The following is a 56,442-nucleotide window of genomic DNA, read 5'->3' as shown; positions in this document are numbered from 1 at the left end:
AGTCGGTGCGGCTCGGGGTCAAGTCGCGACAAGAGGCACCGGGCGCTCCGGGGCCGAGTTGTGCACAGGCCCTGCTTCGAAGCGGATTCACCGGTAACTCTGAGTGGGAGTAGTAGTAGGGCCTGTGGAAACCGTGGATAACGTCATCCACCCAGGTCACACCCGGTTTTTTGTCCACCGCGCCTGTGGGTGGGACCGGTGGACAACCACCCCTGTCTGTGGACGCGGGAAAGTTCTGCACACCCGATGCACAGCACAGGCCGACTTCTCCCCAGCGCCGTCCCCAGTTTTACCCAGCTTCCCCACAGGCCAACCGACCTCCTTGGTGTGACGGCTTTCACTCGGCGCGGTGAGGCCGGGTGTTTCGTTGCCGAACAGTGGACAGCGGTGTGGAGAAGCTGTGGACCATGGACCGGTCCCTGTGGGCCGCCGGTGGACAACCGCGAAAGCGGCCTGTGGACGAGTCACGCGTCCACAGCCTGTGGAGCACGCTCGGCCACAAATCCACAAGCGGGTGACCTGCGAGGATGTGATCCCCACAGCTCACCCTGTGGATGCGATCTGGACAACTCGGCAGTCCCCACCCTGTGGATTGAAGATCGCCCCCAGAGCTGTGGAGAACCCGGTGACCCACCGAACTATTCGAACATCGCCCGCTCGCCACAGGGTGTGGACACCAGCAAATCCCGCCCGCGCCCGCCTCTGAAACCCCTCCAAGGGCAGCCGTCCACCCCCCGTCCGCCCTCGCTCGAGTGCCCGCGGTCCGCCCGCCGCTCCGTGCCGCGCCACCGGCCCCCGCGCGTCGCCTCCCGCCCGCTCCCCTGGCCCCCAGCACCGTCATCGGTCCCGAGCCGCGCTCGGGACGCACAGCCACGCACCAGCCCACGCCCCGCCGCCTCCCCCGGCCCGCGCCGGTCGCCGGCCGTACCGCCGCTCCCCGCCCCTCCCGTGGGCTCCGCCCGGCCCGCCCCGACCACGTCCCGACGCCACCAGCCCGGCGCCCCGCCCCGGCTCCCGGCGCCCCCCCGTCCCCGGCGCCCGGTGCACGAAGCACCCGCTCCCCACCCCCGGCGCCCGGGACGCGGCGAGCCCGCCCGTGCCATGGCGGGGACGGGCCCCGGACTGTGCCGATCGCGTCCGGGATGCACCGAGCCCCCGGCCCCGGCGGCGTGGTGGCCGTCCCGGGGGCGGGGGCTCGAGTGGTGGACGGCTGTCCTCAGCCGTTCTTGATGCGGTTCGTGAGCTCCGTGACCTGGTTGTAGATCGAGCGTCGCTCCGCCATCAGCGCCCGGATCTTCCGGTCGGCGTGCATCACCGTCGTGTGGTCGCGACCGCCGAACTGGGCGCCGATCTTCGGCAGTGACAGGTCGGTGAGCTCCCGGCACAGGTACATCGCGATCTGGCGGGCCGTCACCAGCACGCGGCTTCGCGACGATCCGCACAGGTCCTCGACCGTGAGCCCGAAGTAGTCGGCGGTCGCCGCCATGATGGCGGGGGCCGTGATCTCCGGGGCGGCGTCCTCGCCGCCCGGGATCAGGTCCTTCAGCACACCCTCGGTCAGCACCAGGTCGACCGGCTGCCGGTTGAGGCTCGCGAACGCCGTCACCCGGATGAGCGCACCCTCCAGCTCGCGGATGTTGCGCGAGATGCGGGAGGCGATGAACTCCAGGACCTCCGGCGGGGCGTTGAGCTGCTCCTGCACCGCCTTCTTGCGGAGGATCGCGATCCGCGTCTCCAGCTCCGGCGGCTGCACGTCGGTGGTCAGGCCCCACTCGAAGCGGTTGCGCAGCCGGTCCTCCAGGGTCATCAGCTGCTTGGGCGGCCGGTCCGAGGACAGCACGATCTGCTTGTTTGCGTTGTGGAGCGTGTTGAAGGTGTGGAAGAACTCCTCCTGCGTCGACTCCTTGCTCGCCAGGAACTGGATGTCGTCGACGAGCAGGATGTCCACGTCGCGGTACCGCTTGCGGAAGGTGTCGCCCTTGCCGTCACGGATGGAGTTGATGAACTCGTTGGTGAACTCCTCCGAGCTCACGTACCGCACCCGCGTACCGGGGTAGAGGCTGCGCGCGTAGTGCCCGATCGCGTGCAGCAGGTGCGTCTTGCCGAGCCCGGACTCCCCGTAGATGAACAGGGGGTTGTACGCCTTCGCCGGCGCCTCCGCGACCGCCACGGCCGCCGCGTGCGCGAACCGGTTGGACGACCCGATGACGAAGGTGTCGAACAGGTACTTGGGGTTCAGCCGTGCGTGCGGCTCGCCGGGGCGGCCGCCGGCGGCACCGGATCCGGGGCCCGCTCCGGTGCCGCTCGCCGGGCCCCCCACGCCGCCGGGGCGCTGGCCGGGAGGCTCGGGGAGCTCGCGCCGGTCGCCGCGCGGCTGGTCGTACGGAGACGGGTCGGACGCCTGCGGGCCGGGGCCGCGGTAGTCGTGGTGCGGCTGCTGCGGGCGGGGCGTCGCGTAGGGATCGCGGTCCTGGAAGCCGCCGAGGCGCGGCTGCTGCCAGGACAGGTCCTCCTGGGTGCGCGGCCAGGAGCCCGGCTCGGGGCGCTGCTGCTGGTAATCGGGATAGGCGGGGCGCACGGCCGGCAGCCCGTCGTCGGGCATGGGGCGGTGCCCGTAGCCGTCGTACTTCTCGTACGGCTTGTCGTACGCCTCGTTCTGCTGCCGCTCGTCGTACTGGTGCTGCGGCTGCTGCCTGCCGGGTGGCGACGGGGCGGGCGGCGGGTCGCCGGCGGAGTCGTCGACCGTGATCGCGATCCGGATCGGGCGGCCGCACTCACGGCTGAGCGTGTCGCTGATCAGCGGGGCGAGACGGCCCTCCAGGACGCGCTTGCCCCATTCGTTGGGGACGGCGAGCAGAGCGGTGTCCGCCACCAGGGCCAGCGGCTGACAGCGCTCGACCCATTGCTTGTCCTTCGGCTCGATGCCCTGCTGGCCCTCGCCGAGGAGCTGCTCGAGCACTCGTGGCCACACTGCGGCAAGATCAGCAGGTACGTCAGCCACAAGGCACGCTCTCTCACAGGTCCCACGAATGTGTGGTTCTCGGGACGGGATGGAAGGACAGGCAGGAAAGGAATCCGAGTTCAGTCACGGTAGTCGCGGCGGCTCGCGTGGTTCAAGTTGTTGTCCACAGCCTGTGCATAGTGGACCACGGCTCGGCGCCGGTTTGACCGGATGGCGTAGCCGCGCGTACCGTAACCAGGTCGAGTTGTCGATGGCTGCTGCCGCCTGCCTCCGATGGGCAAAGATCACGGTCAGTGATCGTGAAAGCGGTGCACTCGGGCGTATTGCGAGCTACTCGTGGGCGCACGGTGACAGCCAGGCGATGTCCCGCCACCACCCGAATCATTTCTGGAGCCCCCGAGTGAGCAAGCGCACCTTCCAGCCGAACAACCGTCGTCGTGCGAAGACCCACGGTTTCCGTCTGCGCATGCGTACCCGCGCCGGCCGCGCCATCCTGGCGAACCGCCGCAGCAAGGGTCGCGCCAACCTGTCCGCCTGATCGCTTTAACAGGTCATGACGTGCTGCCTACCGAGAATCGGCTGAGGCGGCGCGAGGACTTCGCGACCGCGGTACGCCGAGGACGCCGGGCCGGCCGCCCGCTCCTCGTCGTCCACCTAAGAAGCGGTGCAACGGACCCGCACGCGTCAGGGGAGAGCGCTCCCCCGACACGTGCGGGTTTCGTCGTCAGCAAGGCAGTGGGCGGCGCGGTCGTGCGTAACCAGGTGAAGCGCAGGCTTCGCCACCTCATGCGCGACCGGCTGCCTTCACTGCCCCCCGGTAGCCTGGTTGTAGTACGGGCGCTGCCCGGAGCGGGCGACGCCCACCATGCACAGCTGGCCCGAGACCTGGATGCCGCCCTTCAGCGGTTGCTGGGAGGGGGCGCGCGATGAAGTACCCGCTGCTGGCTCTGATCAAGCTGTACCAGTGGACGATCAGCCCGCTGCTCGGCCCCGTCTGCCGGTACTACCCGTCGTGTTCCCACTATGGATTCACGGCCATCGACCGGCACGGCGCGGTCAAGGGCACAGCCCTGACCGCCTGGCGCATTCTGCGGTGCAACCCGTGGTCGCCCGGCGGTGTGGACCATGTTCCCCCTCGTAAGCGCCCGCGCTGGCACGAAATGCTGCGCGACGCGCTGCGCGGCGGCAAGGGCGGGAACTCCGCCGAGACGAGCCCGGCCGCAGAGACCTCGCCCAATGCTCAAGGAGCCTGATTAGTGGACACGATTGCCAGTCTGTTCAGCTTCATCACCACACCTGTCTCGTGGATCATCGTCCAGTTCCACAGTCTTTACGGGGCGGTTTTCGGACCGGACACGGGCTGGGCCTGGGGTCTGTCGATCGTGTCCCTCGTGGTGCTCATCCGGATCTGCCTGATCCCGCTCTTCGTGAAGCAGATCAAGTCGACCCGGAACATGCAGGCGCTCCAGCCGAAGATGAAGGCGATCCAGGAGCGCTACAAGAACGACAAGCAGCGTCAGTCCGAAGAGATGATGAAGCTGTACAAGGAGACGGGCACCAACCCGCTCTCCTCGTGCCTTCCCATCCTGGCGCAGTCGCCGTTCTTCTTCGCTCTGTACCACGTGCTGAGCAAGATCGCCTCGGGTGACACCATCGGTGTCCTCAACCAGGACCTGGTGAACAGCGCCCGTGAGGCCCACATCTTCGGGGCTCCGATCGCCGCGAAGTTCATGGACGACCCGGCCAAGGTCGAGGCGCTCAACGCTTCGCTGACGGATGTCCGCATCGTCACCGCGGTGATGATCGTCCTGATGTCGCTGTCGCAGTTCTTCACCCAGCGCCAGCTGATGCAGAAGAACGTCGACCTGACGGTGAAGACCCCGTACATGCAGCAGCAGAAGATGCTGATGTACATCTTCCCGGTCATCTTCGCCGTGATGGGCATCAACTTCCCGGTCGGTGTCCTCGTCTACTGGCTGACCACCAACGTGTGGACCATGGGCCAGCAGATGTACGTGATCAACCAGAACCCGACCCCGGGCAGCAAGGCGCAGGATCACTACCTGCAGCGACTGGTGAAGAGCGTCACCTCCCACGGTGAGGTCCGCGGCCGCCGTCGGCGTGCCGTCGTCCAGGCCATCGTGGCCAAGGGCCCGGACCGCAACGACAACGAGCGCAAGTTCGTCACGGCCCTCGCCAAGGCCGGCTTCACCGCCCAGGCCGACGGCTCCGTGAAGAAGGTCGACCCGGCCACCGCCGAGGCGGAGAACGCGGCCGCGACCCGGCGCCAGCAGCCCAAGCGTCAGCCCAAGGCGAAGCGCCAGGCCGGCGGCGCTCAGCAGTCCACGGCGAAGACGTCCCTGGAGAAGACGTCCCTGGAGAAGGCCGACGAGCCCCAGGACGCCAAGCCGAAGCAGGCGGCCAAGCCCGCCGGCGGTTCCGCACGCCAAGCCAAGTCCGGACAGCGCAAGGGCCAGCAGCGGCCCAAGCACCCGTCGTCCAAGAAGTAAGAAGGAGTCCATCCGTGACGGAAGGCACCACCTCCGCCGCCCAGGGTGGCGACACCCTGACCCGCCTGGAGCAGGAGGGTGAGATCGCGGCCGACTACCTCGAGGGTCTCCTCGACATCGCCGATCTCGACGGCGACATCGACATGGACGTCGAGGCGGACCGCGCCGCGGTCTCGATCATCAGCGACTCGGGCAGCCGGGACCTCCAGAAGCTGGTCGGCCGCGATGGCGAGGTGCTGGAGGCGCTTCAGGAGCTGACGCGTCTCGCTGTGCACCGGGAGACCGGTGACCGCAGTCGGTTGATGCTGGACATCGCCGGGTTCCGGGCCAAGAAGCGCACCGAGCTCGCCGAGCTGGGTGCCAAGGCAGCCGACGAGGTGAAGAGCACCGGTGAGCCGGTGAAGCTGGACCCGATGACCCCGTTCGAGCGCAAGGTCGTGCACGACGCGGTGGCCGCCGCCGGTCTGCGCAGTGAGTCCGAGGGCGAGGAGCCGCAGCGCTTCGTCGTCGTACTCCCTGCCTGACCACACCCACGTAGTGTCGGCCCCGTCTGTTCGCAGGCGGGGCCGATCTTTGTCAGCCTAATAGTCACTGATCACTGGGAGCAGCGCCCAGTGCGGTCATGCGGTACGGAAGGACGGTTCCCGTGACGGAGGCAGAAGAGCTTCCCCATGCGCCTCAAGAAGCGCGGACGGTTTTCGGTGAGTTCTTCCCCGAGGCTGTCCGGTACGCGGAGCTCCTCGCGGACGCGGGCGTCAAGCGTGGCCTCATCGGCCCCCGTGAGGTCCCGCGGCTGTGGGAGCGGCACCTGCTGAACTGCGCGGTGCTCTCCGAGGTCGTGCCCGAGGGGGTCACGGTCTGCGATGTCGGCTCCGGAGCCGGTCTGCCCGGCATCCCACTGGCCCTGGTCCGGCCGGACCTCAAGATCACCCTGCTTGAGCCGCTGCTGCGCCGTACGAACTTCCTCCAGGAGGTCGTGGAGCTGCTCGGCCTGGACCATGTGACGGTGGTGCGCGGACGCGCCGAGGAGGTCCTCGGCAAGCTGCCGCCCGTCCATGTCGTCACGGCGCGTGCCGTTGCCCCGCTGGACCGGCTGGCCGGCTGGGGAGTCCCCCTGCTGCGTCCCTATGGAGAGATGCTGGCGCTCAAGGGCGACACGGCCGAGGAGGAGCTGCAGGGTGCCCGGGCGGCACTGAGCAAGCTGGGCGTAGTGGGGACCTCTGTTCTCCATGTCGGTGAAGGCGTCGTCGATCCCCTGTCGACCGTGGTGCGCGTCGAGGTCGGGGAGAGCCCCGGCGGGGTTCGGTTCGCTGCCAAGCGAGCCAAGGCTGCCCGGACGTCCCGCCGTCGCCGTTGACGCCTGGTTGATCCTCATACGTACGCATTTCGGAGTGTCGTGACTCCCTGACCCTGCGGCGAGTGCATCAATGTTTCACGTGAAACGTCGCTCACTGCTGCAGGGAATCATCAGCCGCGGTCGCGCGGCTGCCGCGCCGCGCGACCGTAAGCCACTCATGAGGGCTACGGAGTTGTCCACAGAGGTGGAGTTCTCCACAGAACCACGGGCCTCGCTGGTTCACGACCCCGAAAGCATGGCAGGCTCTGTTCATCGCGAGCCTGAAGCCGAGGAGAGTGAATCCTTGCGGTCCGACGCCAACATCGCGGGACCGATGACCGATCCGGTCCCCGGTCCCCGTACCGAATCGGCGGGGGAGGATGTTTCACGTGAAACACCGCCCCCGATGGACGACACCCCCATTGGACGAGCTGCCCAACTGGCGGTAGAGGCTCTGGGCCGTGCAGGCGAGGGGCTTCCCCGGCCTGAGCAGACCCGCATCATGGTCGTCGCCAACCAGAAGGGCGGGGTGGGCAAGACCACCACGACGGTCAACCTCGCCGCTTCCCTGGCACTGCATGGTGCCCGCGTTCTGGTCATCGACCTCGACCCGCAGGGGAACGCCTCCACGGCGCTCGGTATTGATCACCACGCCGAGGTCCCGTCGATCTATGACGTCCTGGTGGAGAGTAAGCCGCTCTCCGACGTGGTCCAGCCCGTCCCGGACGTCGAGGGTCTTTTCTGTGCCCCGGCCACCATCGATCTCGCCGGTGCGGAGATCGAGCTGGTGTCCCTGGTGGCGCGGGAAAGCCGCCTGCAGCGGGCGATCCAGGCGTATGAGCAGCCGCTGGACTACATCCTCATCGACTGCCCGCCCTCGCTCGGACTGCTCACGGTCAACGCCCTGGTGGCCGGCGCCGAGGTGCTCATTCCCATTCAGTGCGAGTACTACGCGCTGGAGGGCCTCGGTCAGCTACTGAAGAACGTGGACCTTGTACGCGGCCATCTGAACCCGGCGCTGCATGTCTCGACCATTCTGCTCACCATGTACGACGGCCGGACCAGGCTCGCGTCGCAGGTGGCCGAGGAGGTGCGCAGCCACTTCGGCGACGAGGTACTGCGGACCAGCATTCCGCGGTCCGTCCGCATCTCGGAGGCACCGAGCTACGGACAGACCGTCCTGACGTACGACCCCGGTTCCAGCGGCTCGCTGTCGTACCTCGAAGCGGCCCGTGAGATCGCCCTGCGGGGAGTCGGTATCCACTACGACGCCCAGCACACCCATATGGGTAACCAGAACAACCAGCACAGCATGTCGGAGGGGATCCAGTGAGCGAGCGACGTAGGGGGCTGGGACGGGGGCTCAGTGCGCTGATCCCCGCCGCACCCCAGGAGCGGCCGGTACCGTCGGTCGGTGCGGGGTCCACCTCTCCGGGGTCGATTCCGTCACTGACGGCGGAGCGGGGGGTGGCCGCGGGGAAGCTGGCCACGCTGCCGCAGAGCCAGGCGCCCGTCGACAGTGAGCTGTCGGCGCCGGAGCCCGAAGTGGTCGCCGAACCGGAGGCGTCGGCCGTCGCCTACTTCGCCGAGCTTCCGCTGGATGCCATCACGCCGAATCCGCGCCAGCCGCGAGAGGTGTTCGACGAGGACGCCCTGGCCGAGCTGGTGACCTCCATCAAGGAAGTCGGACTGCTCCAGCCCGTTGTCGTGCGCCAGCTGAGCCCCGACCGCTATGAGCTCATCATGGGCGAGCGTCGCTGGCGCGCCTGCCGTGAAGCGGGCCTGGACAGCATTCCGGCCATCGTCCGTGCCACCGAGGACGAGCAGCTCCTGCTGGACGCTTTGCTGGAGAACCTCCACCGGGCTCAGTTGAACCCGGTGGAAGAGGCCATGGCCTACGACCAGCTGCTGAAGGACTTCAACTGCACCCACGAGCAACTGGCCGATCGCATCGGTCGCTCGCGTCCACAGGTCTCCAACACCCTGCGGCTGCTGCGCTTGTCGCCGACCGTCCAGCGCCGGGTCGCCGCCGGTGTGCTGTCGGCGGGCCACGCCAGAGCCCTGCTCTCGGTCGAGGACCCCGAGGCGCAGGAGAAGCTGGCGTACCGGATCGTTGCCGAGGGGCTCTCGGTCCGGGCCGTGGAGGAGATCGTGACGCTGATGGGCTCCGAGCCCAACAGCACACCGAAGGCGAAGCGACCGCGGGCCGGGGCCCGGGTCTCACCGGCCCTCTCCGAGCTGGCCTCCCGGCTCTCCGACCGTTTTGAGACACGGGTGAAGGTGGACCTGGGTCAGAAGAAGGGCAAGATCGTCGTCGAGTTCGCCTCGATGGTGGACCTGGAGCGCATCCTGGGCACCCTGGCTCCTGGCGAGGGACGAGTCCTTGAGAAGGGACTGGCCGAGGAGCAGGACCAGGCCGACGACGAAGGCTGAGGTGGAAGCGCGCCCAGGCGCTGGCTGCCACGGATTCAGGGCGGACCGTGTCCCGGTGTTCACCGGAACACGGTCCGCCCTTTGGCCTCTTCCCGTATGCGTGTCATCACCCGATCGATACGATGCGTTCTGGTATGCGCATCCGCCTGATCCACCTCGGAGGGAGAGCCAGGCATGCGAGAGGTGAGCCGCAGCCAACTGCTGACAGCAGGACTCGGACTCGGTGCGGTCGGCGGGTTCATCGGCAGCCTGCTCCGGGAACGGAGCGCGCTGACCGCCGCTCTTGGAGCGGCAGGCGAAGGAAGTGAGGAACAGCCTTCATGGGGCGTCGGCTCGTACCGCTCACGTTGGACAACCTTCCGGATCTCCCCAAACGGTGCCGCACGTGTGTCTTCTGGGAGCTTGATCCAGTCAGTGGAGAAGCCGCGGTAAAGGCGGGCACTCCGGAGCTGGAGAAGGAAGCCTGGATCTCCGCCGTGCTGCTGGACTGGGGCTCCTGTGGCCGGGTGGTCTATGTGGACGAGGTACCGGTGGGGTTCGTTCTCTATGCCCCGCCTGCCTATGTGCCGCGCTCCACGGCCTTCCCGACGAGCCCGGTGTCCCCCGACGCGGTCCAGCTCATGACCGCCTGGATCACGCCCGGCTATCAGGGGCAGGGACTGGGGCGCGTGATGGTGCAGACCGTGGCGAAGGACTTGCTTCGCCGTGGGTTCAAGGCCATCGAGGCGTTCGGAGACGCCCGCTGGAAGGAACCGGCGTGCGTGCTCCCGGCCGACCACCTGTTGGCCGTGGGCTTCAAAACGGTACGCCCGCATCCGACGTATCCGAGGCTTCGGCTGGAGCTGCGGACGACGCTGTCCTGGAAGGAAGACGTGGAGCTGGCGCTCGACCGCCTGCTGGGAGCCGTCCAGAAGGAACCGGCGCTGAGGCCGCTGTGAGTTTGAGGGTCAGGTAGGAGAGCAGGTTCGGGAAAACACGAGTGGCCCACCCCGATGGGGTGGGCCACTCGTGTTTCACGTGAAACAGCGGCGTCAGGCCTTCGTGGCCTCACCGAGGAACGGCTCCAGGTCGCGGACGATCGCGGCCTTCGGCTTGGCGCCGACGATGGTCTTGGCGACCTCGCCGTCCTTGTACACGTTCAGCGTCGGGATCGACATGACACCGTACTTGGCGGCCGTGGCGGGGTTCTCGTCGATGTTGAGCTTGACGACCGTGATCTGGTCACCGTGCTCGGCGGCGATGGCCTCCAGCGACGGGGCGATCTGGCGGCACGGGCCGCACCAGGCGGCCCAGAAGTCCACCAGTACGGGCTTGTCGCTCTTGAGGACATCCTCTTCGAAGGAGTCGTCGGTCACGTTCTTCAGGTCGCCGGCCACGGCGGCCTCCTTCATTTCGCGGGGTGTGGGTGGGGAATGGTCGTCAGACCGTGGCGGTCTTCTCCGGCTCGGCAGCCTTCTCGCCATCGGCGAGAGCCGCCAGGAAGCGCTCCGCGTCGAGTGCGGCGGAGCAGCCCGTGCCGGCGGCCGTGATCGCCTGGCGGTAGGTGTGGTCCACGACGTCACCGGCGCCGAAGACACCGGTCAGGTTGGTGCGGGTCGACGGCGCGTCCACCTTGAGGTAGCCCTCGTCGTCGAGCTCCAGCTGACCCTTGAACAGCTCCGTGCGCGGGTCGTGGCCCACGGCGATGAACAGGCCGGTCACCGGCAGCTCGGACGTCTCGCCGGTCTTGGTGTTGCGCAGCGTCAGACCGGTGAGCTTCTGCTCGCCGTGGATCACCGCCACCTCGCTGTCCCACGCGAACTTGATCTTCGGGTCGGCGAAGGCACGCTCCTGCATGGCCTTGGAGGCCCGCAGGGTGTCACGGCGGTGGATGATGGTGACCGACTTGGCGAACCGGGAGAGGAAGGTCGCCTCCTCCATGGCGGTGTCGCCGCCACCCACCACGGCGATGTCCTGGTCCTTGAAGAAGAACCCGTCGCAGGTGGCGCACCAGGAGACGCCGCGGCCCGACAGCGCGTCCTCGTTCGGCAGGCCCAGCTTGCGGTGCTGCGAGCCGGTCGTCACGATCACGGCCTTGGCGCGGTGCACCGTGCCGGCCGTGTCGGTCACGGTCTTGATGTCGCCGGTCAGGTCGACCGAGACGACATCGTCCGGGACGAGCTCGGCGCCGAAGCGCTCGGCCTGGGCCCGCATGTTGTCCATGAGGTCCGGGCCCATGATCCCGTCCCGGAAGCCGGGGAAGTTCTCCACGTCGGTCGTGTTCATGAGCGCACCACCGGCGGTGACGGCACCTTCGAAGACCAGCGGCTTCAGCGAAGCTCGCGCCGTATACAGCGCGGCCGTGTAGCCGGCGGGCCCGGAGCCGATGATGATCACGTTACGGACGTCGCTCACGGGTTTCTTCCTCGTCTCTGCAGACTGCCTACTGCCTAGGGGGGCCGGGTCTAGGACTCTCACCCCACCCAACGGATCCTACGGGGCGTGCATTCCCGAGGTGTCCGAGCGGCACGGAGCGTGAGTCAGGGACGAGGGTAGGCCTGTGTCAGCAGAACATCCGCCTTGGTGCTCTTCTGCGTGGCGATGCAGGAAGCGTCGAGGACGTACGCCTGGACCCGTGACGGATCGGTGGCGTGCGGCAGGACCACCAGATAGGCGGGCTTGCCGTCGAACGTTCCCGGCTGCGCGGCGAGAGCCTGATCGCTGCGGGCGGTGCCCGCCTGGATGCAAGCCGGTACCGTCACGGCCTCTTCCGTGAACATCGTCGACGGGTTGTCGACCGAGGGGGGCTGCTTCTCGGTTCGGGGGGAGTTGGAGGTCTTCTCGGCCTTGAGCAGCGCCTCGACCCGGTCCTCCACGGCCGCACCGGAGAACGTCCTGTCGTCGGGTGCGCTGATGGCGGTGTCGGCCGTCTTCGACGCACGGGGGTCGTCCCCGGTCTGGATGGCCTGGAAGAGAAGGACGCTCACTCCCAAGGCGGCCGCCCCGAAGACCGCGCCGAGGACGGCCGTACGACGCCGACGCCGGGCGGGACGCCCACGGCCGGGGCCCGTGGCGGCACGTGGACGGCCGGCGGGACGGTCGGCAGGGACTGGCTCGGGGGTGACGGGGGAGGGCGCTGTTTCACGTGAAACATGCCCCGCCGCCTCTGCGGGGGCCGTGGCATCCAGCAGCGCTTCGGCTGCCAGGGCGGCGTCGATGCGCTCGGCGATGTCAGCCGGCATCCGGGCCGGGCCCGGGAGAGTGCCCAGCAGCCCGCGGATCTCCTCCAGGGAGGACCGGACATCGGCGCACAGGGCGCAGCCATCCAGATGCGCGCGCACATCGGCCGTCCGGGACGGAGGCAGAAGCCCTTCGGTGAGGTCGGAGATCTCCGAGACGTCCGGGTGCTGAGTCGTGTCGGTCGTGGATGTCACGCGCGCCCACCTCCGCCCTTCACAGCAGCAGGATCACTTGGTCCTGCATCCCTTGGTCCCGACGCCGGTGGGACGGATGTCCCTGGCGTCCGGTTCCTTCCCCGGTCCACACCATCGTTATCCACGGTGTCACCGCGCAGATGAGTGAGCAGTGGGAGAAGCCGGGCCCTGCCTCGCGCACAGCGGCTCTTGACCGTCCCGGTCGGTACGTCGAGGACCCGTGCCGCCTCGGCGACCGGATAACCCTGCATGTCCACCAGCACGAGAGCGGCGCGCTGGTCCTCGGGGAGCTTCCCGAGCGCGGCGAGCAGCTCGCGGTGGAGGTCCTGCCGCTCGGCCGGGGCCTCGGCCGACTCGTGGGGCTCCAGGAGCTGTTCCAGCCGCTCGGTGTCGTCGACCGGTGATGTCCTGCGGGAGGCGGCCTTGCGTGCCCGGTCGAGGCAGGCGTTCACGGTGATGCGGTGCAGCCAGGTCGTGACAGCGGAATGGCCCCGGAAGGTATGGGCGGCCCGGAAGGCGGACACCAGGGCGTCCTGGACCGCGTCGGCGGCCTCCTCGCGGTCCCCCAGGGTGCGCAGGGCGACGGCCCAGAGCCGGTCGCGGTGGCGGCGTACGAGCTCACCGAAGGCGTCCGGATCGCCGGCGACATGGCGTGCCAGGAGATCCTGGTCGCTGATTTCCTCGGACGCCCCGCTCGTCATGCCGCCACCTCCCCCCTCTCCCTACCGCCCTGGGCAACCACCTCTGTCGGGCGGCACCCGTCAGCCGAGCACCTGGATCTCGGAAATGCCGCCACGGTATCCGTCTCCCGTCCCGTCGGACGGCAGCTCGGTGATGTGGATGAGCACATAGCGCGTGCGCACGGGCTTCTCCACGGTCGCCTTGAGCCGGTCCCCCACCACGTCGAGCTTCGTCAAGACGTGCGGGAAGTCGTCCTGCCTGCTGGGATCGTTCGCTCCCTCGTCGGCCGCCAGCACCTGTACCTTCTGGCCCGCGCGGTACATGGTCACGTCGATGCCGCGGACATTCTGCACGCTGCCGAGGTCGACGATGATGCCGCTGCCCTGCTTGCGGTTGGTGTAATTGCCGAAGTTGGCGTAACCGAAATACTGCGGGGTGATCCACGCGGTATCGGTCTTGTCGTCCACCGCGTTCGGTACCTCGTCGACCTGTATCCCGGATCCGCCGGGCATGAACTCACCGGCGTCGGCGATCCGCAGCGGCTGCGGGGGCTTCTGCGGCTTCTTCTGGTTCTGGCCGCCCGGAGACGTCTGGGTACCGGTTTCGCCGGTCTTCTCGTTGGTCTGCCGGTCGAGCAGCTTGTCGGCGACCTGCCAGCTGCCCAGGCCGAGGGCCGCGATGAGGAGCGCCGACACGGCCCACTTGAGGGCCTTGCCCGTACGGCTCTGCAGCGGGGGCGGCGGGACCACCGCGGCGGCGACGGTGGCCGCCGTACCGGGGCGCGGGGAACGGCCGTAGTTGCCCTGCTGGTAGGTCGTGCGCTGGTACTCGAGGGGCGTCGGGAAGTCGGGCTCCGGCGGGCGGATCCGGGGCATGGCCGCGACGGCCTTGGCCAGCTCGTCGGGCGTGGTGCAGGGAGGCTCCTGGCGGGACGCGGTCGCACCGTCGTTGACCAGGGCGCGCATGGCGATCTCGGACAGGCCGCGGTGCACGTTGGCCCGTACCTGGTCCGGCGGGATCAGCCCGACACCCTTGGGCAGCCCCGACAGACCGTAGGCGTCGTTCTCGTACGGCCAGCGCTTGGTCAGCGCCGCGTACAGCAGAGCGCCGATCGCCTCGGTGTCGGTGCGCTGGGGACGGTCGGCACTGATGCCGCGCAGGGCGGCGTTCACGGCGAGTCCGCGGATCCGGTACTGACCGGTGGAGCTGCGCAGGACGGCGCTCGGGGTGAGCCGCAGGTGGGCGAGGCCTTCACGGTGGGCGGCGGCCATGGCCTGGGAGACCTGGCTGACGAGCTGGTAGGCATCGTGCGGCTCGAGCGGACCGGCCGCGAGCAGCGCGGTGAGTTCGGTGGCGTCGGGGAGCCACTCGTGGACGACATAGACGAGGTCGTTCTCCTCGACCGCGTCCAGGACCTGGACGAACCGGGGGTCGCCGAGGAGCGCCGAGGAGCGCGCCGCGGCCAGCACCGAACGGGCCCGCGGGTGATCGGCGGGGAGGATATGGACGCCGACGGCACGGCGCAGTTTCTCGTCGACGGCCCGCCAACTGCTGAACCCGTCCAAACGGGTGACGCACTCCTCGAGCCGGTACCGTCTGGCGAGTTTGTGGCCACTGTGGAGCTCTGGCGCCGTGATGACGGACTGCTCGCTGTCCCGCCGTTCGCCGTCGCTGTCCTTGGCGGACTGCTCCGCCGCGTCCTGCGCTTCCGCCACCCCGTCGCTCGCGGCCTTGTCCGCCTTGGCGGTCAGCGGGTCGTCTCCGCTGTTGTCGGCCACGTCGACGGCAGCCGTGCTACGTTCCGCCACCGTCGTTCCTGCCTCCCCATCCGTTGCGCCACATCCAACAGCCATGCCAATTGTGCCCACAGTCCGGCGCTATGCACGACACGCGGCCGCCGACGATGGTTGTGCGAGCCCTCGTTCTCAGCGTCCGAGACGGCCGCGGACCATGCCGACCATGGCGTTGAGCTCCGCGATCCGCATCTTCCGTGCCCCGATGTAGAACACGCCCATCAGTACGATCCCACCGCCCACAAGTGCCGCGAGTGACCCCAGGGCGTCGTCGCCCAGGGTTTTGAGGATGCCGAAGCCCGCGGCGCCGCCGAGGACCGCCGCGGGGACGGACGCCATGCAGAGCCGGGCGTAGGTGCGGACGACGTGTGCGCCGTCCAGGTCGCCGCCCAGCCGGTTGCGCAGCCGCCGCCAGGCGACACCGACGCCGACGGCATAGGCGAGGCCGTAGGAGGCCGCCATGCCGACGACGGCCCAGCGGGGCTGGAGAAGGACGTAGCAGGCCGCCGAGGCCGCCGCGTTGACGCCGGCCACGATCACGGTGTTGTAGAAGGGCGTTCGGGTGTCCTCGTAGGCGTAGAAGCCACGGAGGACGACGTACTGCACCGAGTACGGGATGAGTCCGAGGCCGAAGGCCATCAGGATGAAGCCCATGCTGCGGGCGGCCTCGGTACCGCTGGACGCGTACAGCAGGGTGCACATCGGGACGCCGAGGGCGAGGAACATGAACGCGACCGGCACGATCGCGACGGCGGAGTTCCGCAGTCCCTGCGAGATGTCGTCGCGGACGGCGCCCGGGTCGTTGTCGTGGGCGGCTCGGGAGATGCGCGGAAGCAGCGCCGCCATGACCGAGACGGTGATGATGGCCTGCGGCATGCCCCAGATGAGCTGGGCGTTGGAGTAGGCGAGGAAGCCCGCGCCGTCCGTGCCGGAGGCCTTGCCCGCGGCCGTGGCGAGCTGGGTGACGACGACGACGCCGGCCTGGTTGGCGAGGACGAACAGGACCGTCCACTTGGCCAACTTGACCGTCTTGCCGAGGCCGTGGCCCTTCCAGTCGAAGCGGGGGCGGAAGCGGAACCCGGCCTCACGCAGGTACGGAACCATCGCCAGGGCCTGGACGACCAGACCCAGCAGGGTGCCGATGCCGAGCAGGCGGATGCCTTCGTCCGGAATGGTCGTGACGCCCATCTCGGACTCGGCGGAGGATCCGTAGACCCAGATGAACATGGAGAAGGTGAAGATGACGACGATGTTGTTGAGGACTGGAGTCCACATCATCGCGCCGAACTTGCCCCGGGCGTTGAGGATCTGACCCATCACCACGTGGACGCCCATGAAGAAGATCGTGGGCAGGCAGAAACGCGCGAAGGTGACGGCCACGCTGTTCGCCGCGGCGTCGCTCGCGATGGTGTCCGACATGGCGCGGATCAGCAGGGGCGCGCCGAACACGGCGAGGGTGACGATCAGGCCGAGCGCGACCATGACGAGCGTCAGCAGCCGGTTGGCGTACGCCTCGCCGCCGTCCTCGTCGTCCTTCATCGAGCGAACGAGCTGAGGAACGAAGACGGAGTTGAGGCCACCGCCGACGGTCAGGATGTAGATCATCGTCGGCAGGGTGGCCGCGACGGTGTAGGTGTCACCGAGCAGGGCGGCGCCCAGGGCACCCGTGATCACCAGGCTGCGTACGAAACCGGTGAGGCGGGAGACCAGCGTGCCGGCCGCCATCACGGCGCTCGACTTCAGCAGGCTCGACGCACGACCGCCACCGGACTTCTTCGGGACGGGCGCGGGGGCGGGCGCCGGTTCGGGCTCCTGCGGGGCGGGCGGCTGCCCGTGCCCCTGCTGGTCCCGGTAGAGGTGCGCGAACGCGTCCGGCTCGGGCTGCTCCTCGGCGGCGTGCGTGACGAGGTCGTCGACCCCGGTGAACTGAACGGTCCTGGCGTCGTCACCGTAAGGGAGATGACGGGACGGTCCGTCGGGCTCGGGTGGCGGGGTCTGCGCCCAGACCCTCGGGTCCGGGGCGTACTGCGGCGCGGCGGGCTGCTGGTAGAGCGGCGGGGGCTCTTCGTAGGTGCCGGGCGGGGGCGGCGGGTGTGCCGCTCTGTCGTAGAGCGCCTCGCCGACCGGGTCCTGGGCGGCGAGGTCCTGGCTGCCGTACGGATCCTGCTCGTAGGCGTGCTGGACGTACGGATCAGGGGCGGGCGGCGGGACCGGGGGCGGCACATGGCCCGCCGCGGGGGGCATCCCGCCGGAAGGCGCGCTGCCGCCGCCCGCGCTTTGACCGCGGTCACCGTCGTACGGCGCGTTCATGGTTTACCCCACCTCATCGTCCCCGGCCGACCGGCCACGACATCGCTCAACGGTCCACTTTCTCACCCTGGCCCGACGGGCCGGTGCTTTGCGCTCCGGTGTCCGGCGCAGGGTCACTCGGCTGCTCGGGATCGTCGCTCTGCGCAGTCGTACCGTCGGCCTCCGGGACCGCTTCCGCGTCGGTCCCGGGGTCCGCGGCCGCCTCCTGCTCATCCGGCGTACCGGCGGCGTCCGCCGCTTCCGCCTCGCGTGCCGCGGCGCGCTTGCGGTGGGTGTACATCCGGATACCCGCGAGAGCGAGCAGCAGGAAGCCGCCGGCGATCACCAGCATCACGGTCGGCGTGATCTCCGAGACCTTCACGGTGAAGGTCATCGGCTTGCCGTACGGCTTTCCGTCCTCGGTGTACAGCTGCGCCGTCATCGGAACCGGACCGTTGGCGTTGGCGGACGCCGTGAACTTCACCGACTGGCTGTGACCGCCGGCGATCTTCACCGGCAGTTCGGCCACGGCGCTGTCGCCGTTCAGCTTCAGACGGGTCGGCTTGGTCGACGTCAGGCGCAGCACCAGGTGCTCGACGTCCTGCAGAAGCTGGTTCTGCACGGTGACGGGGATGGTGGCGCTGCGCCCGGAGAGGGTCAGATCGGACTTCTCGATCAGCTGGACCTCGGTGGTGAGGTCCTGCAGGTGGACCTGCACGCTCTGCCGGTACGCCGTGGCGGGCTCGGAGCGGCCGCGCCAGGAGGTCGACATCTCCCGGTTGATCGCGTTGCCGAAGGGCGTCACGACCCGGGACGCCATGGTCAGAATGACCTTGAAGTTGTCCAGGGTGTCCTGGGTGGTCTTCATGTCCTGGAAGGCCTGTACGGGCAGCTCCTGCTTGCGGAGCTTGGCGGGGTACTTCCGGGCGCCCGGGATCTTCGTCGTGGCCCGGTCGTCGGGCTTGGCCGCTGCCGCCGTGAGCAGGTCGCTGGGCTGGCTCCAGCGCTGGGCCGACAGGGCGCGCACGGCGGTCGCCATCGACTGGGCCTGCGCGGCGGTGGGCATCCGCTGCGGGGCGACCACGATGCTGCGCAGCTTGCCCGGCTGCTGCTGGGTCACGGCCAGGGTGTGGGCGAGGAACTGCTGGACGGCCAGGGTCGAGTCGCCCGCCCGTGTCATGTCGCCCTGGAAGGCCGTGGACAGTGACGCGTCGGCCACCACGGCGGTGGTACCGCCGCCGATGGGCCGGGCGGCATTGGGCGTGTAGGGCAGCTCGTCGCGGATGCTGTCGTTGCGGGCGATCACCTTGTCGGCGCCGGCCGAGGTGGCGACGTCGATGATCGACGGGTCGACCGCACCGTCGACCGGCCAGGCGAAGTCGACCGACGGCTTCACATGGAGGATGGTCTCGACCGTGCTCTCGGCCACCTCCGTGGCCGGCTGGAGGTGGCTGAGTGAGCCGGAGACGTCCTTGCCCCGGTGGGCGAGGGACGCCAGGTCCGGGTCGGCGTAGGGCAGCGCCACCACCTTGTCGCCCTGCACCGCCTTGTCCAGGCTGTTCAGCCACTGCTTGGCGATCGCCTGGTTCTTGCCGGCGACTCGTTCGTTCCCGTCCTTGACCTGGTAGTTCCGGGTCATGGCGTCCACGGTGGCGAGCAGGTCCGGGTCGACGACCCAGGTGACGGGGAGCTCGGCGCCGAGCGCGACGAGCCGCTCCAGCCGTCCGCCCGGGGCGAGCTCCGTGGCCAGCTCGTCGTCCTCGAATACCGGCGTCTGCTGGTCGTCCGAGCCGGTCTCCGCCGACAGGTGCGTCGAGGAGATCAGCGGCCAGAGATAGGTGACCTGCGTCTTCTTCTCCGTGGCCTCGGGCTGCCAGGGCAGGAAGGTGCGCTCGATGCCCAGCACCTGGTCGTAGGAGGTGCCCGCGGTCCGTCCCGAAAGGGAAACCCCGAGCTGGTAGACCCCGTCGTCGTCGAGACCCAGCTTCTCGACCGGAACCGAAAGGCTGAAGTCCTTGCTGATGCCGGCCGCGAGCTTCGGGATCTTGATGCTGTACGGGCCGCCGAGGGCCGCGCCGTCATTGCCCGGTGCGAAGCCGGTGCGCTTGGCCACCGCGTCGATCTCGCCGCGGCTGGTCATCCGCGATCCGACGCGCAGGTCGACCTGCGCCCCGTTCACCGTCTCCTTGCCCTCATTGGTCACCGTGCCGCTGATCGTGAGGGTGTCCCCCTCCACCGGCGTGGTCGGCGTGAATGTGTCCAGGGACACGTCGACGGTCCGGGACGGGGACGCCTTCTCGGCGGCGGACGCGGGGGGCGCGGAGGGGACGTACAGCAGGCCTGCCAGGAGCGGCGCGCTCACGATGGCGGAGGCCGCACGCCGTAGCCACCGCCGGGCAGGAGAGCGACTCGTGCTCTGGAAGTCTGCCGCCTCGGCCACGCGCTCGCCCGTCCTCGTCGTCTGTTGCCGTTGGTGGTTCGTCGGTTCCTGCGTCCACGCATGGTAACGAGGAGCGCCGGGGCTAAGTGCCGCGGACTGCTCCACATGATCGGAGCAGTATGGGGCCCTGGACCAGGTGAGCGGGGCCCGGGGTGGGCGAAAACCGGGACGCCGCCCAGGGCCGGGGCACGTACCCTTTTCTGTTGTGCCGAACGCCAACGAAGACAACCCGACTGCACTGAGCCAGGTGCAACGCCGCGCGGTCAGCGAACTACTGCGCGTGTCCCCCGTCGCCGACGATCTCGCCCGTCGCTTCCACGAGGCCGGGTTCAGCCTCGCTCTGGTCGGCGGCTCGGTTCGGGACGCACTGCTCGGCCGGCTCGGCAACGACCTCGATTTCACCACCGACGCACGCCCCGAGGACGTTCTGAAGATCGTCCGCCCCTGGGCCGACGCGGTCTGGGAGGTCGGGATCGCCTTCGGCACGGTGGGGGTGCAGAAGGCCGCCCACGTCGAGGGCGCTGAACAGATCTTCCAGATCGAGGTCACGACGTACCGCTCGGAGGCGTACGACAGGACCTCGCGCAAGCCGGAGGTGTCCTACGGCGACTCCATCGAGGAGGACCTGGTACGCCGCGACTTCACCGTCAACGCGATGGCCGTCGCGCTGCCGGAGAAGGAGTTCATCGATCCGCACGGTGGTCTGGAGGACCTCTCCCAGCGCGTCCTGCGGACGCCGGGAACGCCCGAGGAGTCCTTCTCCGACGACCCGCTGCGCATGATGCGCGCCGCGCGGTTCGCCGCGCAGCTCGACTTCGAGGTCGCGCCCGAGGTCGTGGACGCGATGAGGCGGATGTCGGAGCGGATCGAGATCGTCTCCGCCGAGCGCGTACGGGATGAGTTCAACAAGCTGATCCTCTCCGCGCATCCCCGCAAGGGGCTGGGCCTGCTGGTCGACACCGGTCTCGCTCAGCGCGTGCTGCCCGAGCTGCCCGCGCTCCGGCTCGAGAGCGATGAGCACCACCGGCACAAGGACGTCTACGAGCACTCGCTGATCGTGCTGGAGCAGGCCATCGACCTCGAAGAGGACGGTCCCGACCTGGTCCTGCGGCTGGCGGCGCTGTTGCATGACATCGGCAAGCCGCGCACGCGTCGCTTCGAGGTGGACGGCCGGGTCTCCTTCCACCACCACGAGGTGGTGGGCGCGAAGATGACCAAGAAGCGTATGACCGCGCTCAAGTACTCCAACGAGATGATCAAGGACGTCTCGCGCCTGGTGGAGCTGCATCTGCGCTTCCACGGCTACGGCACGGGTGAGTGGACCGATTCCGCCGTACGCCGCTACGTGCGCGACGCAGGCCCGCTGCTGAGCCGCCTGCACAAGCTGACCCGCTCGGACTGCACCACCCGCAACAAGCGCAAGGCGGCCGCTCTCTCCCGGGCCTATGACGGGCTGGAGGAGCGCATCGCGAAGCTCCAGGAGCAGGAGGAGCTGGACTCGATTCGGCCCGACCTGGACGGCAACCAGATCCAGGAGATCCTCGGCATCCGCCCTGGGCCTGCCGTCGGTCAGGCGTACAAGTTCCTGTTGGAGCTGCGCCTGGAGAACGGGCCGATGGAGCACGACGACGCCGTCGCGGCGCTCAAGGAGTGGTGGGCCGCTCAGGACTGAGTTGGGCGCCGCCGTCATGTTTCACGTGAAACATGACGGCCGGAGAGAGGCAACACGGAGGGCGATGTTTCACGTGAAACATCGCCCTCCGTCGCGCTACAGCAAGGCATCGGCGCGCCTCCAGCGCAGCAGCGCGGCGGCGACGCCCCCGTACAAGCAGGCGACCATGACGACCAGCGGGACCGATCGGCCGTCGGCCGGAAGCATCAGGGCGGCAATGCCGGCCGCGCCGACGAAGGCCGCGTTGTAGAGCACGTCGTAAAGGGAGAAGACCCGCCCCCGGTACGCGTCGTCCACCGCCAGCTGCACCACCGTGTCCGTGGAAATCTTGGACCCCTGGGTCACGAGGCCCAGGACGAAGGCGGCGACCAGTATGGGCGCAGGCGCGAAGGGGAGTCCCAGTGCCGGTGCCAGCACGGCGGCCGACCTGGCGCACACCACCATCCAGCCGCCCTGCCCCAGCCGCCCGACCGCCCACGGTGAGAGCACCGCGGCGGCGAAGAACCCCGCCCCCGAGATACCGACGGCCAGGCCCAGCAAGGCGAGCCCCTCCGACTCGGTCGACGTCCAGGCGTACCGGCAGAGCATCAGCACCATCACGGTCAGCGCGCCGTAGCAGAAGCGCATCACCGTCATCGCGGCGAGCACCCGGGCCGCCGCCCGCCGCCGGGCGAGGTGGCGCACCCCGCTGATCAGCCCCTGGGCCGTCGAGGCCAGCGCCGCCCCCAGCCGGGGCTGCACCACTCCCGGGTCGGGGCCCAGCAGCTCGCGGCCCATGCGCAGCGAGGCCAGGGCCGAGCACAGGTAGAGGCCGGCGCCCAGCAGCACCACCGTCGCGTCGGAGTCGGCGCCCAGCAGCCGTACGACGAAGGCGAGCCCGCCGCCCGCCGTGGCCGCCAGCGTGCCGGCGGTGGGCGAGACCGAGTTGGCCATCACGAGCCGGTCGGCGTCCACGACACGGGGCAGCGCGGCCGAAAGCCCGGCGAGGACGAATCGGTTGACGGCCGTGACGGAGAGCGCCGACGCGTAGAAGAGCCAGTCCGGTACGGAGGTGAGGATCAGGAACGCCGTGCCGGTGGCGAGCAGGGCGCGCAGCAGGTTGCCGTAGAGGAAGACCTGGCGTCGCTGCCAGCGGTCCAGCAGGACACCCGCGAACGGGCCGACGAACGAGTACGGCAGCAGCAGAACCGCCATGGCGGAGGCGATCGCGGTGGGCGAGGTCTGCTTCTCGGGGGAGAAGACGACGTACGTGGCGAGTGCGACCTGGTAGACCCCGTCGGCGCACTGCGAGAGCAGTCGTACGGCCAGCAGGCGGCGGAAGTTCGTCAGGCGCACGAGTACGCGCAGATCACGTACGACAGGCATGGCAGCAAGGGTCACATACGGCGAAGGTCCCCGGGCAGATGCCACGGGGACCTTCGGCGAGTGGGGCGGAGGCTTAGCGCTCGACCTCGCCCTTGATGAACTTCTCGACGTTCTCGTAGGCCTCGTCGTCGAAGTACTGGACCGGCGGGGACTTCATGAAGTACGAGGACGCGGAGAGGATCGGGCCGCCGATGCCGCGGTCCTTGGCGATCTTCGCGGCGCGCAGGGCGTCGATGATGACACCCGCCGAGTTGGGGGAGTCCCACACCTCGAGCTTGTACTCCAGGTTCAGCGGAACGTCACCGAAGGCACGGCCCTCGAGGCGGACGTACGCCCACTTGCGGTCGTCCAGCCAGGCGACGTAGTCCGACGGACCGATGTGGACGTTCTTGTCACCGAGGTCACGGTCGGGGATCTGCGAGGTGACGGCCTGCGTCTTGGAGATCTTCTTGGACTCCAGGCGGTCGCGCTCGAGCATGTTCTTGAAGTCCATGTTGCCGCCGACGTTCAGCTGCATGGTGCGCTCGAGACGGACGCCGCGGTCCTCGAACAGCTTCGCCATGACGCGGTGCGTGATGGTGGCGCCGACCTGCGACTTGATGTCGTCACCGACGATCGGGACACCGGCCTCGGTGAACTTGTCCGCCCACTCCTTGGTGCCGGCGATGAAGACCGGGAGGGCGTTGACGAAGGCGACCTTGGCGTCGATGGCGCACTGGGCGTAGAACTTCGCCGCGTCCTCGGAGCCGACCGGGAGGTAGCAGACGAGGACGTCGACCTGCTTGTCCTTGAGGACCTGCACGACGTCGACCGGGGCCTCGTCGGACTCCTCGATGGTCTGGCGGTAGTACTTGCCCAGGCCGTCCAGGGTGTGGCCGCGCTGGACGGTCACGCCCGTCGACGGCACGTCGCAGATCTTGATCGTGTTGTTCTCGCTGGCACCGATCGCGTCCGCGAGGTCCAGCCCGACCTTCTTCGCGTCGACGTCGAAGGCCGCCACGAACTCCACGTCTCCGACGTGGTAGTCGCCGAACTGGACGTGCATCAGACCCGGCACCTTGGCGGCCGGGTCGGCGTCCTTGTAGTACTCGACGCCCTGCACCAGCGAGGCGGCGCAGTTGCCCACGCCGACGATGGCTACGCGAACCGAACCCATTCCGGTTGCTCCCTGTGTTGATCTTCGAAGCCCTGCAGGTCGCAGGGCCTCACTTGGCGGTGTCGTCGGACGGATCCGGCCGGGTACTGCCCCCGTGCCGGGGCAGGCCGCCCGTCTCTCCAGATGTGTCGTCCTGCTGAGCGCCGGCGGGGCCCTCGGTGGCCTGGTCGGCCTCCGGGGTCCCGGAGCCGGACCGTCGCTGGTCCCGCCCCGCCCGCTCGCTCTCGATGAGCTCGTTCAGCCAGCGCACTTCGCGCTCCACGGACTCCATGCCGTGTCGCTGCAGCTCAAGCGTGTAGTCGTCCAGGCGCTCGCGCGAGCGGGCCAGGGAGGCGCGCATCTTCTCCAGACGCTCCTCCAGGCGGCTGCGCCGGCCTTCCAGCACCCGCATCCGCACCTCGCGCTCCGTCTGCCCGAAGAAGGCGAAGCGGGCCGCGAAGTGCTCGTCCTCCCAGGAATCCGGTCCGGTGTGGGACAGGAGCTCCTCGAAGTGCTCCTTACCTTCGGCCGTCAGCCGGTAGACGATCTTGGCGCGGCGCCCGGCGAGCGAGGCGGCGAGGGCGTCCTCGGGGGCGCTGCCCGGTTCCTCGATCAACCAGCCGTTTGCGACCAGCGTCTTGAGGCAGGGGTAGAGGGTCCCGTAACTGAAGGCCCGGAAGATCCCCAGCGACGTGTTGAGCCGCTTACGCAGCTCGTATCCGTGCATCGGAGCTTCGCGGAGCAGGCCGAGGACGGCGAACTCGAGGATGCCGGAGCGCCTGCTCATCCATCGCCCTCCTCCGCCTTCGCCGGCTCTGGCGCCGTGACTCTTATGCCGTGCTGATGTATCGACTCGATACATCCCGACGATAGAACGGCCCGGCACCCTCGACAAGGGCGGCTAGGGTGAGCGGCGTCACATAGTCAATTCGGAGTAAACGACTTGCCTGATTTGGGATGAACTTCAGTCCTCAGAGGTTTTTGACCGTGCGTAGTCTGTGCGGCATGCACACCCGTGGGAACCATGCGACGCCGTTCGGCGTCCTCGTTCTGAGTGCATGGCGGATGAGCCCCACCCAGGGCTGGTCCGTATCCATTTCGGGGGGACCGGAACTCAGCTGCCGCTTCCAGGCGTACTCGCCTGCCCGAGGAGTAGTCGTTCGATGAGCGAGCACCGTCGCAAACCGCCACAGCCGCAGGGTGGCGGACGTGCCGCGGCCAGGCGAGCCGCCCAGCAGCCCACGGGCCGCAGGGCGGCTCAGGCGCGAGGAACCAGTGCAGGATCTCCTGCCGACCCGTACGGCGGCGGCGAGGAGCGGGTGTACGGCAGCCGTGCCGAGGCCCGCCGGGCCGCCCAGCGCGGCGGACGCCGCCGTGGTGCCGAGGGTGCAGGCGGCGGAGCCGGTGGAGCTGGCGGACACGGTGGCGGCCGACGGGGCGGCGGCGGCCACAACGGCGGCCGTGGCGGGCAGCCGGGCAAGAAGCGGCTGATCGACTACCCCCGGCACAACAAGTACGGATGGCGCCGCTGGGTGCCCTCCTGGAAGCTCGTCACCGGGATGTTCCTCGGGTTCGCAGCCTCGGTCATGGGTGCCTCGGCGGTCGTGTACGCCATGGTGGAGGTGCCGCAGGCGGTCAAGATCGCCACGGCCCAGAACAACGTCTACTACTACTCCGACGGCACGCAGATGGCCGCCACCGGTGGTGAGATCAACCGGCAGATCCTGGACTACGACCAGATCCCCAAGGACATGCAGAACGCGGTGATCTCGGCCGAGAACAAGACGTTCTGGGACGACAAGGGCGTCGACCCGAAGGGCATCAGCCGCGCCCTGGTCAACATGGCCATGGGTGAGCAGACCCAGGGTGGCTCCACCATCACCCAGCAGTACGTGAAGAACGCGATGCTGGACGACCAGAGCCAGACCATCAGCCGCAAGGCCAAGGAACTGTTCATCTCCCTCAAGGCCGGCATGGAGGAGCCCAAGAAGGAAGTGATGGCCGGCTACCTGAACACCTCGTACTACGGACGAGGTGCGTACGGTATCCAGGCCGCGGCGCGCACGTACTACGAGAAGGACGCGAAGAAGCTCACCGCCAGTGAGTGCGCGTTCCTCGCCGCGCTGCTGAAGGGCGCCACCTACTACGACCCGGCCGGTTCGGTGGACATCGACCCCAGAGCCACGCCCGCGGCCAACACGGAGGCCGCCACCAAGCGGTGGAAGTGGATCCTCGACGAGATGGTCAAGGACGGCCACCTCGACCCCGTGGAGCGGGCCAAGTTCACGGACTTCCCGATGCCCAAGCCGCCGAAGAAGGAGGCGCGGCTCGGTGGCCAGGTCGGGTACATGGTGGACCTGGCCAAGGCGTTCGTCATCAACAACAACGACGTGGGCATCACGGCGAAGAAGCTCTCGCAAGGCGGCTACGAGATCTACACGACGTTCGACAGTAAGAAGGTCGAAGCGTTGAAGAAGGCCGTGCAGAGCGTCGAGAAGGCCAACATCGACCCCAAGGCGCGCCCGAAGACGGACACGCACGTCCAGTTCGGTGGTGCCTCCGTCGATCCGAAGACGGGTGCGATCGTCGCCATCTACGGCGGCTCCGACGCGACCAAGCACTTCACCAACAACGCCGACCAGACCGGTGCTCAGGTCGGCTCGACGTTCAAGCCGTTCGTGCTGGCCGCGGCGATGGAGTACGGGGTACGTGACCCGCAGGGCGAGGCCGTTCAGGGCCCCGACCAGCGCCGCACCGTCGACCCGGACAAGACGTACTACAACGGTGCGAACAAGCTCAAGATCAAGAAGTACGACGGCAGCGTCTGGCACAACGAGGACGGTGAGGAGTGGCTCCAGGTCAACGACGGTGACAAGAGCTACGGGGACATCAACCTCCGCGAGGCGATGATCCACTCGGCCAACTCGCCCTTCGTGCAGCTGGGCATGGACGTCGGCATCGAAGAGGTCCGGCAGACGGCCGTCGCGGCCGGTCTGCGCAAGGAGAGCCTGGTCGCGGCGAACGTTCCGTCGTTCTCGATCGGTATCTCCGACCCCAGCGCCATCCGTATGGCGGGCGCCTACGCCACCTTCGCGGCCAACGGCAAGCAGCGTGACCCGTTCTCCGTGAAGGAAGTGAAGAAGCGCGGCGAGACGATCTTCAAGCACGAGGCCACGACGAAGCAGGCCTTCTCGAGCGCCATCGCCAGCAACGTCACCGACGTGCTGAGGGACGTCGTCGAGGACCCCGAGGGCACCGGTAACAACGCGGCCATCCCGGGCCGCCAGGTCGCCGGCAAGACCGGTACCACCGACGGCAACAAGTCCGCCTGGTTCGTCGGCTACACGCCGCAACTGGCCACCGCGATCGACATGTACCGGATGGACGACAACGCGGCGAACAAGAACCGCAAGTTCCTCGAGATGTTCGGCACCGGTGATCAGAAGAAGATCCACGGTTCGTCGTTCCCGTCCGAGATCTGGCAGAAGTACATGTCGACGGCGCTCAAGGGCCAGAAGGTGATCCCCTTCCCCGAGCCGGAGCAGTTGGAGGCCGACACCGTGTACGGCGGCGGCGCCAAGAGCCCGGAGCCCACGCCGTCCGACACGCCTTCGCAGACGCCGTCCCAGACGCCGTCGCAGAGCCCGTCGCCGACCCCGTCGCAGTCGGAGAGCTCCAAGCCCGCGGAGCCCTCGTGCGGCCCGTTCGACTGGGACTGCGAGAACGAGAACGGTGGTCAGGACGGCGGTCAGGACGGTGGCCAGGACGGTGGTCAGGACGGTGGTGGCGGGACCGACACGGGTGGTACCGATGACGGCGGCACCACCACCGGCGGCACCAGTCCCAGTCCCTCGTTGACCACCGGCGGCACCACCAACGGCAACGGAAACGGTGGCGCCAACGGAGGCTGGTTCGGCGGGACGGAGGGCTAGCGCCCGGCGTCCCCACCGCCGCCCAGGGCCGCGAGGCCAAGCCTTGGTATGAGGGCCGCCGCATCCTGTACGCACATCGTGCGCGTACGCCGGATGCGGCGGCCCTCGACGTTGTCCACAGGCCGTTGTCCACAGGCCGCGCCGGTCCGCAGCCCCGTACGGCAGGATGTCCCCATGCCGAGCCCACACAAGACGACGAGCGCCCACCAGGACGGGCCCGTCGTGCCCCCGACCCGGCGGGACGAGGTCGCAGCCGCCGGCAGCGAGCTGATCGGGGGCCCCGTCGGCCGCCGCGCACGGCTCGGTGGCAGCGCGCTCACACCCGTGCGGGTGATCGCCCTCGTCGCGATCGGCATGTTCGCCCTCGGCATGGTGCAGAAGCTGCCCTGCTACAACTGGGCGTGGTTCCGCGGAACCAGTTCGCAGTACACCCACGCCTGCTACTCCGACATCCCCCACCTGTTCATCGGGCGGGGCTTCGCCGACGGGCTGATCCCGTACTTCGACCGCCTCGGCGGCGACATGGAATACCTCGAATACCCGGTGCTCACCGGACTGTTCATGCAGGTCGCGTCCTGGCTGACGCTCCCCTTCGACGGTGACCTGCAGTACCGCGAGCAGATGTACTGGATGGTCAACGCGGGCATGCTGATGGTCTGCACGGCCGTCCTCGTGGTCTGCGTCGCCCGCACCCACCGCAACCGGCCCTGGGACGCCCTGCTGGTCGCCCTGGCGCCCGCCTTCGCGCTCACGGCCACCATCAACTGGGACCTGCTCGCGCTGGCTCTCACCGCCGCCGCCATGCTGATGTGGTCCCGGGAGCGGGTGCTCGCCTTCGGCATCCTCCTGGGCCTGGCCACCGCCGCCAAGTTCTACCCGTTCCTCCTGCTCGGGCCGTTGCTGCTGCTGTGCTGGCGGGCATGGAAATGGCGGGAGTTCGGGATCGCCGTGCTGGGCACGGCGGCCTCATGGCTCGCGGTCAACGTGCCGGTGATGCTGCTGGCCCCCGAGGGCTGGAAGAAGTTCTACTCCTTCAGCGAGGAACGGGGCATCGACTTCGGCTCCTTCTGGCTGATCATCACCCAGCGCACCGGCGCCAACATCACACCGGACGCCGTCAACACGTACGCGAGCGTGCTGATGGGGCTGGCCTGCCTCGGGATCGCCGCCCTGACGCTGACGGCGCCCCGCCGGCCGCGTTTCGCGCAACTGGCCTTCCTGGTGATCGCGGCGTTCATCCTCACCAACAAGGTCTATTCGCCGCAGTACGTGCTCTGGCTGATCCCGCTCGCCGCCCTGGCGCGCCCGCGCTGGCGGGACTTCCTGATCTGGCAGGCCTGCGAGGTCATGTACTTCGTCGGGATCTGGATGTACCTGGCGTACACCACGAGCGGCAACAAGCAGGGCCTGCCGACGGAGGGCTACCAGTTCGCCATCGTCCTGCACCTGGCCGGCACGCTGTTCCTGTGCGCCATGGTGGTACGGGACGTCCTGATGCCCGAGCGCGACGGGGTACGGCGCGACGGGTCCGACGATCCGGCCGGGGGCGTGCTGGACCGCGCGGAGGACGTCTTCGTGCTCGGCAGGGCGGCGCACCCGCCCCAGCACGCCGCACACGCGGTCCAGGCACCGCGTGTGGAGTGGGGCGTGGTACGGGAGTGACGAGCGTCGTACGGGACGGTGACGGCCCCCCAGGCGGCCCTGGGGCGGGCTGACCGTCGGTGGGTCCCTAGCGCTCGACCAGGCGGTCGAACTGGGTGGTGGTGTGCCGGAGGTGGGCGACCAGTTCGTCGCCGACCTTCGGTTCCTGCGCGTCCGACGGGACGAAGAGGATCGACACCTGCATGTGCGGCGGCTCGGCGAACCAGCGCTGCTTGCCCGCCCAGACGAACGGCGACAGATTGCGGTTGACCGTCGCCAGGCCGGCCCGGGCCACGCCCTTGGCGCGCGGCATCACGCCGTGCATGGCCTTCGGGGCCTCCAGGCCCACCCCGTGGGACGTGCCGCCCGCGACGACGACCAGCCAGCCGTCGGACGCCGCCTTCTGCTGGCGGTAGCCGAAACGGTCCCCCTTGGCGACGCGGGTGACGTCCAGGACCGCACCCCGGTACTGCGTCGCCTCGTGGTCGCCCAGCCACAGCCGCGTACCGATCCGGGCCCGGAACCGGGTCTGGGGGAACTGCTGCTGGAGCCGTGCCTGCTCCTCCGCCTTGAGGTGGCTGACGAACATGGTGTGCAGCGGCAGGCGCGCCGCGCGCAGCCGGTCCATCCAGCCGATGACCTCCTCGACGGCGTCGGTGCCGTCCGTGCGGTCCAGCGGCAGGTGCAGCGCGAAGCCCTCCAGGCGTACGTCCTCGATGGCCGCGTGCAGCTGGCCCAGCTCGTGCTCGGCGATGCCGTGCCGCTTCATCGAGCTCATGCACTCGATGACGACCCGGGCGCCGACCAGCGCGTGCACCCCGTCCACGGACGACACCGAGCGGATCACCCGGTCCGGCAGCGGAACCGGTTCCTCGCCCCGCCGGAACGGGGTGAGGACCAGCAGGTCACCGCCGAACCAGTCCTTGATGCGGGCCGCCTCGTACGTCGTGCCCACCGCCAGCATGTCGGCCCCGAAGCGGGCCGCCTCCTCCGAGAGCCGCTCGTGGCCGAAGCCGTAACCGTTGCCCTTGCACACCGGGACGAGGCCCGGGAACTGGTCGATCACGGTCTTCTGGTGCGCCCGCCAGCGAGCGGTGTCGACGTAGAGGGAGAGCGCCATGGCCGGCCCGGAACCTTTCTGTGGCTGCGGTGTATCAGGGGTGAGTACGAGACTACGGAAGCGTCAGCGGCGTGACATGTAAATGTCGAGGGCCTTGTGCAGCAGCTTGTTCAGCGGGAAGTCCCACTCGCCGATGTACTCGACGGCCTCGCCGCCCGTGCCCACCTTGAACTGGATCAGGCCGAAGAGGTGGTCCGTCTCGTCCAGGGAGTCGGAGATGCCCCGGAGGTCATAGACGGTGGCGCCCATCGCGTAGGCGTCGCGCAGCATTCGCCACTGCATAGCGTTCGACGGCCGGACCTCGCGGCCGATGTTGTCCGAGGCTCCGTAGGAGTACCAGACGTGCCCGCCGACCACGAGCATGGTCGCCGCCGACAGGTTCACGCCGTTGTGGCGGGCGAAGTACAGCCGCATGCGGTTGGGGTCCTCGTTGTTGAGGACGGTCCACATGCGCTGGAAGTACGACAGCGGGCGGGGGCGGAAGCGGTCGCGGACGGCCGTGATCTCGTACAGCCGCTGCCACTCGGCGAGGTCCTCGTAACCGCCCTGGACGACCTCGACGCCGGCCTTCTCGGCCTTCTTGATGTTGCGCCGCCACAACTGGTTGAAGCCCTTGAGGACGTCGTCGAGCGAACGGTTCGCCAGCGGCACCTGGAAGACGTAGCGGGGCTGTACGTCACCGAAGCCGGCGCCGCCGTCCTCACCCTGCTGCCAGCCCATCTTGCGCAGCCGGTCCGACACCTCGAAGGCCCGCGGCTCGATGTGCGTCGCCTCGACGTCACGCAGGCGCTTGACGTCCGGGTCCTGGATGCCGGACTTGATCGCGCCCGCGTCCCAGCGGCGGATGACGACCGGCGGGCCCATCTTCACGGAGAAGGCACCCTGGTGCTTCAGGTGCGCCAGCATCGGCTGGAGCCAGTCGTCCAGGTTGGGCGCGTACCAGTTGATCACCGGGCCCTCGGGGAGGTACGCGAGGTAGCGCTTGATCTTCGGAAGCTGCCGGTAGAGCACTAGGCCGGCGCCGACCAGCTGGCCGTCCTTGTCGAACCAGCCCAGGTTCTCCGAGCGCCACTCGGTCTTCACATCAGCCCATGCGGGGACCTGGCAGTGACTAGCCGCGGGCAGGCTCTGGATGTACGCCAGATGCTGCTCTCGGCTGATGGTCCTCAGGGTCAGGCTCATGCGGGGCGCTCCTCGGCAGGTGTGTCCCCATGGGTACAGGGGCTCCGGCTCTCGCGCCGAAGCCTACTGGCACCGGGGAGCGCCCCGACTGGCTGTACGCCAGGAGGGCCTAACCGAGGACACCGCCGAAGAGGCCGCCGTGTGCCATCCCGAGGCCGAAACCGATCGCCGAGGCGCCCAGACCGATGATCAGCAGGGTGCGCTCGCGTGTCGTCTCGGAGATGTACTGGCCGTAGGCGCCGGTGACGAGGCCCAGCAGGCCCGTCCACGAGCTGATCAGATGGAGGCTGTGGAACTGGGCCGTGATGAAGGCGACGGCACCCAGTACCAGGGTCACCGCCATCAGCGTGTCCTGGAGCGGATGGGGCTTGCCGTCCGTGGCGAAGAGCGACGAGGTGGGGTGACGGTGGAATGCCTGGGCCATGAGGTACCTCCTGGCTGTGCCGGAAGGCGGCGCATCGTAGCGCCGCACGCACCCGATGTGTACAGATTGCGTCCCCTGGCCACAGGATTTCAACCGGAAGCCGGTGTGCGGGTACTCTGTACGGTCTGCACCGGTGTCTGCCCATGCCCTGATCAGGGTCCCCCACTCGCTGGGGGTGATTGTCAGTGGCGGCCGATACCGTTGCTCACGCATCACGACCCTCCTGCCACGGAACGACCGTGGCCGCTGAGTCCAAAGGAGGTGGGTTCCACATGCGTCACTACGAGGTGATGGTCATCCTCGACCCCGATCTCGAGGAGCGCGCTGTCTCCCCGCTGATCGAGAACTTCCTCTCCGTCGTCCGTGAGGGCAACGGAAAGGTGGAGAAGGTCGACACCTGGGGCCGTCGTCGTCTCGCTTACGAGATCAAGAAGAAGCCCGAGGGCATCTACTCGGTCATCGACCTGCAGGCCGAGCCTGCGGTCGTCAAGGAGCTCGACCGCCAGATGAACCTGAACGAGTCGGTCCTCCGGACCAAGGTCCTCCGTCCCGAGACCCACTGAGCACCTAGCTCAGAGGTCATCGGGTTTCGAGTAGCAGCAGCAAGCAGCCAGAAGCAATCCCGCCGAGAGGTTCCCCATGGCAGGCGAGACCGTCATCACGGTCGTCGGCAATCTTGTCGACGACCCCGAGCTGCGCTTCACCCCGTCCGGTGCGGCGGTCGCGAAGTTCCGCGTCGCGTCCACTCCCCGCACCTTCGACCGTCAGACCAATGAGTGGAAGGACGGCGAGAGCCTGTTCCTGACCTGCTCGGTCTGGCGCCAGGCGGCGGAGAACGTCGCCGAGTCGCTTCAGCGAGGCATGCGCGTCGTCGTGCAGGGCCGGCTGAAGCAGCGGTCCTACGAGGACCGCGAGGGCGTCAAGCGCACGGTCTTCGAGCTGGACGTCGAGGAAGTCGGCCCCAGCCTCAAGAACGCCACGGCCAAGGTCACCAAGACCACCGGCCGCGGTGGCCAGGGCGGCTACGGCGGTGGCCAGCAGGGCGGCGGCAACTGGGGCGGTGCCCCGGGTGGTGGCCAGCAGGGTGGCGGCGCTCCCGCCGACGACCCCTGGGCGACCAGCGCGCCGGCCGGCGGCGGCCAGCAGCAGGGCGGTGGGGGCGGCTGGGGCGGAAGCTCCGGCGGTTCCGGCGGCGGCTACTCGGACGAGCCCCCCTTCTAAGCCTCCGGGCTTACAGGGATCAGGCTCGTACCCCACTTCTTGATCACACAGGAGATACACCATGGCGAAGCCGCCTGTGCGCAAGCCGAAGAAGAAGGTCTGCGCATTCTGCAAGGACAAGACCGCGTACGTGGACTACAAGGACACGAACATGCTGCGGAAGTTCATTTCCGACCGCGGCAAGATCCGTGCCCGCCGCGTCACCGGCAACTGCACGCAGCACCAGCGTGACGTCGCCACGGCCGTCAAGAACAGCCGTGAGATGGCGCTGCTGCCCTACACGTCCACCGCGCGATAAGGGAGGGTGACCGAAACATGAAGATCATCCTCAAGCACGAGGTCTCCGGCCTCGGCACCGCTGGTGACGTCGTTGACGTCAAGGACGGTTACGCTCGCAACTACCTGGTCCCGCGCGGTTTCGCGATCCGCTGGACCAAGGGTGGCGAGAAGGACGTGGCGCAGATCCGCCGCGCCCGCAAGATCCACGAGATCGCGACCATCGAGCAGGCCAACGAGGTCAAGGCTCAGCTCGAGGGCACGAAGGTGCGCCTGGCCGTTCGCTCCGGCGACGCCGGCCGTCTCTTCGGCTCCGTGACCCCGGCCGACATCGCTGCGGCGATCAAGTCCGCGGGTGGTCCCGAGGTCGACAAGCGCCGTGTCGAGCTCGGTTCGCCGATCAAGACCCTCGGCTCGCACCAGGTCTCCGTGCGTCTGCACGCCGAGGTCGTCGCGAAGCTCGGCGTCGAGATCGTCGCCGCCTGAGCATTGAGCTCAGCGGTCGCGTAGCGATGGGCCGTCGATCGCTCGTCGATCGTCCGGCTTGAACAGAAGGGCCGCACCTCCGGGTGCGGCCCTTCTGCTGTGCGTTCTTGCTGTCTCATGTTCTTGCTGTCTCACATTCCGCTGTCTCACGTTCTGCTGTTTCACGTGAAACATGGCTTCTGTCCCGGACAGCCTCGGCGGTCCGGTGTCAGCGGGTGGCACCTGTGACCACCCAGCGGCCGGAGCGCATACGCAGCCACAGCGTCACCATCCGGACCGTCATCATCAGTCCCATCGCCCACCACAGGGCGGTCAGTCCACCGCCCAGTGCGGGCACCAGCAAGGCGACCGGCGCGAAGACGGCGAGCGTCACCAGCATGGCTCCGGCGAGGTACGGGCCGTCTCCCGCGCCCATGAGCACACCGTCCAGGACGAAGACCACCCCGGCGATCGGCTGGGCGAGCGCCACGACCATCAGCGCGGGCAGGAGTGTCTCCTGCACGGTGGGGTCGCCGGTGAACAGCGGGATGAAGAGGGGGCGGGCCAGGACGATCAGTCCGCCGAGCACCAGACCCGAGGCGATGCCCCACTCCACCATGCGGCGACAGACCCTCCGTGCCCCTTCGGCATCACCGGCGCCCAGGTAGCGGCCGATGATCGCCTGCCCCGCGATGGCGATGGCGTCCAGCGCGAAGGCCATCAGGCTCCACAGAGACAGGATGATCTGGTGAGCGGCGACATCGGCGTCGCCAAGGCGGGCGGCGACGGCAGTGGCGATCATCAGCACCGCCCGCAGCGAGAGCGTACGGACCAGGAGCGGCACCCCTGCCTGGGCGCTCGCGCGTATACCGGCGGCATCAGGGCGCAGCGAGGCGCCGTGGAGCCGTGCTCCTCTGACGACCACGAACAGGTAGGCCACCGCCATGCCGCACTGGGCGATCACCGTGCCCCAGGCCGAACCGGCGATGCCGAGGCCGGCGCCGTACACGAGCGCCACGTTCAGCACCGCGTTCGCGGCGAAGCCGGCTATGGCGACGTACAGGGGAGTACGGGTGTCCTGGAGGCCGCGGAGCACACCGGTGGCGGCGAGGACGATCAGCATCGCCGGTATCCCGAGGCTGGAGATGCGGAGGTAGGTGGTGGCGTGAGGGGCTGCGGTGCCGGAGGCGCCGAAGAGGTCGACGAGCCAGGGGGCCGCTGGCAGGGTGACCGCGATGACGGCTATGCCCAGCAGCAGCGCCAGCCAGATGCCGTCCATACCCTGGCGGATGGCCGACGGCAGGTCGCCGGCGCCGACGCGGCGGGCGACGGCCGCGGTGGTGGCGTAGGCGAGGAAGACGAAGACGCTGACAGCCGTGGACAGCAGGGCGGCGGCGATGCCCAGACCGGCGAGCTGTGGGGTGCCGAGGTGGCCGACGACGGCGCTGTCGACGATCACGAAGAGCGGCTCGGCGACGAGTGCGCCGAAGGCCGGGAGGGCGAGCGCGATGATCTCGCGGTCGTGCCGGCGTCGTTCGCTCTTCGGTCGCGCGGGGGCCTGGGTCATGAGGGCAATCTAATCTTCCACAGGTAAGAGATGCAAGGCGCGAGAGATCCTTACCGATCTTCGAGTTGACGCTTGATGTGTGCGCCGTTTGTTCTGATCTTGGCCCGGTGGGGAAAGTTTTTCTCCCCCACAGCCGGTGGATGGAAAAGCCGCAGGTCAGATGGGCTATGGCGGTGTGGCTATGAGTTTGTCCACACGGCTGTCCCCCGGTCCGTGCACAGGTTCTGGGGAGTTCTCCACAGCATCTGGGTCTTCACCCACAGGCCCTGTGGATAACCAGATTGGCTGACGGTGCCCGCGGGCCTACCGTGGTCCGGCGCTCGACGCGCCAGAAGCGGGAGTTGAGCCACTCGCTTTGTCAGTGTCGTGCCGTAGAAAGAGTGGCACGGCGAGGTCCGCGGAGCGGACGGGAGGAGGTGGGCCGGTGAGCATCCCCGAGCCCTTGGACGACCCCTGGGCCGACACCGGTCCCAGTGACCGTCTGCCCGTCACCCGCCAGCGCGGCAGCGACAGCCGCGGCCGCGGTATGGGCCGCGACGAGCAGCACGAGCGGGGCAGCGAGAGCGGGCCCTGGGACAGCGGCGCGGGCGGTTTCGAGCGGGTGCCGCCGCAGGACCTCGACGCCGAGCAGTCCGTGCTCGGCGGCATGCTGCTCTCCAAGGACGCGATCGCGGACGTCGTGGAGATCATCAAGGGCCATGACTTCTACAAGCCGGCCCACGAGACCATCTACACCGCGATCCTCGACCTCTACGCCAAGGGTGAGCCGGCCGACCCCATCACGGTGGGCGCCGAGCTGACCAAGCGCGGCGAGATCAACCGGGTCGGCGGGGCGCCATATCTGCACACCCTGGTCCAGTCGGTGCCGACCGCGGCGAACGCCTCGTACTACGCGGAGATCGTCCACGAGCGGGCGGTCCTGCGGCGCCTCGTCCAGGCCGGAACCAAGATCACGCAGATGGGATACGCCGCCGACGGGGATGTCGACGAGATCGTCAACTCCGCCCAGGCGGAGATCTACGCGGTCACCGAGCAGCGCACGAGCGAGGACTATCTGCCGCTCGGCGACATCATGGAAGGCGCCCTCGACGAGATCGAGGCGATCGGCTCCCGCAGCGGCGAGATGACCGGCGTACCGACCGGCTTCACGGACTTCGACTCGCTGACGAACGGCCTGCACCCCGGCCAGATGATCGTCATCGCGGCCCGTCCCGCCATGGGTAAGTCGACGCTCGCACTGGACTTCGCCCGCGCCGCGTCGATCAAGAACAACCTGCCGAGTGTCATTTTCTCCCTCGAGATGGGGCGCAACGAGATCGCGATGCGCCTGCTGTCGGCGGAGGCCCGCGTGGCGCTGCACCACATGCGTTCCGGCACGATGACCGACGAGGACTGGACGCGGCTGGCGCGCCGGATGCCGGATGTGTCCCAGGCCCCGCTCTACATCGACGACTCCCCGAACCTGTCGATGATGGAGATCCGCGCCAAGTGCCGTCGGCTCAAGCAGCGGAACAACCTCAAGCTGGTCGTCATCGACTATCTCCAGCTGATGCAGTCCGGCGGCTCCAAGCGCGCCGAAAGCCGACAGCAGGAAGTGTCGGACATGTCGCGAAACCTGAAGCTGCTGGCCAAGGAGCTGGAGATTCCGGTGATCGCACTGTCCCAGCTGAACCGTGGCCCCGAGCAGCGGACGGACAAGAAGCCGATGGTCTCGGACCTCCGTGAGTCCGGCTCCATCGAGCAGGACGCGGACATGGTCATCCTCCTTCACCGAGAGGACGCGTACGAGAAGGAGTCCCCCCGCGCGGGCGAGGCCGACCTGATCGTGGCGAAGCACCGTAACGGCCCTACGGCGACCATCACCGTGGCCTTCCAGGGCCACTACTCGCGCTTCGTGGACATGGCGCAGACCTGATCGCCCCAGGTGCGGGGTCTCGGATGTCGCGGCACAGTCCCGTCTCCGATGGCACGTCGGAGGCACCTGTGCCGTCTTCGTGAGACTCGCCGGTCGGGTTCTCACCCTTTCGGGGGCGGGTTCCGGCCCGCTCCGCCCGTCAGTGCCTCGCACTGCCGGCTGCCCACCCCCGTGGTGGCGTCCACGTTCGCGGGGACCCGGCCCGCGGTCGAGTCGCGTGTCGGGCGCTCAGCGCCTGGTCTCGTACCTGGTCAGGATCACGCCGCAGGGAAGCGTCCGCGTCTCCACCAGGTTCAGGTTCACCCAGTTGTCCAGCGCGGTGAAGAACGGCGTGCCGCCGCCCACCAGGACCGGCGCGGTGGCCAGCACGTATTCGTCGATCAGCCCGGCCCGCATGGCCGCCCCGGCGAGCGTCGCGCCGCCGATGTCCATCGGGCCGCCGTCCTCGGACTTGAGCCGGGTGATCTCGGTGACCGCATCGCCGGTGACCAGGCGGGTGTTCCAGTCGACCTTGTCGATCGTCGAGGAGAACACCACCTTCGACATGTCCCGCCAGCGGCGCGCGAACTCGATCTCCGCCGGGGTGGCGTGGGGCTGCTGGTCGCCGGTCGGCCAGTAGGAGCTCATCGTCTGCCACAGCTTGCGCCCGTACAGCGACAGGTCGGTCGCCTGCAACTGGTCGGACCAGAACTGGAACAGCTCGTCGCTCGGCACGCTCCAGCCGATGTCGTCGCCGGGCGCGGCGATGTAGCCGTCCAACGACAGGTTCATGCCGTAGATCAGTTTCCGCATGACGCCAGCCTTCCGTGAGTCGGTCTCACGCGTACGGACCGGCGCGGCGCGCGAGACTCATCGGTCCGCTTTTTGGGCCCGCACGGAGTCCTCGTGCTCGGCGGCTCAGCCACGGACTCATTCGTTCCGCCGCACGTAGAGCGAAGACCTCAGACCAGCGGCGGCCCCGCCTCGACGCGGCGCAGCACTGGAGGGAGGCGATCCAGGTCAGGGTCGGTCTGGACCTGCCGCTCGTCCCACCAGGTGACGCCGGCGTCGTGCAGTGGTCCGATCACGTCCTTGGCCTTGGCCGGGTCAGAGGGCGTGGCGCCGCCGAGTACGAACTCGAAGGGGTGCTCGGCCCCGGCCGCACGGTGCTTGCGCACGTAGCCGACCAGATCACGTACTTCGGCCACATCCGGCAGATGACCGTGCCGGGCCGTCTCGAAGAGCGGCACCGCGCCATCCCACCGCGCTGCCCTCCGCATGGGCGGGCGGCGCGGCCAGAATCCGCCGATCCAGACCGGCGGACAGGGCCGCTGCACCGTGGCGGGCAGCAGCGTCACGTCCCGGACCTCATAGTGCCGGCCATGGTGGTTCACCGAGTCGCCGGACCAGAAGCGCCTCAACAGCTCCAGGCCCTCGTCCAGCCGCTCAGCGAGGAGGCGTGGCTCGGCGGTGTCGCCGAAACTGCGGTACTCGTCCTCGATCGGACCGCCCAGACCGGCAGCGAAGATCACCCTGCCGCCGCTGAGGTGGTCCAGGGCGGCCACTTGGCGGGCGAGTTGCTGTGGACGGTAACGGGGGACTGGTGTCAGCAGGGTTCCCAGTCGGATCCGGGAGGTCGCCAGCGCGGCCGCTGTCAGCAGGATCCAGGGGTCTCCGAAAGGACGCCCTTGGTGTTGTCGGTGCAGTACATGGTCCCAGACGAAGAGCCCGTCCCAGCCGGCCTGTTCGGCAGCGGCCGCCACGGTTGCGACGTTACGGGGGTCGGCGAAGTCACCGAAGTTGGGAATGTTGATGGAGAAGCGCATTCCAGCAGGATGCGCAGCCCGGCGCGCAGGGACAATCACCTTCCTGGCCAAGCGGCTTCACTCGCCGAGCGGCTTCACAGCAGGCGGCGACCCGGAGAATTACGTGTCCGTCGGCAGGCGGAGCGGACGGCTGCAGAAGGCGCGCACAAGGAAATGCCACGGAGCTGAGAAACGAGCTGCCGGACAGGGGCTGAGACGGAGACAGCCCAGAAACCCGCTGGTCAAAGCTGTTCTCTATGAGACGTGCCGTGAGATCCACACCCCTCGTCCTCGCGTTTTGTCGCCTTAACTGTTGACCCGCAGGCCGTGACCACCGTGGGATGCCGGTCCGCGAGACGCCGAAGGGGGGTAAAGCGGTCGACGGTACCGCTCCCGGGCGGATACACCTGGGGCATGACCTCATCCTTCGAAGGACTACTCCCCAGCACCGAGCGCGCTCTCCTGTACCGGGTGGCCACCGCACAGGCGGAAGGGCGGACGCCCTCATTCGTCGGTGCGGTCGCCAGGGACGGCCGGCTGCTGTGGGAGGGCGGGCGCAGTTGTGTCGACGGGCATGTGCCGGATGCCGATACGCAGTACCGGATCGGATCCATCACCAAGACCTTCACGGCGGTTCTGGTGATGAGGCTGCGGGATGAGGGCCTGATCGACCTGGGCGACCCGCTGGAGAAGCACCTGCCGGGGACAGGAGTGGGCGATGTGACGATCGCCCAACTGCTCGGCCACAGTGCCGGGTTGGCGGCCGAGTCGCCCTCACCGTGGTGGGAGCGGACACCGGGGACGCTGCGCCCCGAGCTCGCCGACGTGCTTGGCCAGAGGCCGGTGCTGCACCCGGCGGGGCGGCGCCATCACTACTCCAACACCGGTTACACGCTGCTGGGTTCGCTGGTCGAGGCGGTACGCGGGGTCACGTGGGAGGAGGCGCTGCGGTCCGAGATCCTGGAACCGCTGGGACTGACGCGTACGAGCACCCAGCCAGTCGCGCCGCATGCCGGAGGGTGGGCCGTACACCCCTGGGCCGATGTGATGCTGCCCGAACCGGCCGAGGACCTGGGGTTGATGGCGTCGGCGGGACAGCTGTGGTCGACCGCCGCGGACCTGTGCCGGTTCGCCTGGTTCCTGGCGGACGGCGATGAGCGGGTTCTGAGTAGCAGCACGCTACGGGAGATGCGGACTCCTGCCGCGCCGCCGGAGGCCGGGGACTGGGACGGTGGCTATGGGCTCGGGTTGCAGTTGGTGCGCTCGAACACGCGCACGCTGGTGGGGCACTGCGGTTCTCTGCCGGGCTTCCTCGCCGGGCTGTGGGTGAGTGTGGAGGAAGGAGTAGCGGCGGTCGTCCTCGCCAACGCCACGTCGGGGCCGCCGATCGGCGTGGTCGCCGCCGACCTGCTGCGCATCGTCGCCGACGCCGAGCCGCGGATCCCGGAGCCGTGGCGCCCCCTTCCCGACATCGAACCGAAGCTGCTGGAGCTGACCGGTCCCTGGTACTGGGGGACGTACGCCTATGGCCTGCGGGTGGTCGCGGACGGCGGTGTCGAGCTGACCCCACTGGGCGGCCAGGGACGCGCCTCACGCTTCCGTGCAGAGGACAATGGCACCTGGACCGGTCTGAACGGCTACTACGCGGGGGAGACGCTGCGGGTGGTGCGACGGGAGGACGACTCCGTCAGCCACCTCGACCTCGGATCGTTCGTTTTCACGCGTGAGCCCTACGAGGCCGGGGACGCCGTACCGGGTGGTGTCGACGCGGACGGGTGGCGCGGGCTCTGACACAGCGATGTTTCACGTGAAACGCTGGCGTGCGCAGTCCTCCAGGGCTGCGCACGGCATCACAATGTGATCTTGAAGCCTACGTGTGAGGCTTCGAAACCGAGCCGCTCGTAGAAGCGGAGCGCGTCGGTGCGGGTGGCGTCCGACGTCAGCTGTACCAATTGGCACTTCTGTCGCCGCGACTCCGCGATGGCCCATTCGATGAGCTTGGTGCCCAGCCCGCTACCGCGCTCATCGGCGTGGATACGAACGCCTTCGATGATCGACCGGGTCGCGCCACGCCGTGACAGTCCGGGAACGATCGTGAGCTGAAGCGTCCCGACGACCCGCTCCCCGCATACGGCGACGACCAGGTGCTGATGCGGGTCGGCCGACAGCCGCTCAAAGGCGGCGGTGTACGGAGAGAGGTCGTCGGGCGATTCGCGCTGCGCCCCCAGGGGATCGTCGGCCAGCATGGCCACGATCGCGGGGATGTCGGCGAGGGCGGCGGGCCTTATCTCAAGATCGCTCATGGAGCGCAGGCTACTTCGGAGCCGGCCTTCCCGGCCGGTCAGCCCACCGGGATGTGGAGTTCTTCGACGGCCCTGACCAGCGGGGCGAGGTCCGGGTTCTTCGCGGCCTCGTCGAGCGCTTCCCGCAGGGCGGCGTCGTTGGTGGGCCGCGCCTCTGCGAGCAGAGTGAGACCGGCCTCGGTCACGTCGGTGTAGATACCGCGTCGATCGGTGTCGCAGAGATAGCGCGTGAGCAGCCCGCGGTCCTCGAGGCGGGTGACCAGGCGAGTGGTGGCGCTCTGGCTGAGGACGACGGCGTCTGCGACCTGCTTCATCTGGAGATGACCGCCCGGCCCGTTGTGCTGTCGGCTGAGGACGTCGAGCAGGGAGAACTCGCGCACACTCAGGCCGTGCTCGGCCTCCAGCGCGCGCTCGATGCGCGCCTCGATCTTGCCGTGGAGCAGAGAGAGCGCGCACCAGCCCTGGGAGAGGGCGGTGAGTGCCGGATCTGTGGCGGTCATGGGGTCGGTCCTCCGTCCCGGAGCGGCTTGCCCACCAGGATAGACGACGCCTGCAATAGCCCGCGCTTGCAATTAACCAGCGTCTGCAATTATTGTCGACGCTCGTAAGGCGCATACGCAATCTTCTGGAAGGTGCACTCCATGCCGCTCGCGCTTCTGGCCCTCGCTATCGGGGCCTTCGGTATCGGGACCACCGAGTTCGTGATCATGGGATTGCTCCCCCAGGTTGCGGCCGACTACCAGGTGTCGATCCCCACCGCCGGTTATCTCGTGACGGGATACGCACTCGGTGTCGTCCTCGGCGCGCCGCTGATGACCGTCCTGGGCACCCGCGTCTCCCGGAAGCGGATGCTGATGCTTCTCATGGGGCTGTTCATCGCGGGCAACGTCCTCTCCGCCGTGGCCCCGTCCTTCGGCCTCATGCTGACCGGTCGGGTCGTCGCCTCGCTGGCGCACGGCGCGTTCTTCGGCATCGGCTCGGTGGTGGCCGCCGACCTCGTTGCCCCCGAGAAGAAGGCCGGCGCCATAGCGATGATGTTCACCGGCCTGACCGTCGCCAACGTGGTCGGTGTGCCGGCCGGCACCTTCATCGGTCAGACGGCCGGATGGCGTGTCACCTTCCTCACCGTGGCCGCCCTCGGTGTCCTCGGCCTTCTCGGCGTCGCCAAGCTGGTGCCCGAGCAGCCCAAGCCCGCAGGCGTACGGCTGCGGCACGAGCTCGCCGCCTTCCGCAACGTTCAGGTGCTGCTGGCCATGGCGATGACCGTGCTCGGTTTCGGCGGTGTCTTCGCCGCGATCACCTACATCACCCCGATGATGACCGAGGCCGCGGGCTTCGCCGAGTCGTCCGTCACCTGGCTGCTCGTCCTCTTCGGCCTCGGAATGGTCGGCGGCAACCTGATCGGCGGCAAGTTCGCGGACCGCAAGCTGATGCCGCTGCTGTACGTCTCACTGGGCGCCCTGGCGCTGGTGCTCGCACTGTTCACCGTGACGGCACACCACCAGGTCGCGGCCGCGATCACCATCACGCTGATCGGAGCCCTGGGCTTCGCTACCGTGCCGCCGCTGCAGAAGCGGGTCCTGGACCAGGCTGCCGGCGCTCCGACGCTCGCCTCGGCGGTGAACATCGGCGCCTTCAACCTCGGCAACGCGCTCTCCGCCTGGCTCGGCGGCATCGTCATCTCGGCCGGTCTCGGTATCACCGCCCCGAACTGGGTCGGCGCCGCCCTGGCCGCTTCCGCCCTGGCCCTGGCCGTCCTGTCGAGCGCCCTGGAACGCCGGGGCGTCCGGCACGGTAGCCGGATCGTCGCCTCAGCCGCCCCGGAGCCGGCCGCGGTCCCCCTCGCCCGGCACTGAAACGCCCACCCCCCGACCCTCCCCGTATCAAGGAGCCACCGCTCATGAGCAACACCGCCACCGCCGTCGCCCCACTGACCACCCAGGACGCCGAGGCCCTCGTGGACACGGCCCGTCGCGCCGCAGAAGAGGCTGGGGTCACGGTTGCCATCACCGTCCTGGACGCGGGCGGCCATCTGCTGGCCTTCCGCCGTGACGACCGCGCCGTATTGATCGCCGGCGAGACCAGCACCCGGAAGGCGTTCACCGCCCTCCAGCTGAACGCCCCGACCGCCGACCTGGTCGACGCCGTCCAGCCCGGCGGCCCGTTCCACACGCTTCCCACCGCACTCGACCGGCCGCTCCTGTTCATCGCGGGGGGCGTCCCGGTGCACCGCGACGGCCGTCTGATCGGCGCGATCGGCGTGGGCGGCGGTGCCCCCGAGCAGGACCACGGCTTCGCCGTCGCAGCGGTGGAGGCGCTGGCGTAAGCCGGTCAGACACTCTCCCCGCACCCGTCCCCCTGGCCCGGAACGCCTCCCGGCTGGGGGGATCTGTTGTTTCACGTGAAACACGGCTCTCGGGTCTCTCTGCCGCCCGTTTTCTTCGTCGAGCAGTTGCTCGACTGCGGTTCACACGCCGCCCAAGGTTCAGGTGGGCCTGCCGTGCCATTCACGGAGCCGGTCAATCACGAGGGCATTCTCACCACGTCGGCGAAAGTGAAGATCGCGAACCGACTCTGTGCAGAGTTGAGGGTGGAACTGGACGGGTGTGTTGCATACGGTGATTCCATGTCCGACGCGGAGATCTTCGCGACGGTCCCGGCAGCGGTGGCGAGCAACGTGGACCATTTGTCCGGGCTTGCCACGCACGCCTATGCGGGAGGCGATCTCCGCGAGGCCTACGAACTGGTACGAGCCGGCGTTTAGTTCAAGGACACGGCGGTAACGCAGCCTAACGAAAACTGGGGACGAAATCCGGGCTTTCCGCTCTCGCTCTGACGAGCCGACAACTCCTGCCATGCTGCGACCACACCGACTGCGGTCAATGTCACAGCCGGTCGCAGGCGTGCCGACTCGTCTTGCCGCTCAGGGTTAGTGTGGGCGGCGGGCAGCGACTACGAAGCGAAAAGCGGCGAATTGAGGCACCTTCCGGGCCGGCGGAAGTGCACAGACCGACCGAAAGATGTTCGAGGCGAGGCACTCTATGGACGCTCCGACCACCACGTCGGCCGACAATGGCACCTCCGAGGACAGCGGCGGGGGCGGTGGTTGGTTCACACCCCGCAAGCCGGTCGCCGACCTGCCCGCCGAACCCGGGGCGGCCCGGGCCGATGAGCGCCCGGAACGTGCGACCGGTGCCGACGAGGCTGCGGACGACGGCCAGGAGCGCATAGCCGGCCAGCGGCGACCGCTGACGTCAATACGCATGATCCGGACGGGTACGGCGCATACGGCCGAAACGAAGGCGCCCCGAGCACCCGAGGCGACGGCTCCTGCCCCGCCGGCCGTGCCATGGCCCGACGGCTCCCAGCGCCCGGTGCACGAACGTCCCGCCGACCGGCCGATGGCCCACGAGTCCCAGGACGTCCCCCTCGGCACCTCGTACACGGCAGACCGCCAGAACGCCCCGTACGACGCGCCCACCGGCCACGAGGACGGAGCCCGCCGCCCGGACGGCGCGGGGCGTCCCACCGCCGCCGAAGGGCACTGGCGCCGCGCGGAAGGCCCCTCCGCCGCCCCGGACGCCGCCGGTCACCCCGCCGCCCCGGACGCCACCGGTCACCCCTCCGCCGCTCCGGTCGGCCCCGCGGCGGCTCCGGAGCCCCGGCCCGACATACCCGCCTCAGTCGCCCGCCCTGTCTCCACCGCGGAGTCCGGATCGCCCGACGCGGTGCGGGTCCGGCGGACGCTCGCGGAGGTCGGGCCCGTGGCCGACAAGGTGACCTCGTACTTCTACGCCCTGCTCTTCACCCACAACCCCGAGCTGCGCGCACTCTTCCCGGCCGCCATGGAATCCCAGCGCGACCGGCTCCTCAAGGCGCTGCTGACCGCGGCCGAGCACATGGACAACCCCGAGGTGCTCACCGAGTACCTCCAGCACCTGGGCCGCGGCCACCGCAAGTACGGCACCGACGCCTCGCACTACCCGGCCGTCGGCGAGGCGCTCATCGGGGCGCTGAGCCGGTACGCCACGACGACATGGGACGAGGAGACCGAGGCCGCCTGGGTCCGGACGTACACCACGATCTCCCAGATCATGATCGACGCGGCTGCCGAGAACGAGCGGCACGCGCCCGCCTGGTGGCACGCCGAGGTGGTCTCGCACGACCTGAGAACGCCCGACATCGCTGTCGTCACGGTCCGTCCCGACCAGCCGTACCCCTTCCTGGCCGGGCAGTACACCAGCCTGGAGACTCCCTGGTGGCCGCGGATATGGCGGCACTACTCCTTCGCCTCCGCGCCCCGCTCCGACGGTCTGCTGTCCTTCCACGTCAAGGCGGTCCCGGCCGGCTGGGTGTCCAATGCCCTGGTCCACCACGCCCGGCCCGGTGACGTGCTGCGCCTGGGGCCGCCCGCCGGTTCGATGACCGTCGACCACACCACCGACAACGGTCTGCTGTGTCTGGGCGGCGGCACCGGTATCGCGCCCATCAAGGCGCTGGTCGAGGATGTCGCCGAGCACGGCGCCCGGCGCCCGGTCGAGGTCTTCTACGGCGCACGTACCGATCACGACCTGTACGACATCGACACCATGCTGCGGCTCCAGCAGTCCCACCCCTGGCTGGAGGTGCGGGCGATCATCGACGGCAAGACCCAGCTCCCGGACGCGGTGCGGGAGTACGGACCGTGGAACGAGTACGACGCCTACCTGTCGGGTCCGGTCGGCATGATCCGCAGCGGCGTCGACGCGCTCAGGGGCGTCGGTGTGCCCTACGAGCGGATCCGCCACGACTCGCTGGAGGAACTGGTGGCGGCGGCCGACTGAGCGGCGCCGGGCCGGGCGGTGGCGCCGACCCGGGCGGCCCCGACCCGGATCGGGGACCGACCGGCCCTCGTACTGGGGCTAGCCCAGGTCCGGGGCGTGCATCGCCCGCACGCCCTCGATGTTGCCGTCCAGGTAGTGCCGTAGCGACAGCGGTACGAGGTTGACGGCGGCGATCCCGATCCGGGTGAAGGGCACCCGTACGATCTCGTACTCGCCGACCGGCTCGTCCACCTCCGGACCGTGCCGCTGCGCCGGGTCCATGGACTCCAGCCGGCAGACGAAGAAGTGCTGCACCTTCACGCCCGAGACGCCGCCGTCCACGATGTGCTCGACCGTGTCGACGAAGCACGGCACCACATCGACGATCTTGGCGCCCAGTTCTTCATGGACCTCCCGGTGGAGCGCGTCGACCACCGTCGCGTCCTCCGGCTCCACCCCGCCGCCCGGCGTGACCCAGTACGGATCCATGCCGGGCTTCGTACGCTTGATCAGGACGAGGTCGTCGCCGTCGAGCAGGATGGCGCGTGCGGTGCGCTTGACCACTGGGCGTTCGGTCATGGCTTGAAAATGGCCCGCCGGGACCCTTCTGAAACACCCCGGGAGCTTGGCGCACCCCGGGTCACCAGTCCGTGGCAGCGCGCAGCAACGACTCGTGCGCCCGCGCAATGTGCGGCAGGGCCAGCGTCCCGGTGCGCACCACCACGAAGTACGTGCGCAGCGGCGGCACCGGCGGGTCCAGCAGAGCCACCAGCCGACCGCTGGCCAGGTCGTCCTCGCACAGGTAGCGGGGCAGCACGGCGAGGCCCGCGCCCGAGGCGGCCGACTCCTGGACGGCGCGTAGATCCGGCGCGATGACGGTGGCCGCGGCGGCGGGTTTCGACTCGAAGACCGACGCCCAGTAGCGCGCGACGAACGGCAGTGACTCGTGCACCTCGACCACCGGCAACTGCTCCAGTACCACCGCGCCCTTGCGCAGCAGGACCCCGGGCGCCAGCCGGGCGGCCCAGCGCGGTGAGGCGACCAGGACGTGCTCCTCGTCGCAGAGCGGGGTCGCGGTGAGCAGACCGCCCCGCGGGCGGGCGGTGGCGATGGCCAGATCGTGGTGGCCGGCCGCCAGCCCGTCGAGAACGTCCTCGGCGGCGGACACCAGCGAGGTGCGCACCGCGAGTCCCTGGGAGACCAGCGGGGTGAGGGCGGGCAGCGCGCGGACGGAAGTGAATTCGGGCGGCCCGGCGAGGTGGAGGGTGCGTACCCCGGACTCGTCGTCGAGACCGGCCTCGGCGATCTCGACGAGTGCGTCCAAGTGCGGTGCCGCGCGGTGGGCGAGCTCGTCGCCGATGGTGGTGGGGGTGACGCCACGGGCCTGGCGCAGGAACAGCGGGCGCCCCAACTGGCGTTCCAGCGTGCGGATCTGGCTGGTCACCGCTGGTTGGGAGAGGCCCAGAAGGGCGGCGGCGCGGGTGAAGGAACCCGCCCGATGCACGGTGACGAACGTACGCAGCAACGCCAGATCCATGCGCCTCCCCCCTCCCGCCCTCGGCCACGTCCGGCTGACGGCGCCTCAGGGCCGACCGTCCAACTATAAATAAGTCGATAGGTCTCTGTCGCTACCGTGATTGGACACTGACACAGAGTCAACTAGCCTTGTTCACGCGGTCATCCGCAGAAGAACGCGGACGGTCCGAGCCATGAGGGGGGAGGCTCGGACCGTCCGTTCGTCGTAGTGGATCTGCTCAGCCCGCCTCATCCAGCGCGCGCAGCACGTCCGCCACCAGGTCCTCGGGGTCCTCGGCCCCCACCGAGAAGCGGACGAAGCCCTCGGGCACCGCGTCCCCGCCCCACCGCCCGCGCCGCTCGGCCGTGGACCGCACCCCGCCGAAGCTCGTCGCGTCGTCCACCAGCCGGAGTCCTGCGAGGAAGCGTTCCGCCCGCTCACGGTCGGCCAGGACGAAGGAGACGACCGACCCGAAGCGCCGCATCTGCCCGGCCGCCACCTTGTGCGACGGGTCGCCCGGCAGCCCCGGGTACCGCAGCCCGGTCACGTCCTCGCGCCCCGACAGGGCTTCGGCGAGCGTCAGCGCGGTGGCGCACTGCCGGTCGACGCGCAGGTGGAGCGTGGCCAGCGACCGGTGCGCGAGCCAGGCCTCCATCGGGCCCGGAATGGCCCCGGCGATCTTGCGCCAGCGTCGTACCGAAGCGGCCAGGGCGGCATCACGGCAGGTCACATGCCCGAGCAGGATGTCACCGTGTCCGGTCAGGCCCTTGGTGTCGCTCGCCACCGAGAAGTCCGCGCCCAGCTCCAGCGGGCGCTGCCCGAGCGGGGTGGCGAGTGTGTTGTCGACGGCGACGAGCGCGCCCCCTGCATGTGCGGCCGCCACCAGGCGCCGGATGTCGCAGACGTCCAGCCCCGGGTTCGACGGCGTCTCGATCCACAGCAGCCGTGCCCCCTCCAGCACCGAGAGCTGTGCGTCGCCGCCGGTCGGCGCGGTGCGCACCTCGATCCCGTACGCCTCCAGCTGCTCACGCACCAGCGCCAGCGCCTGGTATCCGTCGGAGGGGAGGACGACCGCGTCCCCGGCCTTGAGCCGCGAGAACAGTACGGAGGAAATCGCGGCCATCCCGGATGCGAAGACGACCGTCTCGACACCCGGCTCACCCGGTGCCTCCAGCTCGCCGATGGCCCGTTCCACGTGCGTCCAGGTCGGGTTCTCGTCCCGCCCGTACGTGTACGGGCCGGTCGGCTCGCCGGGCAGGTGGTAGTGGGCGGCGAACACCGGCCCCGGAAGGGTGGGTTCGTACGCCTTCGGCTCGGGCAGGCCGGCCCGGACCGCCCTGGTCCCGTCACCCCATGTCATGCGGCACGCTCCTTCGGGCCGGGTCATCCGGCTCAGTCCTTGCCGTCGGGGAGAACCACGTTCATGGCCCACGACACGACGGAGATGATCAGGCCGCCGAGTATGGCGGTCCAGAAGCCCTCGACATGGAAGTTCAGGTCGAGCTTGTCGGCGAGCCACGAGGTCAGCAGCAGCATCAGCGCGTTGACGACCAGGGTGAACAGGCCCAGCGTGAGGATGAACAAGGGCAGCGTGAGCAGCTTCACGATCGGCTTGACGAGCACGTTCACCACACCGAAGACCAACGCCACCAGGACCAGGGTCAGGGCCTTCCTACCGGTGCTGTCACCGGTCAGGGTGATGTCGGCGAGCAACCAGATCGCCACGGCCAGGGCAGCCGCGTTCGCGATCGTCTTGACTAGGAAATTCATCATGTGTCTGATCGTGGCAGACGTGATCGGACCGAGTGCAGGGGCGGACGGGCAATGAAGGCATTCCGACTGGATGAGCTGGAGGCGGAACGCGTCGCCAATGAGGGCGCGTATCTGCAGTTCCTTCGGGAGCGGAACATGTCGGTGGGCCTCTACGCGCTCGACGCCGGGCAGCTCGATCCGCAGACGCCGCACAAGGAGGACGAGGTGTACTTCGTCGTCAGCGGCCGTGCGTCGATCACGGTGGGGACGGAGACGACGCAGGTGGGGCGGGGCAGTGTGGTGTACGTGCCGGCCGGCGTGCCGCACAAGTTCCACCACATCACCGAGGACCTGCGGGTGATGGTGGTCTTCTCTCCTCCGGAGAGCTGATCCCGGCCACCCGGCGGGCCCGGGTTCCCTAGGGGGAGGATCAGGGGAGAGCGAGGGCTGCGAAGCGCCCGTTACGAGCGCCCGGCACCTAGCATCGAAGGCGTCCAACGGTAGGAAGTGTCACCAGAGACGAGGTAGGAACACATGGCGGCGGTTCGGAACATTCTCGCGGGGATGCCCTGGTGGGTGAAGTGGATCGCCATACCCGTCATCGCCCTGGTGGTCTTCGGAAGTCTCATCGGCACCGTGATCAGCGTGGTCATCGGGCTGTTGTTCAAGGTGCTCGTGTTCGCCGTGCTCGTCGGCGGACTCATCTACGTCGTACGGAAGTTCATGGCCTCGTCGTCATCCCGTGGCGATTGGTAGAGGTGCCCTGACGGCGTTCGGACACGGCGTTCGGACACGGTCGTTCGGGCGCTGTCCGAACGCCGTTTTCCGGACGCCACTCCGATCGCCTTTTTCTGACACTGGCGTACGAACCCCTCGGCCGCGTGCCCGGCCATACGCCCGGCAGTTAGCCCGGGCGGGGGAACGGCCCCGGCGAAACCTCACCCCGAACGGAGGCTGCCATTAGAGTGGCGGTTCTCCGCTGCCCTTGGAATCCAGGGGTTTACGAACGCCCTACCAGCAGTTTGTACGACTGAATGGGGCGAAACGCCTGGGGGTGACCTTTGGCCACGGCACCGCAATCCCCTACTCGAACCCCGACTCCTCCTCCGACCCTGATCGGCTCCGTGCAGCGGGCGCTGAGGTTGCTGGAGGCCGTGGGCTCCCATGCCGACGGGGCCCCCGCCAAGCAGCTGGCGCGGGAGACGGCTCTGCCCCTGCCCACCGCCTACCACCTGCTGCGCACGCTCACGCACGAGGGCTATCTGCGCCGGGACAACGGAGTGTTCGTCCTCGGAGACGCGGCGGCACGCCTGGCGCGCGGCGGCGTTCTGCAGAATCGTCGCAGCAAGATCGAGAATTCGCTTGCCCGCTGGCGCGACACGATCGGCGTTCCGGTGTACTTCGCGGTCTACCGGGACGGTGAGATCGAGCTGGTCTCGGTCTCCGACACCCCCACGGCCCCCGCCGTCGACGAGTGGGCCGACTTCCGGGAGACGGGCCACGCCCACGCCATCGGACAGTGCCTGCTGGGCCAACTCGACGAGCAGGCCCGGCTGGACCACCTGGACCGCCACCCCGTGCAGCCCATCACTCCGTACACCGTCCGCGACGGACGGACGCTGCTGGAACGCCTCAGCAGCACGGAACGCACGGGGCCGGTCGTCGAACGCCAGGAGTACGCGCTCGGCACGGTCTGCGCGGCCATCCCCGTGACGGCGGGTTCCCTCGCCGCCACGATGGCCATTTCCGTACCCTCCCATCAGGAACGACGGTTGCTGCCGGCGGTCGACCGGCTGCGCGGGGAGGTGGGAAAACTCTTCAGCTCACTGGCATTCTCTATCAGTATCTGAAAAATCACTCCTTGTGATCCTGTAGTGCGTACAGGAGCATTACGTCAAGAGGCCAGCACAGATCATTCCTGGCCGATTTTCCAGCCGCTTTCCTCACCGATCTTCATCAGCCGTTGTTCACCACTGCTTCATCCACTGCGGGGTACATGATGCGCGAGTCGGTTCAGGCCGAGGTCCTGATGAGCTTCGTCGTCTCCGAGGAGCTCTCCTTCAGGATTCCGGTCGAGCTGGGGTACGAGACGAGGGACCCGTTCGCGGTCCGCATGACGTTCCACCTGCCCGGCGATGCGCCTGTCACCTGGGCTTTCGGCAGAGAATTGCTGGTGGACGGCATCAATGGGCCGAGCGGGGACGGTGATGTGCACATCACGCCGACCGGCCCCGAGGACCTGTCGGACGTCAGCATCCGGCTGCAGGTGGGCGCCGACCGTGCGCTGTTCCGCTCCAGCGCGCCGCCCCTGGTGGCCTTCCTCGACCGGACCGACAAGCTGGTGCCGTTGGGGCAGGAGCGCACACTCGGCGACTTCGAGGACCATCTCGAGGAGGCCCTCGGCCGGATCCTCGCCGAGGAGAACGCCGGCTGACGGCCGGTCCGCCCGGGACGCCGGGCGGACCGCCTTCTCATGTGCCCCTGCTCTCCTACGACGCTGCCTGCCCTCTTGTGCCGCCGGCTGCCGTCCTACGACGTCGCCTGCCTTCCTGCGACGCCGCCCACTTCTTACGCGCCTACTTCTTACGCGCCTACTTCTTACGGCGCCGGCTCCGTCCCCCACCGCGTACCGGCGCTGCCGTCTCGGCTCCCGGCCGGTCGGCCGAGACGACCATGGCGGCCAGCGCGGTCGTCACCGGCACCGAGGCCACCAGGCCGATCGAGCCCACCAGGGTCCGCACGATCTCCTCCGCGACCAGTTCACTGTTGGCCACCGTCCCCACGCTGCTCTGCGCGATCGAGAACAGCAACAGCAGGGGCAGGGCCGCACCCGCGTAGGCGAGCACCAGGGTGTTCACCACCGAGGCGATGTGGTCGCGGCCGATGCGGATACCGGCCCGGTACAGGGCGCGTGGCCCCATCTTCGGGTCGGCCTGGTGCAATTCCCACACCGCCGACGTCTGGGTCACCGTCACGTCGTCCAGCACACCGAGCGAACCGATGATGATGCCCGCCAGCAGGAGGCCGGACATGTCGATCTCCGGGTACAGCCCATGGATGAGCCCCGTGTTGTCGTCGGTGTTGCCCGTGAGTGATGCCCAGTCGATGAACACCGAGCCGAGCAGCCCGATCAGGAGCAGCGAGATCAGCGTGCCGATCACGGCCACCGAGGTACGCGCGTTCAGGCCATGACAGCTGTAGAGCGCGATCAGCATGATGGCGCTCGCCCCGACCACCGCCACGACCAGGGGGTTCGAACCCTGGAGGATGGCGGGCAGGATGAACATGGTCAGCACGGCGAAGCTCGCGGCCAGCGCGATCAGCGCCATCACGCCACGCAGCCGGCCCACCGCCACCACCGCGAGCGCGAAGATGCCGGCGAGCACCAGGATCGGCACCTTGCGGTTCACGTCGGTGACCGAATACTGGAGATCACGCGGGGCATCAGGGGCGTAGGCCACCACCACTCCCTGGCCCTCCTCCAGTTGGCGAGGGGCGTCCGGCTGCACGATCTCGACGAACTTCCGGCCCTTGTCCTTGCCGGTCGTCACCTCGACCGTGGCCTTGGCGCACTCTCCCTGCTGGGAGTTGACCGCCTCACGGCCTTCGGGCGTCGTGGTGTCACCGGTGGGCGGGACCTGCGCGGCGTTCACGTCCTTGCAGTCCACCTTGTCGACCCGCACCACCGTGCCCTGCTCGGTCTGCCGGTCGAAGCCGACACCCGTGCGCTCGTGTTCCGGGGCGCCGCCAGGCCAGAGCACGACGAGACCCACCAGCACGGCCGTCGCGAAGGGGATCAGTACCGCGGCGATGACCTTGCGCAGGTGCTTGGAGACGGGCGCGACGGGGCCGTGGCTGTGGACATGACTGTGCGTATGACCATGTGCCTGTCCGGTCGGTTCGGGGGACTGCTGCGAAGAAGTCACCGACCGATCATCGCAAGAACGACCGGGGCCCCCTGTTCAGCGTGGCCGGGGTGGCGCTAGCGTGGTGGCACCTTTGCACACGCGGGAGCTCGGAGCACCGGGCTGAGAGGGCGCTGACATCCGTACGAGGGGTACGGAGACCGCTGCGTCGACCGCCGAACCTGTTACCGGGTAATGCCGGCGTAGGGAGTAGGTCACGATGACCGTTCAGGACGCACGCACGCCTGCCTCGGACCAGAACGACGAGGCCGGGAAGTCCATCGGCTGGCACAAGGGGTACATCGAGGGCTCGCGCCCCGACCTCAGGGTGCCGGTCCGCAAGGTGCACCTCACCAACGGCAAGGACGTGACGCTGTACGACACGTCGGGGCCGTACACCGATCCGAACGTCGAGACCGATGTACGCCGTGGACTGCCGCCGCTGCGGGAGAACTGGATCATCGGCCGCGGGGACACCGAGGAGTACGCGGGCCGGCCCGCCCGCCCCGAGGACGACGGGATCAAGCACACCTCTCCGCGCGGCGGACTGCGCAACCTCGACGCCGTCTTCCCCGGCCGTCCGCGCCAGCCCCGCCGCGGCCGCGGCGGCCAGGCGGTGACGCAGCTCGCGTACGCCCGCCGGGGCGAGATCACGCCGGAGATGGAGTACGTCGCGCTCCGCGAGAACGTATCCCCCGAGGTCGTACGCGAGGAGATCGCGGCCGGACGCGCGGTCCTGCCCGCCAACGTCAACCACCCGGAGATCGAGCCGATGATCATCGGCAAGCGGTTCCTGGTGAAGGTCAACGCCAACATCGGCAACTCGGCGGTCACCTCCTCCATCGAGGAGGAGGTGGAGAAGATGACCTGGGCCACCCGCTGGGGCGCCGACACGGTCATGGACCTCTCCACCGGCCGCAACATCCACACCACCCGCGAATGGGTGCTGCGCAACTCCCCCGTGCCGATCGGCACCGTGCCGCTCTACCAGGCCCTGGAGAAGGTCGACGGCAAGGCCGAGGAGCTGACCTGGGAGATCTACAAGGACACGGTCATCGAGCAGGCCGAGCAGGGCGTCGACTACATGACGGTCCACGCCGGTGTGCTGCTGCGGTACGTTCCGCTGACCGCGCGCCGCAAGACCGGCATCGTCTCGCGCGGCGGCTCGATCATGGCCGCGTGGTGCCTCGCGCACCACAAGGAGTCGTTCCTGTACGAGAACTTCGAGGAGCTCTGCGAGATCCTCGCCGCGTACGACGTCACCTACTCGCTCGGCGACGGCCTGCGTCCCGGCTCCATCGCGGACGCCAACGACGAGGCGCAGTTCGCGGAGCTGCGCACGCTGGGCGAGCTGAACCAGATCGCCAAGCGGCACAACGTACAGACGATGATCGAGGGCCCCGGCCACGTCCCGATGCACAAGATCAAGGAGAACATCGACCTCCAGCAGGAGATCTGCGAGGAGGCGCCGTTCTACACGCTCGGCCCGCTGACCACCGATGTGGCCCCGGCCTACGACCACATCACCTCCGGTATCGGCGCGGCGATGATCGCCTGGTGGGGCACCGCGATGCTCTGCTACGTCACGCCCAAGGAGCACCTGGGCCTGCCGAACCGCGACGATGTGAAGACCGGCGTCATCACCTACAAGATCGCCGCGCACGCCGCCGACCTCGCCAAGGGCCACCCGGGCGCGCAGGAGTGGGACGACGCGCTGTCGGACGCCCGGTTCGAGTTCCGGTGGGAGGACCAGTTCAACCTGGCCCTCGACCCGGACACGGCACGGGAGTTCCACGATGAGACGCTGCCTGCCGAGCCGGCCAAGACCGCGCACTTCTGCTCCATGTGCGGGCCGAAGTTCTGCTCGATGAAGATCTCCCAGGACATCCGGCGTGAGCACGGCGGTGATCTGAAGGAGACGGAGATCGAAGCCGGGATGGCGGAGAAGTCCAAGGAGTTCGCCGCGGCCGGCAACCGGGTCTACCTGCCCCTGGCGGACTGATATCCCCCGGGGAGGACTGCCTGTCCGCCGGGAAGCACCTGTCTGTTTCACGTGAAACAACTGTTCGTTTCACGTGAAACAGGCGCTCGCCGGCTCAGGGCGCGGTCCCTGATCAGTCGGGCTGGTGTTCCGGGCCGCCGAAGTCGGGGCTGGTGAAGTCCGGGCTGGTGAATGTCGGACGGGGGCCGTTACCGCCCTCGCTGGGGCTGGAGAACTCCGGGCCGCTGTAGCCCACCTTCGGAATCCGGCCAACGTGGCGTGGAGGCACCCCCGAGAGGGGGTCCGCACTGGGGTCCGCCAGTGCGTCCCGCAGGAACGGAAGGATCCCCCGCTCCAGCAAGGCGTGCCGCCATGCCTCCCTGGCGCGGGCGACCTCGTCGGGCAACTCCCCGCCCGGCTCCTGAGCCGGTACCTGTGTGGAGCTGTTGCGCAGCGCCGTGATCAGCAGACCGATCGCGGCGGCCAGGATGCCGGCCGCCGTCACGGCTCCGAAGAACCAGCCCGCCGCCAGCAGCGAATCCGCGAAGGCCGGGGCCGGGTCGAGCATCTTCAGGACATAGCCGACCAGCAGGAAGATGACCGCTGCGGTCCCGGCGAGGACCGGTG

52 protein-coding genes (1 of these 52 running past the window's edge) are annotated in these 56,442 nt (G+C 68.8%); 27 read left to right on the top strand and 25 right to left on the bottom strand.

The genetic code is table 11. From position 1 onward, the window contains the following. Positions 1–1,216: 1,216 nt before the first annotated feature. Positions 1,217–3,001: a chromosomal replication initiator protein DnaA gene (gene dnaA, locus ACZ6C1_RS14165; RefSeq protein WP_469240742.1), complete on the bottom strand. Its 1,785-nt coding sequence runs from the start codon at positions 2,999–3,001 to the stop codon at positions 1,217–1,219. 361 nt (positions 3,002–3,362) lie between these two features. Here dnaA and rpmH point away from each other — a divergent pair, with 361 nt between their 5' ends. From rpmH to ACZ6C1_RS14120, 9 genes are all read left to right on the top strand, one after another. Next, a complete protein-coding gene (gene rpmH / locus ACZ6C1_RS14160) occupies positions 3,363–3,500 on the top strand; it encodes a 50S ribosomal protein L34 (protein ID WP_018846094.1) in 138 nt (45 codons plus the stop codon). Positions 3,501–3,520: 20 nt separating this feature from the next. Continuing rightward, positions 3,521–3,892, top strand: coding sequence for a ribonuclease P protein component (gene rnpA, locus ACZ6C1_RS14155; protein ID WP_469240740.1), 372 nt, complete (start codon positions 3,521–3,523; stop codon positions 3,890–3,892). Further along, on the top strand, positions 3,889–4,215 hold the full coding sequence (gene yidD / locus ACZ6C1_RS14150; RefSeq protein WP_073756493.1) for a membrane protein insertion efficiency factor YidD: 327 nt from the start codon (positions 3,889–3,891) through the stop codon (positions 4,213–4,215). The genes rnpA and yidD overlap by 4 nt, the downstream gene beginning before the upstream one ends. A 3-nt stretch (positions 4,216–4,218) precedes the next feature. After that, the gene (yidC, locus tag ACZ6C1_RS14145; protein WP_469240738.1) at positions 4,219–5,472 is read left to right on the top strand and encodes a membrane protein insertase YidC; all 1,254 of its coding nucleotides are present in this window, start codon (positions 4,219–4,221) and stop codon (positions 5,470–5,472) included. Positions 5,473–5,486: 14 nt separating this feature from the next. Next, complete coding sequence (locus ACZ6C1_RS14140) at positions 5,487–5,996, top strand: Jag family protein (RefSeq protein ID WP_469240736.1); 510 nt, start codon at positions 5,487–5,489, stop codon at positions 5,994–5,996. Between the two features lie 122 nt (positions 5,997–6,118). Further along, the gene (rsmG, locus tag ACZ6C1_RS14135; protein WP_469240734.1) at positions 6,119–6,829 is read left to right on the top strand and encodes a 16S rRNA (guanine(527)-N(7))-methyltransferase RsmG; all 711 of its coding nucleotides are present in this window, start codon (positions 6,119–6,121) and stop codon (positions 6,827–6,829) included. 235 nt (positions 6,830–7,064) lie between these two features. Next, positions 7,065–8,141, top strand: coding sequence for a ParA family protein (locus ACZ6C1_RS14130; protein ID WP_469241217.1), 1,077 nt, complete (start codon positions 7,065–7,067; stop codon positions 8,139–8,141). Further along, positions 8,138–9,241 (top strand): ParB/RepB/Spo0J family partition protein, encoded by a 1,104-nt coding sequence (locus ACZ6C1_RS14125; RefSeq protein WP_469240731.1) that lies wholly within the window; start codon positions 8,138–8,140, stop codon positions 9,239–9,241. The genes ACZ6C1_RS14130 and ACZ6C1_RS14125 overlap by 4 nt, the downstream gene beginning before the upstream one ends. A gap of 320 nt (positions 9,242–9,561) precedes the next feature. Next, positions 9,562–10,179, top strand: coding sequence for a GNAT family N-acetyltransferase (locus tag ACZ6C1_RS14120; RefSeq protein ID WP_469240730.1), 618 nt, complete (start codon positions 9,562–9,564; stop codon positions 10,177–10,179). 93 nt (positions 10,180–10,272) lie between these two features. Here the strand turns inward: ACZ6C1_RS14120 and trxA are convergent, their stop codons facing one another. The 7 genes from trxA to ACZ6C1_RS14085 form a co-directional block, all read right to left on the bottom strand. Then, complete coding sequence (gene trxA / locus ACZ6C1_RS14115; protein WP_469240728.1) at positions 10,273–10,617, bottom strand: thioredoxin; 345 nt, start codon at positions 10,615–10,617, stop codon at positions 10,273–10,275. Positions 10,618–10,660: 43 nt separating this feature from the next. Next, the gene (trxB, locus tag ACZ6C1_RS14110) at positions 10,661–11,635 is read right to left on the bottom strand and encodes a thioredoxin-disulfide reductase (RefSeq protein WP_469240726.1); all 975 of its coding nucleotides are present in this window, start codon (positions 11,633–11,635) and stop codon (positions 10,661–10,663) included. Positions 11,636–11,760: 125 nt separating this feature from the next. Then, a complete protein-coding gene (locus ACZ6C1_RS14105; RefSeq protein ID WP_469240723.1) occupies positions 11,761–12,654 on the bottom strand; it encodes an anti-sigma factor in 894 nt (297 codons plus the stop codon). Continuing rightward, entirely contained in the window at positions 12,651–13,355 is a 705-nt protein-coding gene (gene sigM / locus ACZ6C1_RS14100; protein WP_469240721.1) for an RNA polymerase sigma factor SigM, read from the bottom strand. Before sigM ends, ACZ6C1_RS14105 begins: the two co-directional genes overlap by 4 nt. Positions 13,356–13,415: 60 nt before the next feature. Next, positions 13,416–15,143 carry a protein kinase family protein gene (locus ACZ6C1_RS14095; RefSeq protein ID WP_469240719.1) on the bottom strand — a complete coding sequence of 576 codons (1,728 nt, stop codon included), beginning with the start codon at positions 15,141–15,143 and terminating at the stop codon, positions 13,416–13,418. 117 nt (positions 15,144–15,260) lie between these two features. Then, complete coding sequence (gene murJ, locus ACZ6C1_RS14090) at positions 15,261–17,438, bottom strand: murein biosynthesis integral membrane protein MurJ (RefSeq protein WP_469240717.1); 2,178 nt, start codon at positions 17,436–17,438, stop codon at positions 15,261–15,263. Positions 17,439–17,484: 46 nt separating this feature from the next. Further along, the gene (locus ACZ6C1_RS14085; RefSeq protein ID WP_469240715.1) at positions 17,485–19,857 is read right to left on the bottom strand and encodes a DUF6049 family protein; all 2,373 of its coding nucleotides are present in this window, start codon (positions 19,855–19,857) and stop codon (positions 17,485–17,487) included. A gap of 205 nt (positions 19,858–20,062) precedes the next feature. Here ACZ6C1_RS14085 and ACZ6C1_RS14080 point away from each other — a divergent pair, with 205 nt between their 5' ends. Then, on the top strand, positions 20,063–21,529 hold the full coding sequence (locus ACZ6C1_RS14080; RefSeq protein WP_469240713.1) for a CCA tRNA nucleotidyltransferase: 1,467 nt from the start codon (positions 20,063–20,065) through the stop codon (positions 21,527–21,529). A gap of 96 nt (positions 21,530–21,625) precedes the next feature. Here ACZ6C1_RS14080 and ACZ6C1_RS14075 read toward each other — a convergent pair whose 3' ends face one another. From ACZ6C1_RS14075 to ACZ6C1_RS14065, 3 genes are all read right to left on the bottom strand, one after another. After that, complete coding sequence (locus ACZ6C1_RS14075) at positions 21,626–22,894, bottom strand: MFS transporter (protein ID WP_469240711.1); 1,269 nt, start codon at positions 22,892–22,894, stop codon at positions 21,626–21,628. Positions 22,895–22,967: 73 nt separating this feature from the next. Next, the gene (locus tag ACZ6C1_RS14070; protein WP_469240709.1) at positions 22,968–24,050 is read right to left on the bottom strand and encodes an inositol-3-phosphate synthase; all 1,083 of its coding nucleotides are present in this window, start codon (positions 24,048–24,050) and stop codon (positions 22,968–22,970) included. Between the two features lie 49 nt (positions 24,051–24,099). After that, the gene (locus tag ACZ6C1_RS14065) at positions 24,100–24,816 is read right to left on the bottom strand and encodes a PadR family transcriptional regulator (RefSeq protein WP_469240707.1); all 717 of its coding nucleotides are present in this window, start codon (positions 24,814–24,816) and stop codon (positions 24,100–24,102) included. Positions 24,817–25,192: 376 nt separating this feature from the next. Between ACZ6C1_RS14065 and ACZ6C1_RS14060 the strand changes: the two genes are divergently transcribed. Then, entirely contained in the window at positions 25,193–27,961 is a 2,769-nt protein-coding gene (locus ACZ6C1_RS14060) for a transglycosylase domain-containing protein (RefSeq protein ID WP_469240705.1), read from the top strand. 174 nt (positions 27,962–28,135) lie between these two features. Then, entirely contained in the window at positions 28,136–29,623 is a 1,488-nt protein-coding gene (locus ACZ6C1_RS14055) for a glycosyltransferase family 87 protein (RefSeq protein WP_469240703.1), read from the top strand. A gap of 67 nt (positions 29,624–29,690) precedes the next feature. Here ACZ6C1_RS14055 and ACZ6C1_RS14050 read toward each other — a convergent pair whose 3' ends face one another. The 3 genes from ACZ6C1_RS14050 to ACZ6C1_RS14040 form a co-directional block, all read right to left on the bottom strand. After that, positions 29,691–30,722, bottom strand: a complete 1,032-nt coding sequence (locus tag ACZ6C1_RS14050) for an alanine racemase (protein WP_469240701.1) — start codon at positions 30,720–30,722, stop codon at positions 29,691–29,693. A 63-nt stretch (positions 30,723–30,785) separates the two neighbouring features. Then, positions 30,786–31,904 (bottom strand): lipid II:glycine glycyltransferase FemX, encoded by a 1,119-nt coding sequence (locus ACZ6C1_RS14045; protein ID WP_126884153.1) that lies wholly within the window; start codon positions 31,902–31,904, stop codon positions 30,786–30,788. Positions 31,905–32,013: 109 nt separating this feature from the next. Then, positions 32,014–32,328, bottom strand: coding sequence for a hypothetical protein (locus tag ACZ6C1_RS14040; protein ID WP_469240699.1), 315 nt, complete (start codon positions 32,326–32,328; stop codon positions 32,014–32,016). 272 nt (positions 32,329–32,600) lie between these two features. Between ACZ6C1_RS14040 and rpsF the strand changes: the two genes are divergently transcribed. The 4 genes from rpsF to rplI all read left to right on the top strand — a co-directional run bounded on the left by rpsF (position 32,601) and on the right by rplI (position 34,311). After that, positions 32,601–32,891 carry a 30S ribosomal protein S6 gene (gene rpsF, locus ACZ6C1_RS14035; protein ID WP_004950685.1) on the top strand — a complete coding sequence of 97 codons (291 nt, stop codon included), beginning with the start codon at positions 32,601–32,603 and terminating at the stop codon, positions 32,889–32,891. A 76-nt stretch (positions 32,892–32,967) separates the two neighbouring features. Beyond that, positions 32,968–33,549, top strand: a complete 582-nt coding sequence (locus tag ACZ6C1_RS14030; RefSeq protein ID WP_469240697.1) for a single-stranded DNA-binding protein — start codon at positions 32,968–32,970, stop codon at positions 33,547–33,549. A gap of 61 nt (positions 33,550–33,610) precedes the next feature. After that, the gene (gene rpsR, locus ACZ6C1_RS14025; RefSeq protein WP_005315025.1) at positions 33,611–33,847 is read left to right on the top strand and encodes a 30S ribosomal protein S18; all 237 of its coding nucleotides are present in this window, start codon (positions 33,611–33,613) and stop codon (positions 33,845–33,847) included. Between the two features lie 17 nt (positions 33,848–33,864). Continuing rightward, positions 33,865–34,311, top strand: a complete 447-nt coding sequence (rplI, locus tag ACZ6C1_RS14020; RefSeq protein WP_469240695.1) for a 50S ribosomal protein L9 — start codon at positions 33,865–33,867, stop codon at positions 34,309–34,311. Positions 34,312–34,519: 208 nt separating this feature from the next. On the opposite strand, the gene ACZ6C1_RS14015 is transcribed toward rplI, so the two are convergent. Next, on the bottom strand, positions 34,520–35,857 hold the full coding sequence (locus ACZ6C1_RS14015; RefSeq protein ID WP_469240693.1) for an MATE family efflux transporter: 1,338 nt from the start codon (positions 35,855–35,857) through the stop codon (positions 34,520–34,522). A 424-nt stretch (positions 35,858–36,281) separates the two neighbouring features. Here ACZ6C1_RS14015 and dnaB point away from each other — a divergent pair, with 424 nt between their 5' ends. Continuing rightward, positions 36,282–37,772: a replicative DNA helicase gene (gene dnaB, locus ACZ6C1_RS14010; RefSeq protein ID WP_351815473.1), complete on the top strand. Its 1,491-nt coding sequence runs from the start codon at positions 36,282–36,284 to the stop codon at positions 37,770–37,772. 228 nt (positions 37,773–38,000) lie between these two features. Here dnaB and ACZ6C1_RS14005 read toward each other — a convergent pair whose 3' ends face one another. Beyond that, a complete protein-coding gene (locus ACZ6C1_RS14005; protein ID WP_469240690.1) occupies positions 38,001–38,564 on the bottom strand; it encodes a dihydrofolate reductase family protein in 564 nt (187 codons plus the stop codon). A gap of 149 nt (positions 38,565–38,713) precedes the next feature. Next, positions 38,714–39,577 (bottom strand): LLM class flavin-dependent oxidoreductase, encoded by an 864-nt coding sequence (locus tag ACZ6C1_RS14000; protein ID WP_469240688.1) that lies wholly within the window; start codon positions 39,575–39,577, stop codon positions 38,714–38,716. Between the two features lie 393 nt (positions 39,578–39,970). Here ACZ6C1_RS14000 and ACZ6C1_RS13995 point away from each other — a divergent pair, with 393 nt between their 5' ends. Further along, on the top strand, positions 39,971–41,347 hold the full coding sequence (locus ACZ6C1_RS13995) for a serine hydrolase domain-containing protein (RefSeq protein WP_469240686.1): 1,377 nt from the start codon (positions 39,971–39,973) through the stop codon (positions 41,345–41,347). 59 nt (positions 41,348–41,406) lie between these two features. Here ACZ6C1_RS13995 and ACZ6C1_RS13990 read toward each other — a convergent pair whose 3' ends face one another. Further along, entirely contained in the window at positions 41,407–41,859 is a 453-nt protein-coding gene (locus ACZ6C1_RS13990) for a GNAT family N-acetyltransferase (RefSeq protein ID WP_469240684.1), read from the bottom strand. Positions 41,860–41,897: 38 nt separating this feature from the next. Next, positions 41,898–42,359 carry a MarR family winged helix-turn-helix transcriptional regulator gene (locus tag ACZ6C1_RS13985; protein WP_469240682.1) on the bottom strand — a complete coding sequence of 154 codons (462 nt, stop codon included), beginning with the start codon at positions 42,357–42,359 and terminating at the stop codon, positions 41,898–41,900. Between the two features lie 141 nt (positions 42,360–42,500). Between ACZ6C1_RS13985 and ACZ6C1_RS13980 the strand changes: the two genes are divergently transcribed. From ACZ6C1_RS13980 to ACZ6C1_RS13965, 4 genes are all read left to right on the top strand, one after another. Next, positions 42,501–43,715 carry an MFS transporter gene (locus tag ACZ6C1_RS13980; RefSeq protein WP_469240680.1) on the top strand — a complete coding sequence of 405 codons (1,215 nt, stop codon included), beginning with the start codon at positions 42,501–42,503 and terminating at the stop codon, positions 43,713–43,715. A 44-nt stretch (positions 43,716–43,759) separates the two neighbouring features. Continuing rightward, on the top strand, positions 43,760–44,185 hold the full coding sequence (locus tag ACZ6C1_RS13975) for a GlcG/HbpS family heme-binding protein (RefSeq protein WP_469240678.1): 426 nt from the start codon (positions 43,760–43,762) through the stop codon (positions 44,183–44,185). Positions 44,186–44,485: 300 nt separating this feature from the next. Further along, positions 44,486–44,623 carry a hypothetical protein gene (locus ACZ6C1_RS13970; RefSeq protein ID WP_469240676.1) on the top strand — a complete coding sequence of 46 codons (138 nt, stop codon included), beginning with the start codon at positions 44,486–44,488 and terminating at the stop codon, positions 44,621–44,623. 277 nt (positions 44,624–44,900) lie between these two features. Continuing rightward, positions 44,901–46,682 (top strand): globin domain-containing protein, encoded by a 1,782-nt coding sequence (locus tag ACZ6C1_RS13965; RefSeq protein WP_469240674.1) that lies wholly within the window; start codon positions 44,901–44,903, stop codon positions 46,680–46,682. A 78-nt stretch (positions 46,683–46,760) separates the two neighbouring features. On the opposite strand, the gene ACZ6C1_RS13960 is transcribed toward ACZ6C1_RS13965, so the two are convergent. The 4 genes from ACZ6C1_RS13960 to ACZ6C1_RS13945 all read right to left on the bottom strand — a co-directional run bounded on the left by ACZ6C1_RS13960 (position 46,761) and on the right by ACZ6C1_RS13945 (position 49,950). After that, positions 46,761–47,240, bottom strand: a complete 480-nt coding sequence (locus tag ACZ6C1_RS13960) for an NUDIX hydrolase (protein ID WP_469240672.1) — start codon at positions 47,238–47,240, stop codon at positions 46,761–46,763. A 61-nt stretch (positions 47,241–47,301) separates the two neighbouring features. Next, positions 47,302–48,198, bottom strand: a complete 897-nt coding sequence (locus ACZ6C1_RS13955; protein WP_469240670.1) for a LysR family transcriptional regulator — start codon at positions 48,196–48,198, stop codon at positions 47,302–47,304. A 217-nt stretch (positions 48,199–48,415) separates the two neighbouring features. Beyond that, positions 48,416–49,537, bottom strand: a complete 1,122-nt coding sequence (locus ACZ6C1_RS13950) for a cystathionine gamma-lyase (protein WP_469240668.1) — start codon at positions 49,535–49,537, stop codon at positions 48,416–48,418. 32 nt (positions 49,538–49,569) lie between these two features. After that, complete coding sequence (locus tag ACZ6C1_RS13945; RefSeq protein ID WP_469240666.1) at positions 49,570–49,950, bottom strand: phage holin family protein; 381 nt, start codon at positions 49,948–49,950, stop codon at positions 49,570–49,572. A 51-nt stretch (positions 49,951–50,001) separates the two neighbouring features. Here ACZ6C1_RS13945 and ACZ6C1_RS13940 point away from each other — a divergent pair, with 51 nt between their 5' ends. The 4 genes from ACZ6C1_RS13940 (at position 50,002) to ACZ6C1_RS13925 (ending at position 52,363) form a co-directional block, all read left to right on the top strand. Then, positions 50,002–50,319 carry a cupin domain-containing protein gene (locus ACZ6C1_RS13940; RefSeq protein ID WP_469240664.1) on the top strand — a complete coding sequence of 106 codons (318 nt, stop codon included), beginning with the start codon at positions 50,002–50,004 and terminating at the stop codon, positions 50,317–50,319. Positions 50,320–50,463: 144 nt separating this feature from the next. Beyond that, complete coding sequence (locus ACZ6C1_RS13935) at positions 50,464–50,685, top strand: DUF5326 family protein (protein WP_469240662.1); 222 nt, start codon at positions 50,464–50,466, stop codon at positions 50,683–50,685. Positions 50,686–51,044: 359 nt separating this feature from the next. Beyond that, complete coding sequence (locus ACZ6C1_RS13930; protein ID WP_469241215.1) at positions 51,045–51,779, top strand: IclR family transcriptional regulator; 735 nt, start codon at positions 51,045–51,047, stop codon at positions 51,777–51,779. A gap of 149 nt (positions 51,780–51,928) precedes the next feature. After that, positions 51,929–52,363 carry an SsgA family sporulation/cell division regulator gene (locus tag ACZ6C1_RS13925; protein WP_469241213.1) on the top strand — a complete coding sequence of 145 codons (435 nt, stop codon included), beginning with the start codon at positions 51,929–51,931 and terminating at the stop codon, positions 52,361–52,363. Positions 52,364–52,520: 157 nt separating this feature from the next. On the opposite strand, the gene ACZ6C1_RS13920 is transcribed toward ACZ6C1_RS13925, so the two are convergent. Then, positions 52,521–53,855, bottom strand: a complete 1,335-nt coding sequence (locus tag ACZ6C1_RS13920) for a YibE/F family protein (protein ID WP_469240660.1) — start codon at positions 53,853–53,855, stop codon at positions 52,521–52,523. A 199-nt stretch (positions 53,856–54,054) separates the two neighbouring features. Between ACZ6C1_RS13920 and thiC the strand changes: the two genes are divergently transcribed. Beyond that, positions 54,055–55,836: a phosphomethylpyrimidine synthase ThiC gene (gene thiC / locus ACZ6C1_RS13915; RefSeq protein WP_469240658.1), complete on the top strand. Its 1,782-nt coding sequence runs from the start codon at positions 54,055–54,057 to the stop codon at positions 55,834–55,836. A gap of 112 nt (positions 55,837–55,948) precedes the next feature. Here the strand turns inward: thiC and ACZ6C1_RS13910 are convergent, their stop codons facing one another. Then, positions 55,949–56,442, bottom strand: the 3' portion of a protein-coding gene (locus ACZ6C1_RS13910; protein WP_469240656.1) for a hypothetical protein. Its footprint extends 331 nt past the window's final position; the window shows 494 of its 825 coding nt (coding positions 332–825); its start codon lies off the right edge, out of view; the stop codon is at positions 55,949–55,951.

This window comes from Streptomyces sp. NPDC041796, from assembly GCF_055590785.1.
Note: the sequence above shows the minus strand (reverse complement) of the source record. Positions and strands in the feature narration are given on the sequence as shown.

Coding starts and splice junctions, on each gene's coding strand:
- ACZ6C1_RS13995 (WP_469240686.1), top strand. CDS start 39,971: ATGACCTCATCCTTCGAAGGACTACTCCCCAGCACCGAGCGCGCTCTC.
- ACZ6C1_RS14005 (WP_469240690.1), bottom strand. CDS start 38,564: ATGCGGAAACTGATCTACGGCATGAACCTGTCGTTGGACGGCTACATC.
- sigM (WP_469240721.1), bottom strand. CDS start 13,355: ATGACGAGCGGGGCGTCCGAGGAAATCAGCGACCAGGATCTCCTGGCA.
- ACZ6C1_RS14060 (WP_469240705.1), top strand. CDS start 25,193: ATGAGCGAGCACCGTCGCAAACCGCCACAGCCGCAGGGTGGCGGACGT.
- ACZ6C1_RS14000 (WP_469240688.1), bottom strand. CDS start 39,577: ATGCGCTTCTCCATCAACATTCCCAACTTCGGTGACTTCGCCGACCCC.
- ACZ6C1_RS14055 (WP_469240703.1), top strand. CDS start 28,136: ATGCCGAGCCCACACAAGACGACGAGCGCCCACCAGGACGGGCCCGTC.
- ACZ6C1_RS13970 (WP_469240676.1), top strand. CDS start 44,486: ATGTCCGACGCGGAGATCTTCGCGACGGTCCCGGCAGCGGTGGCGAGC.
- ACZ6C1_RS13960 (WP_469240672.1), bottom strand. CDS start 47,240: ATGACCGAACGCCCAGTGGTCAAGCGCACCGCACGCGCCATCCTGCTC.
- ACZ6C1_RS14050 (WP_469240701.1), bottom strand. CDS start 30,722: ATGGCGCTCTCCCTCTACGTCGACACCGCTCGCTGGCGGGCGCACCAG.
- ACZ6C1_RS13980 (WP_469240680.1), top strand. CDS start 42,501: ATGCCGCTCGCGCTTCTGGCCCTCGCTATCGGGGCCTTCGGTATCGGG.
- ACZ6C1_RS14065 (WP_469240707.1), bottom strand. CDS start 24,816: ATGAGCAGGCGCTCCGGCATCCTCGAGTTCGCCGTCCTCGGCCTGCTC.
- thiC (WP_469240658.1), top strand. CDS start 54,055: ATGACCGTTCAGGACGCACGCACGCCTGCCTCGGACCAGAACGACGAG.
- ACZ6C1_RS13985 (WP_469240682.1), bottom strand. CDS start 42,359: ATGACCGCCACAGATCCGGCACTCACCGCCCTCTCCCAGGGCTGGTGC.
- ACZ6C1_RS14075 (WP_469240711.1), bottom strand. CDS start 22,894: ATGCCTGTCGTACGTGATCTGCGCGTACTCGTGCGCCTGACGAACTTC.
- ACZ6C1_RS13975 (WP_469240678.1), top strand. CDS start 43,760: ATGAGCAACACCGCCACCGCCGTCGCCCCACTGACCACCCAGGACGCC.
- ACZ6C1_RS13945 (WP_469240666.1), bottom strand. CDS start 49,950: ATGATGAATTTCCTAGTCAAGACGATCGCGAACGCGGCTGCCCTGGCC.
- ACZ6C1_RS13935 (WP_469240662.1), top strand. CDS start 50,464: ATGGCGGCGGTTCGGAACATTCTCGCGGGGATGCCCTGGTGGGTGAAG.
- murJ (WP_469240717.1), bottom strand. CDS start 17,438: ATGAACGCGCCGTACGACGGTGACCGCGGTCAAAGCGCGGGCGGCGGC.
- ACZ6C1_RS14120 (WP_469240730.1), top strand. CDS start 9,562: ATGGGGCGTCGGCTCGTACCGCTCACGTTGGACAACCTTCCGGATCTC.
- ACZ6C1_RS13990 (WP_469240684.1), bottom strand. CDS start 41,859: ATGAGCGATCTTGAGATAAGGCCCGCCGCCCTCGCCGACATCCCCGCG.
- ACZ6C1_RS14130 (WP_469241217.1), top strand. CDS start 7,065: ATGGCAGGCTCTGTTCATCGCGAGCCTGAAGCCGAGGAGAGTGAATCC.
- ACZ6C1_RS13950 (WP_469240668.1), bottom strand. CDS start 49,537: ATGACATGGGGTGACGGGACCAGGGCGGTCCGGGCCGGCCTGCCCGAG.
- ACZ6C1_RS13940 (WP_469240664.1), top strand. CDS start 50,002: ATGAAGGCATTCCGACTGGATGAGCTGGAGGCGGAACGCGTCGCCAAT.
- rplI (WP_469240695.1), top strand. CDS start 33,865: ATGAAGATCATCCTCAAGCACGAGGTCTCCGGCCTCGGCACCGCTGGT.
- ACZ6C1_RS13925 (WP_469241213.1), top strand. CDS start 51,929: ATGCGCGAGTCGGTTCAGGCCGAGGTCCTGATGAGCTTCGTCGTCTCC.
- ACZ6C1_RS14030 (WP_469240697.1), top strand. CDS start 32,968: ATGGCAGGCGAGACCGTCATCACGGTCGTCGGCAATCTTGTCGACGAC.
- rpsR (WP_005315025.1), top strand. CDS start 33,611: ATGGCGAAGCCGCCTGTGCGCAAGCCGAAGAAGAAGGTCTGCGCATTC.
- ACZ6C1_RS14015 (WP_469240693.1), bottom strand. CDS start 35,857: ATGACCCAGGCCCCCGCGCGACCGAAGAGCGAACGACGCCGGCACGAC.
- rpsF (WP_004950685.1), top strand. CDS start 32,601: ATGCGTCACTACGAGGTGATGGTCATCCTCGACCCCGATCTCGAGGAG.
- ACZ6C1_RS13955 (WP_469240670.1), bottom strand. CDS start 48,198: ATGGATCTGGCGTTGCTGCGTACGTTCGTCACCGTGCATCGGGCGGGT.
- ACZ6C1_RS14070 (WP_469240709.1), bottom strand. CDS start 24,050: ATGGGTTCGGTTCGCGTAGCCATCGTCGGCGTGGGCAACTGCGCCGCC.
- ACZ6C1_RS14040 (WP_469240699.1), bottom strand. CDS start 32,328: ATGGCCCAGGCATTCCACCGTCACCCCACCTCGTCGCTCTTCGCCACG.
- yidD (WP_073756493.1), top strand. CDS start 3,889: ATGAAGTACCCGCTGCTGGCTCTGATCAAGCTGTACCAGTGGACGATC.
- ACZ6C1_RS13965 (WP_469240674.1), top strand. CDS start 44,901: ATGGACGCTCCGACCACCACGTCGGCCGACAATGGCACCTCCGAGGAC.
- ACZ6C1_RS14045 (WP_126884153.1), bottom strand. CDS start 31,904: ATGAGCCTGACCCTGAGGACCATCAGCCGAGAGCAGCATCTGGCGTAC.